Genomic DNA, 40,400 nt, shown 5'->3' on the forward strand with positions numbered 1-40,400 from the left:
AACAATAAAGTCAACTGCACCGGCTTTGATAGCTTCCATTACCATTTCCTGCTGCCCCATAGCACTGCACATCACTACCTTGGCACTTCCATCGAAAGCTCTGATTCCCTTGAGCGCCTCAATTCCGTCTACATCGGGCATTGTGATATCCATTGTTACCAGATCAGGCTTTGTAGTTTGATATTTATCAACAGCTTCCCGCCCATTTTGAGCCTCGTCTGCAACTTCATAACCATTTTTTTCAAGAATATCTTTCAATTTCATGCGCATAAATACAGCATCATCAACAATCAAAACTTTTTTTCCCAATTTCATTATCCCCTCTCAGATTCCTAAAGATTTAACGATCCCGTCAATAACCCCTGTTTCAGGGATTAAAAACAGCGACATCTCAAGCCGTTCTTTGGCGTAGGTAAATTCATTTCTAATGACCATAATCTGCTCATCATACTGATCTAAAGCCATATAAGCACTGCTGATAACTGCTCCAAAATAATCATCTTGAATAACCGGTAAAGTTGACTGCAATTGCACCGCCAGCAGATTACCGATTGCACCCAAGAAAGAATTTGAAATAATATTTGTCAATTCGCTGACTGCTGACGTCTTCAATGCTTCATTATTATGGGGAGAACCCAGCATCAACTCTGCGAGTTTATTAAATGCTCCATCCGGAACAACAAATAAAATCTCACCGCCGTATTTCCCGATGATCCTACTGATAACAGCATGAACTTCAACACTGTCAGCTAAAACTTCTGTGTACAATTCATGATAACTTAAAATTCTGACCTCGGGAACATCCATATTAATTTTTTTTGCAACAAGTTTAGAAATACTTGTAGCCGCATGCCCGCCGCCAATATTAATGACTTCTTTCAGGGCGTCCAACTGCAGTTTCGTATATTTCATTTTTGACTTACCTTTTTCTCCTGACAAATTGCATTGATGTCTAAGATGAGTGCTACAGCACCGTTACCGATAATTGTGGCTCCCTGATATCTTTTAAGACCCTGCAGAACTGAATCAAGTTTTTTGATTACTATTTCTTGCTGTCCGATCAGTTCACTTACCAAAACTGCATGGTAGCTATGATCACTTTTAACAATAATTGCGAACTTCTTCGTGTCTTTCGTATCTGGAATTTGTAAAAGCTGAGCAGTCCTAACAACCGGAATAAGTTCATTTTGGTAACGATATACTTCCTGATCGGATGTTTTTATAAGGTCTTCCTTATCGTTAATCATCACAACCCGCTCAACCACATCAAGCGGTACTGCAAAAATTTCTTCGCCGATTTTTACCATCAAAGCTTGGATAATGGAAAGTGTCAAGGGAAGTTTGATGATGAACTTGGTACCCACATGCAATTTCGTTTTCATCTCAAGTGAACCGCCTAATTCACCGATCTTAGCCATAACGGCATCTAAGCCAACCCCGCGTCCAGAAATATTAGTCACCTTTTTAGCAGTTGAAAAACCCGGATGAAAAATTAAGTGAATCAATTCATCATCAGACATTCTGGTGGTATCAATTCCCTTGCTTTCAGCACTTTCTTTCATTACTTGAGGATCCAGGCCCTTTCCATCATCTTCAAGTGTAATATTGACCCGATTTCCCTCTTGATATGCTGACAGCTTAATAGTTCCCTTACGCGGCTTGCCCATCTTTTCACGGACATCCGGAGCTTCAATTCCATGATCAGAAGAATTACGCAGCAGGTGGATCAATGGTTCGCTCAGTTCAGAAACAACCGTCTTATCAAGTTCAGTTTCCTCACCTTCAATTACAAGTTCCATATCTTTATTCAGATCCCGGGCCAAATCGCGCACCATGCGCGGAAAACGGGTAAATACGACACTGACTTGCTGCATTCGGATCTTCAATACCAGTTCCTGCAATTCGGAAGTCAGCCGTGATACCTGTTCAAGCGAATCTTTAACTTCTACTTCACTGTTGCGCTTGCTTGCGTCGTCAAGCTGATTACGATAAACAACCAGCTCGGAAACAAGGTTCAAGAAACGATCAAGCCGTGATAAATCAACTCTGATTGACTGATTGCGCGTATTTGAATGATGAGGTTTTTCAACAGTTTTTTTATTGTCTTTTTGTGGTTTGCTCTTTGCCTTTTCAGGCTTAGCCGGTTGTGCTTTTTCCGGTTCTTTCTTTGGCAGAGGAGCTGTTTTTGCAGTCTGGTAATGTTTCTTTTCGTCAAATTCTTCAACGGAAAAAGCGGCGATCTCACTGTTGCTGTCGATGTTTTGCTTAACTTCGGCCAAGCTGTCTTTTGTTAGAAAAATCAGCTTGAAATCTGTTTCAAAATCACCATTTTCAAGAAGGTCCACAGTTGGTTCAGTATGGATAACATCTCCTTCTTGTTCCAGCTTCTCCATAATCAAATAGACGCGCGGTCCTTTCAGCAAAGTCTCTTTGTCAAGGCGAACTGCTACACTGTAGGCTTGATAACCCTCAACCCCTGCTTTTTGGATCACATCAAGATCAGCTTCTTCAAGGTGTTCTTGTACACTTGTAAGTGTCTCTTCTTTAACCGTTTTTTGTGTCCCTGTGTTTTTTTCTGTTTTTTTGCCGTTAACACTTTCTTCGACTTTGGCCAGTTCCGAAAGCAACTCAGAAATCTGGTCTTCACTTAATTCTTTTTCATCACGCAGATCCTCAACCAATTGTGATAACTTGTCCAGACACTTAAAAATCAGTGAAATATAATCACTGTTAACTTTTAATTTACCTGATTTAAAGAAGTCAAACATATTCTCCATCTTATGAGTCAGCTTAGTCATGACATCATACCCCATTGTTGCAGCCATTCCTTTTAGAGTATGCGCTGAACGAAATATCTCGTTAACGAGGTCCATGTTGTCAGGTTCGCTTTCCAGCTCCAAGACGTTATCATTCAACTGCTGCAGGTTATCATCGCTTTCTTCAAAGAAAAGGTCACGGTATACACTATTATCATCCATTAATTTCACTCCTTTCATTTTGTTGCTTCTTTTGATAAATAAATGAATCCAGTTTCTTTAATCCCAACTGGGCGGCCGAATTGATTGTTTCTGTTGCTCCGGTAAAAAGAAGGCCGCCAGGAACAAGTGCAGAAGCCAGTTTGCGATAGACCTCATCGCGTGCCTTCGGTTTGAAATAGATAGTAACGTTGCGGCACACAACAACGTGGCAATTTTGTTCATACATATCTTTTAAAAGATCATGCCGTTTAAAAGTTACCCTGCGTTTAAGCTCATTTTTTATTTCAAAAGAAGCGGTATCTGTTTTGTTGAAAAAACGCTGCAAATCAGCTTTAGCAAGGTTGCTTACTTCATATTCGCTGTATCTTCCTGCACGCGCCTTATTTAAAATTGCTTCATCAATGTCTGTAGCAACAATCCGCGCTCCAGGACAGTTTTTTTTAGCAGTAATCATTGCTAACGTGTACGGTTCAGCTCCGGTTGAACAGGCTGCACTCCAAATTTTAGGAAACTCAAAGCGAGAAAAAATTTCCGCATTCATCTTCTGCTCAAATAATTCAAAAATCTCTTTATTACGATAAAAGTTCGTGACGTTGATCGTGAGATGTTCAATAAAAGCTATCCGTGCAATACGATCTTCTTTGAGCAAAGAAGCGTATTGCTCCAATGTTTTCGCACCTGCTCTATTCATAATATTGGTAATTCGGCGCTGCATCTGACGCTCTTTATAGGCATCAAGTTCTATTCCCAGATTTTCTTGTACCCAGTCATTAAAAAAAGCAAAATTTAATCCCATCTATTTCACCCGACAATTCGCCTTAGTCTTCTTCCAATCATTTCCAGAGACAAAACCTCGTCCACAGCATCCTCTTCAATCGCACTGCGCGGCATTCCGAAAACTACGCTCGTCTTTTCATCTTGTGCGATTGTATATCCGCCGCGTTTTTTTACTTCTTTCATCCCTAAAGCTCCATCTTTACCCATTCCCGTCAGAATAACAGCGGTAAGCTGATTGCCATATACTGCCGCTGCGGATCTAAAAAGATAATCAACTGCTGGACGAGTACCATGCAGTTTGGGACGCTGATCAAGTTTAATTTTTCCATTTGAAACCGTCATGTGATAGTTTCCAGGACAAAGGTACACTTTAGGCAGGATTCTTTCTTCATCTGCAGCTTCAACCACATCTGCATTCGTTTCTTGATTCATCCTGGCTGCAAAAGAAGGGGTAAACTCCTTTGGCATATGCTGTACAATAAAAATCGGAAGCTGAATCCTTTCTGGAAGCTGTCCAATCAGCTTAAGCAGCACTCCCGGTCCACCTGTTGAAGCCCCGATCACGACTGCTGAAAACTTATTGTGTGGCTGCGGATCTTCAAGATTATGTAAGTCCTGCTGCAGTGGAAGCTGTTCTTCGTTGCTTTCTTCTGCCGAAACAACAGCTTTGAGTCTTAAGCAAAAATTCTCGGTCCATTTCTTACCAACCTTCATTAAACTAGTCGGCTTCTTGATAAAATCAACTGCTCCCAGAGCTAATGCTTCCATAATTGTCTTTCTATCATCATCACCAGATAACATAATCACAGGTACAGAGGTTTGTTCCTTAAGCTTGATCAGCGCTTCTAATCCATCCATCACCGGCATGCTGACATCTAATAAGATAAGTGAAAACTCTTGCTCAGAAGCTAGGCTGACTGCTTCTTTACCATTTCTGGCAACTGCTGCAAGCCTAAAATCTTTTTGAGCTGCCAGAATATTCGTAATAACTCTGCGCATAAACGCGGAATCATCAGCTACTAGGATGTCCATCATCAAAAACTAGCTCCCTTATATATAAACTATCTTGCAGTTAACTACGCGCACCATTGTTTTAAAGTCATTCAAGTCAGCTATCATTGTCCGCCCACTTTTCCCGCCTACATGCTCCGCAATGAGCGGAATTTTTAATGCGCTCAAAGTCTCTTCCACGGCTCGTACATTACGTTGACCAACATCTCCATTTTCAGAAAGCGTACTGAAGTTGAACATATTTGCACCGCCGGCAATTTTGGCTTTTAAGTTGGCTTCAGGCACACGCCTTCTTAATCCAGCTACCATCTCTGGCAACGCCAGATCGGCAAACTTTGCTGTATTTAGCAGTCCTCTGTCAACAAAAGGCCGGCTATCAGGCAGCATAATGTGACTCAGTCCGCCGATTTTTGCCTGTTCGTCATAGATAAATGTGCCCACACAAGAACCTAGGCCAACTGTTATCAGTCTGGAAGGAGCTTTCGCGAACTTATATTCAGCAATACTGACCTTGATCTCACTTTGATTCTGGTCCATCACTGCCTGTACCCTTTTTATTATCTTTATCTTCGTCTTCTTCGACTGCTTTTTCTTCTTGGGAATTCAATTCAGCAAAAGTATTTTGCAGTATTTCTTCTTGACGATTGTCAAACAGATACTCAAGGTTAATTGCAATCACAACTTGTTTATCGAGCTTTAAAAACTTATCAATATAGCCACGTTTCAAATCAGCCTTTGCAAGTTCTTCTTCATAATCTGTTTCTGTCAAAGATGAGATTCCCGCAATGCTTTCTACAAGCAGACCGAGAGATTGGCCTTTCCAGCTGCAAAGAATGATCTTAGTCTCGCTTCCAGCTTCTGTGGCTAAACCAAAAAGTTTTTCACGTAAGTCAATGATCGGCACTAAATGTTCTTGAAACTCATACGCTCCAAGCACAAATGCAGGCACATCCGGTAAAGTAATAAAGTTTTTTTCCTCAACGACCCTCTTTACAATGCTGACTGGAAGGCTGAACAACTGCTCGTGGCTTTTAAATACTACATACTGTTCCATGACAGACTAATCCTTTCTTTGAGCCTTAAAGTTTAAAACTGTCAACTTGGAATTTCAAAATATTTGTAATACTCTCAATTTCCTTGACATCTTTTTCAAATTCTTTTACTCCCACATAAAATTCCTCTATGTTAGCTGTAACTTCTTGTGTTCCCGCTGAAGTTTCTGAAATGGCTGAGGAGATGTTGTTGACAGATTGGCTGACCATATCTTTTTCTTCCACAACGCCTTGAATATTTTTTTCAACTTCTTGAATGCTGCGAAGAAACTTCTTAACAAAAGCCGAAATATCTTTAGTTGAACCGATTGCCTTTTTGATGTTTTCAGTCTGCTGTTCTCCGTCATCATACGAAGAATTAATGGCCGATACCATGTGCTGGGATTTCTTTTTAATTGCTTCGATAATTTCACGAATGTTTTTAGTAGAATCACCGCTTTGTTCCGCAAGACTACGAACTTCTTCTGCAACAATAGCAAATCCTCTGCCAGCTTCTCCTGCACGCGCTGCTTCAATTGATGCATTTAAAGCTAAAAGGTTGGTCTGTTCCGAAAGATCTGTAATAAGTTCAACAATATTGCCGATACTTTGCACATCCTTGTTCATCTTGTTCATCTCATCTACAAGCTGAGCTTGACTGCCGCGTTCTTTCTCCCAATTTGTCGATACACGGACCATCATCTCGGAATTATTTGAATTAGATGTTTCCGCTTTTGAGACATATCCATTCATTAATTCAATTTCATCGTGAATCTTCTCGATATTATTGGATAATTCTTTCATATCGTCTGAGGTTTGTTCAGCTTCGGCTGCTTGTGAACTTGAAGCCTCCGCAATACTATTCATTGTTGCCCTGACATTTTGAATAGACTCATTTGACTTTACGGAAGTCTGCGCTAAGATTTCGGCCATTTTGCTCATTCGATCGCTTTCGCTTTTTATACCCACGATAACCGCCACAAAGGCATTCACTAACCCCTTGATTCCGTCTTTCAGCTTAAAAATCAACTTTCCATCAGTCTTTTTAGGCGTAAGTTCATCCAATTGCGACATATCACCGGAAACAACTGTTTCTACACTCTTTTGAACCTGTTCAAGTTCTTTTTTAGAAAGAGCCATTCCCTTGATCCCTAACGTTTCACAAGCAGCTGCATGTAATATTAAAATCACCGCTGCAAAGATCAAAAACTTTCCTGATAACCCTTCCTCGCTTGCACCGCTGATAACAACCAGATATGTTACCAGTAAAACCAAAAGTGTGATACATGCAGGCGCGAGAACACGAATCCTCGGTTCCTTGAATACCTTCAAAAACTTTTTTAACATTATCGCTACCCCTTCCGATATAAAAAATCGTTTAATTTTTCAAAGGTTCCATCAACACTGATACTGTTTAATAAAAAAGCTCTTATAAGACTGTAATCAGCTCTTTGATGGTAATCCTACTTCTTTCATATCGGCGATTATGTAAGAATTTTTAAGATGGCAGCTACCAGATATATACATCTTTCGGGTCTGCTATACTTGAAAAACCGCCATTTTCTTCATCTCGTATTAAATATCCGTTTTGCAGCTCCAATACCCGTCTGCGAACTGTGTTGACCATAGTACTATCGTGAGTTGCCATAATAACAGTCGTTTTCGTTCGATTTATTTTAAAGAAAAGTTTCATAATCTCTAAAGCAGACTTGGCATCCAAATTCGCTGTAGGTTCATCTGCCAAGATAATCGGCGGATTATTAATAATCGCTCTGGCAATTGCAACCTTTTTTTGCTGGCCGATTGACAGCTCGTTTAGGTAGCTATCTTTATATTCAGCCATTCCTACTTCTTTCAAAACTGCCTGGACTCTTTTCTCATCTGCAAACGTTCCCGATCCGACAGCCTCTAAACAATATCTGATGTTTTCAAAGACCGAATAGTAAGGAATAAAGAGATCAGTTTGTAAGACAATTCCTAATTGCCGCCGCAGTTTATAAAGAGAACGCGTTTTGATCTTTTCAAGCCGTGTATTCCCCATAATAATGGAGCCTCCAGTCAGCTGTTCTTCACGGCAAAGAAGTTTTAATAACGTCGATTTTCCAGCGCCGCTTGGCCCAACTACATAAATAAATTCGCCCTGTTTCGCATCAAAATTAATTCCTGTCAGCGCCATATTTTTGCTGTTGAATTCTTTACTGACATTTCTGAGGCTGATCATTATTTTTCACGTCCTATTCCGAAAAACGGTTAACGGTTCCCAACATGTCATCTGTTGACTGAAGGACTTTTGCATTCAAAGAGTATGTCCGCTGTGCAACCATCATATCTGTCATCGAGCCAGCCAACTCTACGGTTGAATTCTCTAATGCATATTGATTAATACTTCCTAAGGTTCCGCCGTTCAAATTCGAAATAAGTCCTCCACCGGCTGCAACCTGATACAAAGTATCTCCTACCGGCCGCAGATCTTCCATGTTTTGCGGCTGGTAGAGATTGATCTTACCGACTGTTCTTGCTTCAGCACCCGTTTGAATACTGGTCGTTCCATCAGCTGCAACTTTAACGTCGCCCTTTGGCCATTGCTGCTCGGGTACCGTTTCATTTACTGCTACCCTATAGCCCGCTTCATTAACAAGCTCCCCATCAGCGTTACGATGAAAATCACCCGCGCGCGTGAGGTAAAGCTGGTTATTTTGGTCGTATACTCCAAAAAAACCCTGGCCTGAAATTGCTAAGTCATACGGTGAAGCGGTTTTTTTCAAAGCTCCCTGTGCCGCATTGATAGCCTCCTGATCAGCCTCCAACCCGCGATCCAAACCGATTTGACCTGCTGTTTGACTTATACCGACTTCATTTTGCGTAACCTGATCGTTTAAAAGTTCTCTAAAGCTTGTATCACGTGCTTTATATCCAACAGTATCAACATTCGCAATGTTATTTGAAACACTGTCAAGGCTCTGCTGCATTCCATTCAGCCCCGATTTGCTGATGGATAGGATTCCGTCAATGTTCACTCTGCTCTACCTCCTAAATCTTTCCTAGTTCGTTAACAGCCTTATTGAGGGTTTCATTAGTTGTACTTAAAACTTTTTGATTAGCTTCAAATTCACGGCCCGTTTGAATCAGCGAAACCATTTCATCTGCTGTTGCAACATTCGACTGTTCCAAATACCCATTCAAAAGTCGTGGAACTTCTGTAATAGGAGTTTGTCCCGTTGTATAATATGTATTCCCGACATTTTCAAGCTGCTGCGGGTTGTTAAAGGAAACAACGGCAAAATCCGGATTCTGCCCGGCAGTTACTGGGTTCCCAGCATTGCTCAATACTTGATAGCCTTCTTGTGTCACATACTGGTTCTGTGCATTCAACTTAAAATTGCCATTTCGGGTATAGGCAGCTGTTCCATTCGGCATCTGAACCGTAAAATAACCATTGTTTTCGATTGCAAAGTCAGTTGACCGTCCGGTTTGCTTAAACGCTCCTTTTTCCGTATTTAAAGATGCTCCATCCAGTTGATTGCCGAAAGTAAAATCGCCAATCTCATTGCGCTGATCAACGTTTGGACCTCCTTGATAATTTTGGAAACGAACTGCTTTAAGCGTCGATTGAAAAAGCTTTTTTGCCTGGTAACCGGGCGTATTTACATTTGCAATATTACTGCTGGTATTTTCTTGTCTTTTCAGTAAAACATCAATGTTTTGTCTTAAAGTATCCAATCCGCGTATCATTTCAGTTCCTCCTTGATAAGCACCTTGAGCTTAGAAATCACTTTGCCGTGAATCTGTGAGACCCTAGCAATCGAAATATCCAAAATCTGTGCAATTTCTTTAAGTGTTGCTTCTTCCGTATAATAAAGACTCAAAATCAGCTGTTCTCTTTCAGACAACCTTTTGATGCTTGAAACCAGTGCTTGCCTTTGTTCCCCTCTCAGCAGCTTTTCCTCTCCGCTTTCGGTACTGTTGTCAGGCAGGATATCTGTTAAAACCATCCCGCCATCTTCATGCGAAAAAAGTGTGTCTTCAAGCGAAACGCTTGCCAAAAAATGAATATTTTCATAAATTTCAGACAACTGTTTGACAGTAATTCCCATCTTGGCACACAATTCTTTTTCAGTTGCTTCGTGTTTCAACTGCTGTTCAAGCTCCTGTTTAGCTTTGTAAAATTGATTTATCGCCGTCATCTTATAGCGTGAAATCTTGGCATGTTTTCTGATTTCATCAATAATTGCGCCCTTGATTCGAATGCTTGCATAACTTTCAAAAGGAACCTTCTTTGTAGCATCAAATTTACGCAAAGCGTCAATCAGACCGATTACTCCGATATTATACAAATCACCATATTCATATTCTGTATTTTTAATAGAAATACGGTTTGCAACACGTTCGACGAGCGGCAGGTATTTTAAAACCGAGTCTTCCAGATTCAATTCATACACAAAAAAGCCTCCTTTGCATGCCTTTCTACTTAGGTACACATATTTTAGATATTGATGTTTCCGACTGTTTCGATTGCAAGCTCGTTTGGAATTTCATTTAAGGAAAGCACCGCCAGATTCTGAAAATTAAATGCGATCAGTTTACGAAAAGCAAGCCTGATTTTAGGTGATGTTAAGATAACAAACGAAACATTTTTTACCATCAGTTCCTGTTGAATCTTGCCAACAGCCTCAAGGATCCGATTAACTGAATCAGGTTTAAGTACCGGATACGAGCCGGTTGCCGTCTTTTGGATACTCTGCATAATAAGTTCCTCAACTTGCGGATGCACAGTAACAACATCTAATGAGTGATTTTCATCAGCATATTTAGCAGCAATTGTCCTCCTTAAAGCCTGTCTTACATACTCTGTAAGCTGTTCAGTATCTTTAGTTACAGTCCCATAATCAGCCAATGTTTCCAAAATAGTGGCAAGATCATTGATTGGAATTTTTTCTTCAAGCAGATTTTGCAAAACCTTTTCAACTTCGCCCAAACGCAGAATATCGGGGATCAGCTCATCGATCACTACGTTGCTTTGATCCTTAATGCCTTCCAGCAACTTCTTTACTTCTTGACGGCCAAGAAGTTCAGGAGCATGGCCAAAAATAATTTCTTTTAAGTGAGTAGCAATTACTGTTAGAGGTTCAATAATTGTAAAACCGCGCAAATCGGCTGCTTCTTTATCTTTTTCGTCTATCCACATCGCATCAATATTAAAAGCTGGTTCTTTTGTCGGAATCCCCTTGAAGGGAAATGGTTCGTTATTCGGACTGATAATCATAAACTTATTCGGGTAAATTTCCCCTTTTCCAACTTCGTTTCCCCTGATTTTGATCGAATAGTCATTGGAATCGAGATACAGGTTATCCCTGATCCTGACGGGATGAACTAAAATGCCTAATTCACGGGCAGTCTGCTTACGAATTGCAATTATTCGACTCAGCAGGCTGTTATCTACGGAACTGTCAACAAGCGGAATCAGACCATAGCCAATTTCAATTGCGATCGGTTCAACCTGAAATGAAGAAACCGATTCATCTTCTTCTTGTTCTTTTTTCTTACGCTGCAAAGCAAGGGTTTGTTCTTCCTTTTTTTGTCTGATACTTATTTTCTGCTCATTTTGAGTAACAAATATGCTTGCTCCAAACATCAAAATACCGATAATAAGAAATGGCAGGAAGGGGAAACCGGGAACAATTGATAACACCAAAAGAATTATTCCAACAATTCGAAATAATTGCGGATACCGGACAGCATCTTTTGCGATATCTAGTCCAAAAGAACTATTGTTGTCAGAACGGGTCACAATGATCCCTGAAGCAATAGAAACCAGCAGCGAAGGAATTGCACTTACCAGACCATCACCAATCGAAAGCTTGCCAAACTGCGAGAGCGCATCGGTAATGCTCAGATCACCTTTAGTCGAGAAGATGATAGTTCCGGCAATCAGGTTAACAAGGGTAATAATAATCCCAGCTATGACATCTCCCTTCACAAACTTGCTTGCTCCATCCATTGAACCGTAAAAATCTGCTTCTCTTTGCAAGTCTTTACGCCTTTTGCGCGCTGCTTCTTCTGTAATCAAACCCGAATTAAGATCTGAATCGATTGCCATTTGCTTTCCAGGCATCGCATCCAGTGTAAAACGTGCAGAAACTTCAGAAACCCTTCCGGCACCATTTGTTACAACCACCAACTGAACAATCATAATTATTACAAAGAGGATTATCCCCACAATGTAATTACTGCCTGCTACTACATTAGCGAAAGCAGCAATTACATTTCCACCGCTGCCTTCAGTCAAGATCAGTCTCGTAGAGGCCATATTTAAACCCAGTTTAAACATTGTTGTCAGCAGCAGCAGTGTAGGAAATGTTGTAAACTCTAGCACTGAACGTGTAAACAAGGTAATCAAAAGAATATTAATCGCAACTGTAAGATTAACAACGATCAAAACATCCAACACAGGTGCCGGCAGCGGAACGATTATGAGCCCGATAATACTGACTACTAAAAATGAAACAATCACATCCGCATAATTCAGCTTCCTTTTATTGTTTGTTTTTGAGACTGCTTTGCTCATACCCACAGTTCCTCCTAAAAATTACCCTAGATTTTATTTTTTTCCTTCTCTTCCAACTGATAAACAAGCGCAATGATTTCAGCCACTGATTCGTAAAGCTCCGGCGGCACAAACTCTCCCGGTTCCACCTGTGCATAAATTGCATGCGCTACAGGACGATTCTCAATCATTGGTATGTGTTCCTTACGTGCTTGTGCCTTCATTCTCTGTGCAAGTTCATCTTTGCCCTTTGCTAAAAGAACCGGAATTCCTTCCTTTTTAGGATCGTACTTGATAGCCAGAGCAAAATGAGTTGGGTTTGTTATTAAGACTGTAGCTTCTTTTACTTTGGAAATTGCATTGCGTACCATCGCCTGATAACGGGACTTGCGTTGAGATTTAACTTTAGGATCTCCTTCTTGCTGCTTGAATTCTTCTTTTACTTCTTCTTTTGTCATCCGCAGATTCTTGCGAAAGCTGTAGCGTTGATAGAAATAATCTGTCAAAGCGATCACAAGAAGCAGAATCGCCACTTTAAATGTGAGGTCACGGGCAAAATCAAGTACGAAAAAAAGTACTTTGGGAGCACCGGCTCCACTAAGATTCAATAATATAGGAATGTTGTTCATAAATTCCCGGTAACAAAAATATACGATGACTGCAAATTTAGCTAAAGTCTTCCCCATATTAAAGATAGCCCGTAGACCCAACATCTGCTTCAGTCCATTTACCGGATTTATTTTTTTAAAATCCGGTTTCAGCGGCTTAGTAGAAAATAAAAAACCAGTTTGAAAAAAATTTGCTAAAAAGCTGATTAAAACGCTCAGCAGCATAAACGGTGCTGCTAATAAAAACAACATTAAAACCGCCTGGAGTGCAACTTTCGGTAAATCGCTGTACTGGATATTATATGTTGCCGTTTGTTCAATAAACTGCGTTAAATAAGGCAAAAAATGCTCAATTACAAATTCCCATGAAGGCAGCATTACTAAGGAAAAGACAAACAAAGCTACTGCTGCATTAACTTCTTGACTCTTTGGCACTTCGCCGCGCTTTCGTGCATCACGCAGCCGTTTTTGCGTGGGGCGTTCCGTTTTTCCATTCTTATCAGCCATTTCCGTTCAACTCCATTACCTAGATGCTTTAACAAAATCCAAAACATTCGAAATTCCGCCTGCAATGTTATTTGCCAAAAAATCGAGAAGATTAGGAAGCACCAGCAAAATTAAAAGAACAGCAACTGCAGTTTTGATGGATAAACTCAGCATTAAAACATTAATCTGCGGAATGGAGCGCGAGATCACTCCTAAAACAATATCAATCACTAAAACTGCGATAACTAAAGGAGCAGCAAGGCTAAGAGACATCGCAACTGTTTTTCCAAACAGCTGCACAACGCCCTCAACTGTTGAGCCCTTAAGAACGGCGGTACCAAGAGGTACAATCCGAAAAGATTCCATAATACCCAAAATCAGCTGGTGATGCAGATTGAGCATGAAAAATACAGCCAGCGTCAACCAATAGTACAGTCTTCCAAACTGAGAAGCGGAAACTTCCATCGTAGTATCGTATGCTTGTGCCATCGAGAATCCAACCTGAAAGTCAATCATTGCACCCGCCATCATGACACCATTAAAAACAAGCTGGCTAAGATAACCCATTGCCAAACCGAATAAAATTTCTTTAAGAGCTACAATTCCAAAGAGAAGCAAAGAACTAATCTCTTTGAACCCGCTGACTGCAGGATATGCAGCAATTACAAGGCTTCCTCCAACCACTATCTTTGCGAGATTAGGAAAACCGCGTTGAGAAAAAACAGGGCTGATGGCCATAAAAGAAGCAATCCGGCATAAAAGAAGGGCCCCTAATTCTACTGCAACCATCTTTTACACCTCACAGCTTTGCTATCATTCTAAAAATTGATTTTGTGAACTCCAAGAGAATAGTCAGCATAAAATTACCAGCTAATACCATCGTCGCGAAGATCGCGATCAGTTTAGGCACAAAGCTCAAGGTCTGTTCCTGAATCTGAGTAGTGGCCTGAAAAACACTGATTATCAGCCCAACAATCATTGCCATTCCGACAGCCGGCCCAGCAATCAATATAATACGAATGAAAGCATCGCGGATTACCTGTAATACAACTTCAACTGACATGTCCTTCCCAACTTTCTAATAAAAACTTTTGATCAAAGACTCAACCAATAGGTACCAACCGTCTACCATTACAAAAAGCAAAATCTTAAACGGCAGCGAGATCATAACAGGAGAAAGCATCACCATCCCCATTGACATCAAGATGCTTGAAACTACCATATCAATAATCAAAAATGGAATGAATAGTAGAAATCCGATACTGAATGCTGTTCTTAACTCGCTGATAATAAAAGCAGGAGTAATAACTGTCAGTGGAATGGTTTTATACGTCTTGTAATTATGCTTATCTTTAGCAACATCTAAAAACAGCTGAATGTCTTTTTTTCTAGTCTGCTTATACATAAACTGCTTAAGCCGATTTTCTGAACGCGTAAAAACCTGCTGTTGTGTGATTTCTTGCCTGTTATATGGCTTGATTGCATCTTGGTAAATATCCGAATAAACTGGCCTCATTGTAAAGAAGGTTAAGAAAAGGGCAAGCCCAAGCAGTACTTGATTGGGCGGGTTCTGTTGCGTCCCCAAAGCACTCCTAGCAAAGGAAAGAACCATAATAATTCTGGTAAACGAAGTAGTCATCACTAATAAAATAGGTGCTACAGACAAAACAGTCAGTAATAAAAAGGTATTAACAGTGCTGTCCGATCCAGAACCATTGCTTAAAAGATTATTAACTGTCGATGTAATATCATTAGTAGTTACTGCTAACGTGATGCTTGGAAAAAAGAACATTTTCCAAAAAACGAAATTGATTCCAGCAACTACGAGTACACTTTTTTTCTTTCTGCTCATTTCTGCTTCCTGTCCCCCTGCAATCTGGCAAGTGTTTCTTTTAATATCACCGAGAAATCACTTCTCTTTGCGGTTGGCTTTTCAAGCGAGTCCAAAAAGACAGCAGCCTCTTCTTCAGATAATTCTTTGATAATCTGATTTTGCTGTTCCGAAAAGCTCATTACATAATATTTATTGATAATCTGCACAATTCCAAGAGAAGAGGTTTTACTGACTGCAATTTTTTGCAGAATCCGAAAAGAAGCATTACGCTGATTAGAATACCGGTTAAGAACTTTAAGCGAGATGTTAATTAAATAAATGATGACGATCAGAAAGATGATCGTTTTAAAAACTGAAAAATAAATATTCATTTTCTGATCCTCTTTGTTTATTGAATGACAAGGTCCGTAATAAATACCTGCTGAACAATTTTTTCACCATAAGCACGATTAATCGCATCTTTTAAATCGTTTTTTAGTTTAGGAATACTATCTGCCGCGCCTAAAATATCACTTGCTTTTTTTTGGTGAACAACATTGATTACACTATCACGTACAAGTGCAATATTTTTAGTAAGCTTGCTGCTGTCATCCTCATTTGCAACAAGCACCGAAAGCGACAGCTGCACATACTGCTGTTCATTTGCATTATCCGGCGAAAGGTTTATTAAAAACTTCTTAACCGCAACAATTTTTTGCTTTTTAGAAATTGTAACAGAATGCTTTGCTGCCGCCTCTGAAGTCGGAGAATTAAAAAGCTTTGCTGCAACATAAGCCCCCCCAATACTTCCTCCGACTACAAAAATTAAGATAACCGGAATCAGTACCAGCCAATTAATACCCTTTTTATTTGACTCTTCTTTTGCCATATTACCCAGCTCTACCCCCTTTTTTCCTGCTCACTGGTCAGCCCCAAAATATCCTGATAGGTTTTTTTGCGATATTCAATAATCAGCTCAACAATTGATGCCGCAGAGTTTTCAACGACTAAAGTTCTCCCGTTTGTAAGTGTAATAATAGTATCTGGAGTTTCTTCAATACGGTAAATCAAATCCGGATTTAAATAAAAGGTTCTCTTGTCCATTGAAAGTAATTTGATCATAGCCATTTTCACCCCTTAACAAAATACTGGTTTACAGTAGACATATCTTATTTTATGAACGCTTCAGGTTAACTAGTTCTTGGAGCATTTCATCTGATGTCGTAATCGTACGGGCATTTGCTTGATATGCTCTGTTAGCGATGATCATTTCCGTAAATTCATTTGAAAGATCAACATTTGACATTTCAAGTTCCCCGGCCTGCAAAGTACCTGTTCCAGCTTCTCCAGGATTTGAAATAATGGCTGCACCTGAATTACCAGACACTTCGTAATTATTACCACCAACTTTTTGCAAACCTTCTGGATTATTGAAAGTAGCTAATGAAAGCTGCCCCATCACAAAATTTTGACTGCCGTACTTAGCTGTTACAAGACCATTTTGATCAACCGACATTGAATCATACTGCAGTGTATTTCCGCCAACCGTAATCTGACTAGGAATATTAATCTTTTGTAAACTTCCCTGTGCTGAGAGAACTGAATTTGTATCCAAGCCATCTGTATATTCTGTTGGTGTGTTTGCTGCTCTGCCCATTACCGGCATTCCGGCACTATTAGTCAGCGCCCCGGTACTGTCACGCAGAAATGCACCATCACGCGTATAATAGTCGCCGCCATTATTGTTTTGTACAACAAAATAGCCGCCGCCATTAATGTAAAAGTCAAGTGCTCGTCCAGTTGATTGGGGAGCTCCTGCTGTTGTAATAGTATCAACAGAGCCGGTCTGGACCCCCAGACCAATTTGCTTAGCATTGACACCGCCGCTGCCATTACCAGGTGCAGAAGCCGTACTGGTTGTTTGGCTAATCAGATCTTCAAAAACGACTCTGCCAGATTTGAAACCCATTGTGTTAACATTGGCAATGTTATTAGAAACAACATCCATTTTGGTTTGGAGATTTTTCATTCCGCTGACTCCTGAGTAAAGTGATCTTAACATTGTTACTCCTCCTTATATATGCAGCTCCTTCATTCGTTCCGAAACTGCTTGGCTTCCATAAAGGTCCAGCCATTATTTAATAAATTTAGTACTGTCAATATTAGTAATTGTACTGATTTCTCCCATATTCATTGCCGTAATAATTGTACGGTTATGTACATTGGCAATCAGCCCCATATCTTTGTACAACAGCAAGGACTCTCGGCTTCCCTTTTGCTTAAGTTCTGTTATCGCTTTTGAAATCTGCGCAAAATCTCCGGCCTGCAAGTTCAAGTGTCTGTCATCCAATCTTTTTTGAGCGTGATTTGAAAGCTTGATGTTATTTTTCTTAGCCGTAAGAGTCTTTGAAAAAAGCTGCTGTTTTGAACTATCAGTTTCAACTTTTTTAGGCACCGATGCCATATGAGAATCAGCTGAAGCAATCTGTGTTATCATTGTCCAACTTCCGATAAAGCGCTCATCTTATACTCATTTCCATTAACCACCAGCGTTGCAAAACCGTTAGCAAATCTTACTTTGTCGACTTTTCCAGCTACAGACTGGCCATTATCATTCAGTGTGACCTGTTTCCCTAAAAGAGAGTAAGCTTGCTGTTGCTGCATTGCCATTACCGAAGTTGTCAGTTCTTTGCCCATATTATTAAGCTGATCAAGTGTAGTAAACTGTGCTAATTGAGAAACATAGTCAGTGCTGCTCCCGCTTCCGGACGAACTGCTGTCCATTGACGGATTTTGCATCGAAGCTGCCATAATCTTTAAAAAGTCATCCATTGAAACTGACGAAGAGTTTTTTTCCGTAGTATCATACATATTCGAAGTTGCAATTCCTGGAAATGCATCTGAAATTCCGTAATCCATCTGGTTCCTCCTTAATTAAGCTAAGATACTAATAATATTTTTGTGATATTCTTGATCGTCTTGCTGTTTTACTTCTTCAACGCTTTCTTTAGAGGAACCATAACGAATCGCATGCTGTTGCGCAAAATTTCTACGCTGATTATGCTCAAACGTGCCCTGCTCCATCGAAGAAGATTGAAAAGAAAGTGCCTCGCTAGGTGCAGCAGGTGTTTCTACTTTATTGACAGTTCCCAAATCCTGATCATTAAGAATCTTTTCGAAACGTGGCGTCAGTCCTTCCAGCATTTGTTTTGCATGGGCTGTTTCAACTTTGAACTGCAATTGTACCTGCTGCTCTGAAACTTTAAACATGACCTTGACTTTGCCCAGATTTTCAGGCTGCAGCTGCAAGACAACCTGTCTGCTGTCGTTTGAAGATGAAACTGTTTTGAAATTTGCTGTAAGAACTGAAGCTGCTTTAACAAAAGCATTCTTTCTTTCAATCGGACCAGCTGATTCCATTTGTTTTTCAGTTACCAGCTGCAGCTTCCCGCTTGGAATTTCATGAATCTCAGGCACAATAGCAACATTGCCGGAATTGTCTGCTCCCTGCTCACCAGCAGCGTCGATCATAGTGGTTGAAACAGCAGCTTTGGTCTCAGATAGCAGGCTCTTTTTCTGTGCCTTCGGTAAAGCCAATTTTGAAACTTGAATCCCATCTTTTACGGTTTCAAGTTGGTCGTCAGCTACCTTGGGGTCATCTTTTCTAACGCTGAATGCCACTGTTTTTGCTGCTTCCTGTGTCGCTTTCACACTTTCTTTTATAGGCTTTAAAACAGCTGTTTCTGTTTTCAAAGGAACTGTCTTTTTATTTTCCTTAAGAGCAGTTTCAGTTTTTACATCTTTAACATCCGCTTGTTTTCCTTGTTGAACTCCAACAACAATTTTGGACCCTTTTATATTTTTTTGTTCTGTTGCTATTTTTTGAAAAATTTCGGGTGATCCGATAGCTCGCAACCCTTTTGTGTGCTCTTCTTCATCCTTTTGTTTGGAAGCAGCAATACCCGTAGTTTTCTTTGTTGAGTCTATACTTTTATCTTCTTGAACCTTTTGCTTGTCTTGAGATTCAACAGCCGGCCATTGAATTAAGACAGCTTCTGCAGGGAAAAACTCGGGTGTTGGATTTTTCTTCTTTTTACTGTCAACCTTTATTTTCAAAACAGCCGCTTCTGTCTTCTTTTTATCCTTGACTGCTGAGCTTTTGGGAGTGTCTTGAGCGGCATCATCTGTCCCAGTATCTTGAGACGTTGAATCTGCAGGATCTTCGGAAATTACAGCTTCTTTTTTCGTATTTTTTAAAGAATCTCCCTTTTGCTTCAATGAATGTGCGAATTGTGCTTTGTTTTCCTTATGGTTCATGCTGTTTAAATTACTTTTTGTTTTCACAAAACTTGAAATGCCAGCTTCTTTAATCCTTTCCATACGTTTTCACCTCCTTTCAAATAATCTTTTTTCGATTTGCCATCTCATCTAATTGAATCTGTTCCTGCCTTTTGACCAGCTGCAAATATTCTTCTTCTTGCTTTTCTTCAAGCTTTTCTAGCACTTTTCTTTCACGCTGTGCTTTGACTAATTCATTCATTTTAACTTCGCTTTTTGTTTTAAGTTCCAACTCAGCATTTTTAAGCAATGTAACTCTTTGATCCAGCCCCAGCAGGTATCTTCTTTGTATCTGCATTCTTCCAATTGTCTGTTCAGTAACATTCATCAAGCTGCCCTTTTCCTTCAGCAATTTCCGAATATCGCTTTCTTTTCCTTGAACTTCAGAGCGTAAAAGAAGGTATTGCTGCCTAATTTTCTGTTCGTTTTGTTTACGATATTCCAGAATGCTTTCTAACGAAAACTTGAAATTTTTCATCTTTCATCCCCTTCTTCTTGGTCAATTTCTTTGAATATTTACCGCTTCATTTTCACTAAAAAGGCTGTGCAATTTTTCTTGGGTCTGTTTTAAGTCCGAATATTCAGCAACTTGCTGCTGTAAAAAGCTAGCAATTGGATGGTGCAAAGAAACGGCGTAGTCAATAAGTGCGTTCGACCCGGCTTTATATGCTCCAATATCGATCAGATCTTTTGCATCGTTATACACCGACATATTTTGCCGCAATTCACTCGCATCATGTGCCTGCTGTTCGCTAACCAATGATTTCATCAATCGGCTCAGGCTGTCTTTGATGGAAATGGCAGGATAGTGATCTTGACCTGCTATTTTACGTGAAAGGACTATGTGACCGTCAAGAATCCCTCTTACTGCATCCGCAATCGGTTCATTCATATCATCGCCTTCAACCAGCACCGTATAGAAGGCAGTAATCGAGCCTTTATCAGACATCCCGCTGCGTTCCAGTAATTTAGGCAATGCGGCAAACACCGAAGGAGTATAACCCTTTGTAGTCGGCGGTTCTCCGGTTGAAAGCCCGATTTCTCTTTGAGCCATCGCAAAGCGCGTTACCGAATCCATCATCAGAACTACTTTTTTACCTTGATCGCGGTAATACTCTGCAATCGCGGTGGCAACATGTGCGCCTTTGAGTCTTACCAGAGGAGGCATATCAGAGGTTGCACAAACGACAACTGATTTTTTATAGCCCTCTTCTCCCAAGTCTTTTTCAATAAATTCACGAACTTCACGTCCACGCTCGCCAATCAGCCCAATCACAATTACATCTGCTTCACAGTACTTGGCAATCATTCCCAGCAGCGTACTTTTCCCAACTCCGCTGCCCGCAAAAACACCAATACGCTGTCCTTCCCCGACTGTTAGCAGCCCATCAATCGCCCGGACCCCCGTGCTCATAATGCGGTTGATTTTTTTACGTTGAAAAGGGTCAGGAGAATCCTGCATGACAGGATAATCGCTTAATTTCTCGCTTTCCAGCTGTCCATCAAGCGGACGCCCCAGTCCATCGAGTGTGTGCCCTAAAAGGCTATCTCCGACTTTAACTGTCAAGGAACGACCGGTTGCCTTGACAAGAGAACCCGGTCCAATGCCTTCCATTTCATCAAGAGGCATTAATAAGACAGTTCTTTTTATGAATCCGACGACTTCAGCTAAGGCAATCCTTGCATCTCGCTTTATTTGGACCTCGCAGATTTCACCCATGAACACATCTAGGCCTTCAACTTGAATAGTTAAACCGACAATTTGGCTAACTTTACCGTAAGAAGTAAAAAAATCATGTTTCTTAGCTTTATCAAGACATTGCTCTAACGGAACTGTAAATTTCATAGGCACTCCTTTTTAAACTGCAATAAAAATTTATGCAGCTCTTCTTGCAATGCCAGTGTCTCGAATGATTCATTTGACTCTACCGTCACTTCATAAGGTGATAGCCGTTGATCATCCAGTATCAGGTACCTCAAATTCAAAGTTTCTTTTTTCTTTTTTTCCATCCGAGCTGTAAGTACTTCATGATACTTTTCATGTGCTCGAATTGTAATTACCTGATCAGGTTTCTCTAGTTTGAATAGAATCGGCTCAAGCAGGGAAAGAAGCTCTGCAGGTTTGTCATCTATTTTATGTTGTAAAATAACTTCAGCCATTTCAATCGCAAATGAAACAACCTCGTTTTGTTTTTCGTTCACATATCGCTTAACTTCTGCACCAGCATTTTCAAAGTTCTGTTTAGCTTGCTGTTCAATCACAGCTGCCAGTTGCTCACCTTTTTCTTTACCGTCCTGGTAGCCTTGATCATAGCCTTCCTTCAAACCGGCCTGCCGCGCCGCCTCTTTGATCTTTGTACCCTCATTTTGAGCATCAGCAATGATTTTTTGCTTAAGTGTTTCAAAACTTTTTTTATGTACTTTATATGCTTGTCCATCAATTTCCGGCTCATCGACTGAAAGAAGCGAACTATGCGGTAAACTAACTGACTTAGTAACAATCGCCTTTGGTTTTTTAGCAGAAGTAATCGTTGTTTGTTTTACAAGATTGTTATTGGATAACTTCATCTTGGTCGCCTCTTTCAATGTAGATCTCGCCGCTTTCATCAAGCTTTCTGATTACACCAACGATGCGTTGCTGTGCCTCTTCAACTGCAGATAAGCGTGTTGGTCCCATAAACTCGAGCTGTTCTTTGAGGTTGTCGACTGCACGTGCAGACAGATTTTCAAAAATAAAGTCTTTGATTGCATCTGTTGTCCCTTTAAGTGCCAGAACAAGGTCATCATTTTGAACATCACGTAAAACTTTTTGAACATCCAGTTTTTCAAGAGTCGTGATGTCTTCGAATGTAAAGAGCCCAGCCTTGACTTCATTTGATAGCTCAGGCTGCCTTTTTTCAAGATCCGATAAAATATTCTTTTCAGTACTGCGGCTTGCAGAATTTAAGATTTTAACCAGAGAATGTACCCCACCGATACTTTCAGATTTATCATCCACAAAGTTAGAGAATTTGTTCTCGATAACTTTTTCAATTTTTTCGATTACTAAAGGAGATACGCTTGTAATTGTTCCTATCCTTTCAGCAACGTCAACTTGAAAGTCATTTGGAAATTGCGACAAGATATCTGCTGCTTTTTCCGGCTGGATATAACACATAATCATCGCAACTGTTTGCGGATGTTCATCCACAAGAACATTTGCCAACTGCAATGTATCTGCTTTACGTGCAATTTGAAAAGGGCGTTCACGAAACTGAATCTGATTGAGCAGATCAATAATTTCCTTTGCCTTTTGCGGACCCAGAGCCTGACGCAGCAGATCCCTTGCATAATCGATACCGCCATCCAGAACATACTGTCTGGCTTTAGCTGTGTTAACAAATTCTTCCAGCACGTTATCTCTTTGTTCAGGGTTTACAAAATCAGTATTAGCAATTTCGTAACTAACCTTTTGAATAAAGTTATCGGGAAGCAGTTTCATGATTTTTGAAGAAGTTTCTGCTCCCAGCGATATTAATAGCACTGCTGCCTTTTTAGCTCCGTCAAGTGAATCCATTTGCTTTCCTCCCTCACTACTTTTCTTTCATCCACGTCTTCAGCAAATCAGCAACCATTTCAGGATGTTCTTTGGCAAAGTCTTTCGCCTTTTCACTTGCTTCATCCTTTTTCTTAGGTGCCCCATTCCCCTTTGACTCGGATTTTTTAGGCTCTGTCCTTGCAGCTGCTGCTTCTTGATCTTCATTTGCTTGTTGTACCGGTCTTGGTGTTAAAGGTTGTTGAGTCTTTTTTGGTCTTGGTACAGTACTTTGTGTAACGTCCATCTCGTAATCCTCATCTTCATCTCGACGACGCAGTTTCAAAATAGTAAAGACGATTACACTGATGAGGGCAATTGCCCCGACTGCGGAAACTACATATAGCCAAAGATTGCTTTTCTTTTCTTTTTTCTTCGTTGTCGAACTTTTGCTGGTAGGGTTTTTAGCAAAGTCTATCCCTTGAATGGTCAAGCTGTCTCCTCTGCCTTGATCAAACCCTATGGCCGTCTGTACAAGATTGCGGATCTGATCTTGATTGTCTTGCGATAGGTCTCCATTAATAAGTACCGAACTGGTCATCCTTTTAATCGAGCCTGGTGCACTGATTATTTTGGTAGTTTCAGTATCAAGTTCATTGTTGACCGTTCGGCTTGTGGAACCGGTGTTTGTGCTGCTGCTTGCTGCTGTAGTATTCGAAGCGTTGTTATCTGTTTCTCCTGTTTGAGTTCCTTCATTACCGGTCGTTTGCTCATTTTCACTTCGGATTTTCGGGTTATTATAAGTTGTCATCTTGCGTTCAATTGAATCAAAATTAAGATCAAGATTAATTGAGACCTGAATTTTACTAGAACCATAAATCGGCTGTAATAATTTTTTCACCTTATCAGTCAGCATCTTTTCGTATGCTTTTTGGATTCCCATATACTTAGTACTGTTCCCATCCACTTGGCTATCTTCATTTCCTGAACCCGAAAGAACATTGCCTTGGCTGTCAACAACCTTTACATCCTGTTGACTGAGATTTTCGACTGAACCGGCTGCCAAAGCTGTAATGCCTTGAACAGCCTGTGTAGAAATTCCCGTTCCTTTTAGCGTTAAAACAATTGAGGCCTTTGCTTTTTTACTGCTGTCGCTGTCATCGAATACGCTTTGTTTGGGCATAACCAGCATGACTTTTGCTTTTTGCACCTCATTGAGTGATTCGATAGCCCGTTCCAGTTCTCCCGTTACCGCACGCTGGTACATCACTTTTCGATCCTCATCCGTGGTCATCACGCTTGTATTATCGAACAGTTCAAAACCTGTAGAACTGCTTGGTAATTTATTGTCTACAGCCATGTCGATTCTGGTCTGATCCACTTTATCTTTTGCGACCATCACTGTTTTGCCGTTATCAGTCAGCTTATAGGGAACTTTTTCGTTTTCAAGTTCTTGTGTGACACTGCCTGCATCAGCATCGCTAAGGTCCGTGAATAAAACACCGTATTGGACTCTGGTATTCATGTAAATTACGATTCCTATGACCGCTATCAAACTAATAAAAGCCAGCAGCCACGAAATTCTGCTGAGCCTGCTTTGTGCTTGCCACCTGTCCTTGATGCTTGCTAAATTATCCTTCATTTTTTCTAACACTTACATATTTCCCCCAACCAAGCGCTCATCTAAAACTGCATATTTTTAACATCGTTATAAGCATCAAGACACTTATTACGAACTTGCACTGCAGTTTGCAAAGAAAGCTGTGCCTCAGTCATTTTAACCATAACGTCGCCTAAATTGTTTTCCTTGCCGTTAACCATATCCTCAGTGCTTTGATTCATTACATTGATGTTTTGATTCAATCCTGAAATTGCATCATTTACATAAGAGCTGAAAGATTTTTGGGAGCTGCTCGTTGTATCTTGCAAACCTGTTGCTTTTTGAAGTGCACTTTGATAATTATTTATTCCGGAAATATCAGTTAATCCGTCCATAACGCCGTCTCCTATCAGTTTTTAGAAATTTCTAAAGCATTTTTCAAAATCGTTTTATTCATTTCTGCAGCAGAGGAATTTGCCTCATAAGTCCGCATCGCTTGAATCATATCAACCATTTCATCTGCCATATTAACGTTTGAGGTCCTTACATATCCATTCTGATCAGCGTCAGGATTGGTAGGATCATAACTGGTTTTTTCGGTATTATCTGTTTGAATTCCGGTCACTTTTACACCATAACTTGTTTGCCCGCCCAGACTTAATTTTCCTGAACCAGCCTGCGTGTTCTTCAAACTTTCGCTAAACTGAACCGTTTTACGCTTGTACGGTCCTCCTTCTGGTGTTCTTGTAGTATTAACATTCGCGATATTTGTTGAAATAGTGTCCAATTTCAGCCTCTCTAAAGCCAAACCGCTCGCGTTAATCTCAAGTCCATTAAAAATTCCCATCCTGCCACCTTACCCTTCTAGTGCTCAAGTACATAATTCAGCATCTGATACCGACCATTCAGCTGTGAAACAAGCGCGTTATAGTAAAGCCCGTTCGTTGACTGGTTAACCATCTCTACATCAAGATCCACATTATTTCCATTCTGCTTTACGGCTGTCGTATCATTCGTTACTACTGCCGAACCGGCAGCAGCCGTATTCATATGCGTTTTATGAGTTGTAGTCATTCCCAATGCTGTATTCAGCTGATCAGAAAACGCAATTCTTTTAGCCTTATAGTTAGCAGTATTAACATTCGCAATATTGCTTGAAATAAGTTCTGAACGTTGTGCAGAAACATCTAAAGCTTGTTTTAGCATGTTATAAGTTTCCATAGAGCATCTCCTAAACATAAAAAAATAAATATATATAATACGGGTATTTAATTTTTTGTAAAGAACTTAAGCTTATTTAAATATATCCTGATATACGGATTATACTTGAAATAAATTTCATTTTCAACGCTATAAGTGCTATTATGGCGGGAGTTATGAAAAAATACATAAATTTTACATTCCATAATTAAGGAGCTATTATTTCCAGAAAAACATCATCTGGTTTATTATATTAGTTATTTCAAAATAAAAAATGATTTTTATACTAATACTAGTATAAATGTTTTATTATATTACTCATAAAAACTATTTATCATATTCAATATTCAGTTAAACTTTTATTTCATCCTCTTTTGTCGACAAAAATGTTTTTGGGAGTTTGCTATCCTTACTTAATTAACCCAGAATAATTACCGATATAAAAATTAGCAGCCTTTAAGGAGCTGCCTAATCCTTAGGAGGAATAAAAATGGATCTTATCTTATTTTTAGGTATTTTGCTGGGAATCATTTCCATCACTGTCGGAATGGTTCTTAAGGGTGCTAGTATAGCTGTCTTAGTCAATCCCGAAGCAATGCTTGTTATTTTTGTAGGAATTATCGCGGCTGTGATTAATAGTTATCCGGTAAAAGAGCTGAAACGAATTCCCAAAATTTTACGGGTCTTGATCAAAAATGAAAGTTATGACTACGAAGAAGCCATCAAAAAAATTGTTGAAATGTCTAATATTGCCAGACGAGATGGTCTATTAGCACTTGAAAATCACGTACATGACCTAGACAATCCTTTTTTGCGTGAAGGCCTAGAAATGGTTATCGACGGAATTGATGCTGAACAGATCCGTGAAATCATGGAAAATGAAATCGATAGTCTTGAACAGCGCCATCGTAACGGAGCAGGAATTTTTAAAACAGCAGGAACTACATCCCCTACATTAGGTGTATTAGGCGCAGTGATCGGTCTGATAGGTGCTTTAGGCAACTTAAATAACATTACAGCCCTTGGAAAATCAATTTCTTCCGCATTTGTAGCTACTTTGTTTGGAATTTTCTTTGGTTATGTACTGTTGATCCCTTTCAGCTCCCGTTTACTTTCAAAATCTGAACAAGAAGTTCAGCTGTTTACTTTGATATTAGAGGGAGTACTTGCAATCCAAGCCGGCAATCCTTCCAATACAATTGAAAAAAAACTGTACAGTCTCATTGACCAAAAACCAGGTGATAAAGAAGATAACCAAGAGGAGGATTAATATGCGCAAAAGAAAACGAACCGAAGACCACACAGATGAAGGCTGGCTGCTTCCTTATTCCGATATGCTGACCTTACTGCTTGCACTCTTCATCGTTTTATTTGCTATGACCAAGGTCGATGGAAAAAAATTTCAAGAATTCAAATCCGAATTTGGTACTATTTTATCCACCCATTCAACCGGAGACGGCAAGGCAATCCTTTCAACACAGCAAGAACAAAGTTCCAATAAGAGTGCAGTTATTAAGCCTAAAGCTTTATCGGCTGCACAGCAAAGTGAAAAAGAAGAACAAACACAGCAAAAAATTGAAAATACTCATCTGCAGCAAATCAAATCCCAGCTGCAGGATAATCTAAAAGCAGCCGGGCTGACTAGCAATGTTAAGGTTGCTTTGCAAGGCGATGGTCTTCACATCACCATGGACAGCAGTATACTATTCGACTCAGGGAGCGCCGAACTGGACAATGATATAAAAAATAATCTCAATTCCCTATCGAATCCATTGCGGATGGTTAGCGGAAATCCTATTATTATTACTGGTTATACAGATAATGTACCTATACGAAAAAGTGCTGTTTATAAATCAAATTGGGAGCTCAGCTCTGCACGCGCAATTTCTGTTATGAATTATTTCGTTGCCAATAACGTCTTCAATCAGCAAGATGTCTCAATACAAGCATTTGCTGAAAACCACCCTAAAGAATCTAATGCAACTGCTGCAGGACGTGCAAAAAACCGTCGTGTTGAAATTTTAATTCAGCGTATTTATAGTACAAAACAAAATTAATTTTTTAAAAGATTCCCACAGTTTAATGGTCAAGTTGCTTTTCATTCGGTGGCAATAAATGACCCTCTTTTTTTTTTACAAAAAATTAAAGCTCCAAAAACCTTTTCAGAATTATTTTCATTCTCTTTCCCTCTCCTTTGTATCATAATCATTCAAGTAAACATCAACCTGCCAAAATTACTTCCATGATTTTTAAAATTTTTTAGTTTTTCATCCCTATCATAGTCAGGAAACAATTTAATTTTTCCTCAGCAACTATTCAATCAATGAAAAACTGGTTGCTGCTTTTGAGCATTATTAACCATTCAAGACCAAGAAGATGTTAGCAGAAACTTATACCTTCTTGCCTCATTAAAAATGCATACTATTCAGACCATTTAACTGGCTGTTGTTTTCTTTTCAGCTCTAACTGCTCACTTTAAAGCCTTCATACTTATTTATTGAGTATTAGCTGCAAACCGCTCATAGTCTAGGCTTAACTATGGATAATTCTTGGTTAAGCGGAAAGAACTGTTATTGAAAGACGTTAATTCGCTCACTACAAAATAAAGCTGGGGTTGGATCAAATGTTATATTTCGACCCAACTCCAGCTTTATTTTTATTAACTTTTAAACTGCTTAGTTATTTTTTTCAACCGTAAAGTTATTAGTATGCTGTTTCAAATTATTTGCAGCATTTCTTAAATCAGCAATATTATTGGTGAATTCATCCATAGTTGCAAGAACTTCTTCTGAATTTGCCGAAACTTCTTCTGTACCAGCAGCATTTTCTTCTGTCGAAGCCGAAACATTTTCTAAGTTTGCCAAAATGCTTGCTTGGATCGTTTCAACCTTCTTGCTTGCCTTTTCAACTTGATGAATGTCTTGAATCAGCTGTGTATTTTTTTCAAAAACCTGCTGCGAAGAAACACCGACTCTTTGTAACAATTTTGATTGTTCCTTTCCACCAGCAACCGAATCATCAGTTTGTTGAACCATCTGTGTTGATTCGTTTGTAATTTCCTTAATAAGTTTTTCAATTTCTTTAGTGGAGGTTTTTGTCTGTTCAGAAAGTTTCCTGATTTCAGTTGCAACAACCGCAAATCCTTTACCTGCTTCTCCAGCGCTGGCAGCTTCTATCGATGCATTCAGTGCTAACAGGTTGGTCTTATGTGAGATTCCATTGATTACGCTTAAGATCTTATAGATTCCTTGAACATTTTCATTGAGAGCACCCATTCCCTTATTCAGTTCCCCCATTTTAGCAAGCTCATTATCCCAGTTTGAGCGAACTTGTCCAGCAATATCAATGTTTTCTTGATTAAGTTCAGTTGCCTCCTTAGAACGACTCGTCATTTCCGCAGCATTCGTACTAAGCCGATTAATTATCTTCAGCAGATCCTGCAGCTGGTCAACACTTTTTTCAGTCTCTTGTGCTTGCGAGCCAGTAACTTCTGCAATACCAGTAATCGTCTGTGCGACTTCTTCTGTTGCCTTGTTGGTTTGTTTTCCCAGTTCCAGCAAAGAATCTGATTTATCGGCAACTGTATATGATTCCTGCTTAACCTTTCCGATTAATTCACTAATAGAAGCAATCATTCTGTTATACTGTGCCACAATCTGATTGATCTCGTTTCCTTTCATATCAGGAGTAAGCATTTTGACAGCAATATTTTTTATATCAAACTTTTTGCTGCTCTTTGGAACCTTAATAGTAGTCAATTGTCCTTCACTTGAAAGCTTGAAAGAGTGATTCAGATGATTCATCAGAATGCGGATCAGTTTTGCAATCAGGACAATTAAAAGTGCTCCCAGTAAGAGCGTGATCAGTACTACTAGAATGGTTGTTTTCAGAAGTGAATCTAATTCCTCTTTTAAATCATTCTTTTTAACACTTGAAAAAGCCCAGGCTGTGCTGCCATTGTTTACCTTATTATAATAAATTTTGTCAACACCGTTGCTTCCATCCAAAGCAACAGTACCGGAAATACTCTTTGCATTTTTAATTTTTTTGAAAAGTTTTGTTTTTACAATGTCCTGCCCGACTTCAAGTCCATTTGTATTAGAAACACCATTTGTTGCAATTATGTTTCCAGAACTCGAAACTAGCGATGCACTTCCCGTGCGCCCAACTTTAAGTGCCATTGCAGTATTTTGGATGTCAGTGTAAGAGATATCAATGCATAAAACACCAGATTGACCTCGATTATTATGTACAGACACTGCTGCTGTTGTGACGTATTCACCGCTTGTCACATCCTTATAAGGTTGTGTCCAATAAATTGTGCCGCTACCGGCAACTGCTCCTTTGTACCAATCACGCGTACGAGGGTCAAAACCATTCGGTAATTTTTGAAACGTAACTATTTTACCTTTTGAAGTTGCAAAAGCTATTTGCTTGATATTTGAATTCCCCTGTTTGGCGGCCTCCAGTGTATTCCTGATGCTTTTTTCCTTAAAAGAGTTTTCAAATACTGGTAGTCCAGCCAAATCTTTTAGCTGTTTTTCTGCCGCTGAATAGACACTTTGTTTAGAAGCCAGCAAAACATTAACCGCACTTTGTTTATTAATATCATTGCGTAATATTAATAACCTTTTAGTGTTGATATAGGAACTTGAAACAATTATCAAAATAGGAACTACAATAACTATTACTAAGGTAATCGCCACCATATTAACAATACTTCTTTTGCTTTTCATAAAAATCCTCCCCAAACTGCTGCCGTAATAAAAAATGAGTAAAGACAACGCCTGATAAACTCATTTATTCAATTACATAACCCTTTAAATCGGCGGATTTAGGAATAATTTAAGTTCTATGCTTAAATAAAGCTGCCCTTAGCTTATAAAACAATCAAATTCAAATTATGGTTAAAGTATATAAAAAACCTGAAAAAGCAATTATATCTTGATTGCTAGTTTTCAGGCTCTTTTTAAATTCAAAATGTATTTTAAAGTTCTTTTATTGCATCCTCCAAAGGAGTTAATTCACGACCTAAGACTTCTGAAAGATCGCTGGAATCTTCTTCCAGCTGACCATTTCTGATTAAAGTTTGAATCATAATAATCGCAGGTGCAGCCGCTCCTAAACCTTCTTCTTCGAGTGCTTTAAGATATTCTTGATCCGAGAGTTCCTCAATTTTAAAGTTCTTTGTGCTAGTTGCTTTAAGTTTCCTTGCCAAATCCTCAAATGAAAGCGAAGGGCCTGCAAACTCATAAACTTTTTGAGGCTTGGAGCTTATTAGGACCTTAACGGCTCCTTCTGCATATTCGCGTTCAAGAGCCCAGCCAACTTTCCCTCTGACCGCAGAAAAACGGAAAGTTTTACCTGCAAGCGCTCCTTTGATCAAACCGGCTTGATTTTCCAAATACCAGTTATTACGCAAAAATACATAATTAAGACCGGCTTTTTTCAGGTATTCTTCTGTAATTTTGTGATCTGCAGACAATGGGTTATCAGCAGTTTCAGCATGCGGAAAGCTTGTGTAAGCTACAAGATCTATGTGTGCTTTTTCTGCTGCTTTCACAACGTTCAAATGCTGATCAGCCCGCGGATATTCTTTATTTGGAATTGAAGAAATAAATAATAGCCGGTTAATTCCTGTAAATGCCTCGAAAAGGCTCCTAGGATCAGTGTAGTCTGCTTTTCGTACTTCAATTCCTGCAGGCAGTACTCTTTTTGCTTTTTCCAAATTACGGGCAAATGCAACGATCTTATCTTTTCCTACCGATTTAATCAAAAGTTCAATTGCTTTACGCCCAAACTTCCCTGTAGAAGCTGTCACTCCATATTTCATATTCTAAGAACTCCTTTCATCCAATTAATGTTACAAAAAAAGTAACACCAAAAATTGCAGAAACCAATTATTTTTTTCTGCCAAGAACGCTTCATTTTTAAAGCTGCTGTATTATGAAAACAAAATAAAAAAATTAAGAAGCAGTCTCTTGCATTGTTTCTTCATTATAAAAACTGAGGGCCAACATCATTAACCCATAAATCAGCAGCGGAATCCATACGTAATTAAGATTAATAATATGCAGCGTCTGTGCATTCTGCACCCCGTTTGGAACATAGCCCGACAGGTGGAATAATCCACCAGTAATAAGCCCGCCAATTCCTAAACCAAGGTTAACTCCAAAATCGTCTGTAGCAGCCAAAAGTCCTTCAGCCTGGATCCCCAAAGACATGCCGTAACGAATGGTATCGGCAATCATAATCGAAACAAGTCCTACGATAATTCCATGACCGAGTGAATTAATCAAGATCCCTGCCAGTAAAAGCCATAATGCATCACTATAGACTCCAAAAGCGATGATCACTTGACCTCCAAAAGCAATCAGCATGCCCGTAAACATCGTTTGTTTTTTCTTTAGTGTATTTGTTAAATACATAATTAAAAGGACACCAATCAGGGAAGAAAACATAAACCCATTCGCCAATGGTACTAAGTCTTTAGCGTGTAACGTGTATTTAAAATAATAAATCATCGTTTGGTTCTTAACAGCTGTTACCAGCCAGAACAAAAAAATGACAATTGAGATAGTAATCCATGGACGATTTTTTCTTAGCATTTGTAAAACCTTACGCAACGGTTGGTGCGAAATTTCTTTGCGGGTAAACCTTTCCCTAATATGAAAGAAGGTATTTAAAATGAGCACAAGCGAAATTATCCCAAATAAAACAATAGTCAGCAAAAAACCTTGGCGCCTATCCCCCTGTCCAAAAAAAGCAACCAATGGAAGAGTAAAAACACCAACAATAATTTGAACAGAACTGCCGCAGAATTGACGGATAACTCCCAAAAGTGTCAATTCCCGTTCGTTTTGCGTCATTGTGGGCAATACCGATGTAATCGGCGAATTAACTGCCGTATAGAAAAATCCGAGTCCCAAGTACGTAAAGTAAGCCCAGACCAGTTTCCCTTGAGCCGAAAAATCAGGGGTTACAAACGTTAAAATTGCAAAAGCCACGTACGGCAATGCATACCAAAGAAAAAAAGGTCTGCTTTTGCCAAACCGAGAGTGTGTATGATCAATCATAAAGCCTATTAAAATACTCTCAAGGACATCAGCAACCCGGGCAACCACGAACAAAATTGCAACATTTCCGGCACTCAAACCATAAACATCTGTGTAAAAATAAAGAAGGTACGTCGTCATTACCTGAAAAATCAAATTATCAGCGGCATCACTCATTCCGTAACTAATCCGTTCCGGCCATTTTGTTTGCCATTTTTTTTCTTTCACTGCAGCACCCCCCTGTATCTAGTTAATTTTTTTATCTTCTTCAGCCCTTAACTCCTCAATTACTACGTGGTTAACCCACATCCAGGCCATGTGCCCTAAAGCCTCAGAAACATGTTCTTCAAGCGGCTGATCCTTTGCTGCTGGTACAGTTTTCATCTTAGGCATTAACATCAGATGAGTAGCAGCCCAAACACTTGTGCCAAAGACCGTACCATGACCGGCTTTAATAACTGGTAAATAGTGTCCTGCAACACTGTAGAACATTCCAAAAGTAGCTGAAAAGCCAAAATGAATAATAAAACTGGCCCATGGCATCTGATGCCCTGAATAGGTATATGTCGAATGTGTTATTTTACGAGGAATACCCAATTGCTGCATAAACTTTTGAGGAGGATTGGTGGCTTCTCTTTCTGGAGTACGCGGCGGCAACAGCGTTTCCCAGCCAAGCTTGACAAATCCAGATACAATTCCGGCCACACTGCCGATTACAAGTGCATCTTTTACATTAAAATTATCTTTTTTCATTTTCCTTTCTCCCTTCAAAATACCTCAATCAGTTTATTCTAATTAGCAAAAATTTACCAGCAAACGAACCTTTGCCAAAGCTTTAATTCTCATCCATAATCCGCTGAACTCTTTTTTGAAGTTCAGGAACAACAAGCTGTTCAAACCATGAATTGCGTTTCAGCCAGATCCCGTTTAATGCAGATGGATGAACTATTGGAAAATACTTAGGCAAGTATGCTTCATAAGCATGAACTACTTCGGTCAAACGGACGGAGCCTTTCAGCCCCAGATATTTTCGCTGTGCATAATTTCCTACAAGAATTGTCAACTTAATATTCGGCATTTCTTTTAACAGCTGCGGATGCCATTTAGCAGCAAACTCAGAACGCGGAGGAAGATCTCCGTGTTTACCCTTCCCAGGATAATAAAAATCCATCGGTAAAACTGCAATTTTGCCCGATTCATAAAACTGTCTATCAGTGACATCCAGCCATTTACGTAATCTGATGCCGCTTTGATCATTCCAAACCTTCTTTGTATTCTGTGCTTTCTTGCCTGGCGCTTGGCCCACTATCAAGATTTTAGCTGCCGGATTTGCATAATAAAGCGGATCAATTCCCTCTTTAGTATAACTGCTGTTTTGCGGATCATTTTTGATACTATCAAAAAGCCGTTTCAATTTTTCTTCCAAACAAAACGCCTCCTGTAAAGATAAATACTCCTCCTATTAGCAGACTTAACATTCTAAAATGGTCTTTATCAAAAATTAAAACATGCAACTTTTATTTTTTTAGAACTTTTTGATACTTTCTACTATAAGTTCCACAAAAGATGTACGATCAACTTTGGTCAAAACACTCGTATTTTGCGGTTTATGCAATAAATCCCAGCGGTCTACCACTGTTTGACCGCGAGTTAATTCCCCACGGGTTTCTACATCAACGTGCCATCGCTGTTCTTCAAAGTACTCTGGATGCAACAGCCATGCAATTGTACACGGATCATGGAGCGGAATACCTTTAAAACCCCATTTTTCTTGTTCATAAAAAGTCCCGTAAAAGTCAAGCTGTCCTGCTACACTGCGAGCTACAGCGTTATCGATTTTTCTGATTCTATCAATCTCTGCAGGATAAATTTGTGCCTGATATGTAACGTCCAATCCAGCCATAACTAGGGGAATACCGGCATTAAAAACAATTTTTGCAGCTTCTGGATCTACCGCAATATTGAATTCTGAAACAGGGGTAAAATTGCCATAATTCATTCCACCGCCCATGCACACAATCTGCTTAATCTTTGTTTTCAATTGCGGATAAATTTGTAGAAAAAGTGCAATGTTAGTCATTGGTCCAGTAACAACTAGCGTAACCGGTTTCTTTTCCCTTTTCAGTACCTCAGCAATCAGCTGTACTGCAGGCATCTTTTGCGGAGCAAACCCTGGATCCGGTAAAATTGCACCATCCAAGCCTGTTTTCCCGTGAACATCATCAGCAATTATTAATTCTTGCAACAGCGGTTTTTGGTTTCCTGAGGCAACCGGAACATCGCTTCTATTTAATAGTGTGAGAACACGCATAGCATTATTCAAAGTCTTATCAGGGGTTTGATTGCCTGCCGAAGTAGTAACAGCCAGCAATTTCAGTTCAGAAGCTGCAGCAGCCATTATCAAAGCAATCGCGTCATCTTGCCCCGGATCGCAATCCATTATAATCTTTTCCAACAAAAATCCCTCCTTAAGAATGTTCTGTGAGTTATAGTTTAACATATAAATACAGATAAAAACCGGTCCCCGAATCAGTCATTTTCTAGACTAATTTATAGAAGACCGGATACAAAACAGCTATTTTTTTCATCATATTTATTTTTAACCTTTATTTTGTGATTCAATCACTTTAATTAATGGGTTCGTTTATCCTAGATGTTTATACTGACCCTTTTTTTATTTCCTACAATCACCGGCAGCCAGCGTGCCACAACCATCTCTGGTGCAAAATGTTTTACCCGTTCAAGCGACCTTGCTGAGTAGTACCGTCGTAAAAAGCGGCTTCTTGTTAATTTGTCCAAAACACGTACAAAATCAGCAACATCTTGGGGCTTTGTCATAATTCCATAACGATTTTCATGTAAGAACTCTGCTGCTCCGGTATTTGCCATTGCAATTATCGGCAAACCAAAGCCCATCGCTTCTCCCATTACCAGGGGCATTCCTTCCCAGCGTGAGGTTGAAACAAAGATCGAGGCACTTTCATAGTGGCTTTGCAAAGCTTCATCCTTAAGCGCACCACGATAAATTATCTTATCCTCTACTCCATATTTACTGATTAAAGACCTGAAGCGTGCCATATCTTCAGCAGCCCCGCTGCCGGCAATTGCGATCTTCCAGTCTTCCTTCAGTGAACGTGCAGCTTCAAGTAGCAGATCAACTCCCTTGTGCTGAATTGCTATCCGTCCAGTAAAGGCTATTATATGACTATTTAAATCTGCCCTTTTTTCCGGCAACAATGTTAACGGATTATATATTTTTACCGTGTGTTTGTTGAATTGCCTGTACTTCTCATGATCAAACTCTGTCAGAACAACCACTGTATCTGCGGCTTCAAGCCCCTTTTCAAATTCTGTGAGCATTGCCGAATAGTATTTCGTTGTATAGATATCATAATTATTATGCATCCATGCAATCACATTTACATTAGGAGCTTTCTCCTTAATAAAAGGAGCAAAACTTGTCAAAAGCCCTGCCGGTAAAATTACACAATCATAATCATTTTCAATAATATACGCACAAAGATCGCTAATCTGATCAGCATAATGTTCATAGGGGTCATTGCCGAAGTAGTTCAAAACCTCACTTGAAATCGGTCTCTTAGCAACTATTAATGGTGCTTCTAAAGTATAGTAAGGTTTCGTTTCACCAAGTGAATAGTACACAACGTCCATCTGCTTGCGTTTGTTTAATTCATTTCCCAAAACAGTGGCAGCACGTTTGACGCCATCCATCACTACATTTTCTAAAGTTATCAAAACTTTCATAAGCTTCGCTGGTTTCCATTTGAAAAGCAGCTGCCCCCTTTCTTTTTTGACACTTCACATCCTTCTAGGAAACTATAAAAATTTAGAATAAGCATAAAAAGCTTACCTATCTGCTTCCTTGAACAAAATTGTAGCATAGAAAATAAAATTCCAGAAGCAAAATGCATTGTAATTCATAATTAGAAACAAATTAGATCAATATTAATCCATACTATTACTGCTGCAATAGGAAATCATGGCTAACAACTTTCTTTATTTCACAAAAAAAGGGTAAACATTCTATGGATGTGAATATATATGCATTATTTTGCTGCTGAATCCCAAAGTTATTTCTGCTATACTTTTTAAGAATAAGTTTTCGTAATAATAAGGGAGTGTACTTGTGAAAAGAGATAATCAGTTATTCGCCGTACATAATTTTGCAAAGAGACAACTTGGCTCTGATCGTTCAGGACATGGATTCGATCATATAGAACGTGTCGTTAATATGGCTAAAAAAATATTAACAAAAGAAAATGCAGATCCGCTCATTACTCTAAGTGCAGCTTATTTACATGATGTTTCTGATGAAAAACTGTTTGACGACCCCGAAGAGCAGGGACAATTGATTCTTCGTCTTCTGACGGAACATGCATTTTCTCCGGCTCAGATCGAAGAGATTACTGCCATCATTAAAAATCTGTCTTTCAGTAAAACACTGAATAATAAAACGCAGAGGCTGTCGCTTGCAGGACAAATCGTACAAGACGCTGATAGGCTTGATGCTATTGGAGCCATTGGAATCACACGCGCAATTTATTATGGAGGAAAACACGCAGAAACCATCTACGATCCAAACATTGCCCCTAGAGAAAAGATGACAAAAGAAGAATACCGCAACTTAGATAATGAAACAATCATTAATCATTTTTATGAAAAACTGCTTAAACTCAAAGATATGATGAATACAAAAACAGCAAAAAAGATTGCTGCTGGCCGTCAGAAAATAATGCTGGATTACCTTAACCAGTTCAAGGCTGAATGGTCCGCAGAAAAATAGGAAAAGCAGTAAAGCGTAATTAAACTTCGTAAGTTACCGATAATAACGCAGTTCTTTTTTATCAAAAATAGTAATAATTACGCTTTAATGCCAAAAATCGACTTGACAGTGACCGTTAATTTAGCTAACATTCCAAATTGTAATCATTACTACTTTTGATAAAAATGGAGGAGTCTATGAAAAAGGCCAGTTATTTTTTAGCAATACTTATTTTAAGCTTATTTCTAACAAGCTGCAGCAATAGTTCTAAAAACACCTCTCAAAAGGACAGCATCAAAGTTGTGACAACAACTGATTTTTATGGTGAAGTTGCGCGAGCAGTTTTGGGCAGCCATGGCCAAGTGACCTCAATCATAAACAACCCGAATATTGATCCGCATGACTATGAACCAACTACAAAAACAGCTAAAGAAGTTTCTAAGGCTGATCTACTTATCTATAATGGTATTGGATATGACAGCTGGGCTAAAAAACTTGGCGGTTCAAAAAAGATTGCTGTCGGTGAAGATATTATGAAGAAAAAAGATGGAGATAATGAACATCTTTGGTATAACAGCAAAACAATCCCCAAGATGGCTGATTACTTAGCAACTTACTATGGTAAGCTCGATCCCGCACATAAGCAGTCCTACCGTAAAAATGCCCGAAAATATATCGCCAGCCTTGACGGACTTACAAAGTTAACAGCCCAAATCAAACAAAATAGCGGCAATAAACCCGTAGACGTGAGTGAACCTGTTTTTGACTATGCTCTAGCAGATATGGGTTATCGTGTTAACAATAACCACTTTGCGGATTCAGTTGAAAAGGGAACTGATCCTTCACCCAGTGATATTCGAAAAATGCAGACTGACATTACACAGCATAAAATTGCTTTTTTTGTCAGGAACACACAGGCTGAGGACAAAGTAGTAACCAACCTCGTTGCCCTGTGTAAAAAAAATAATGTTCCTGTAGTTAACATTACCGAAACATTGCCTGCACATAAAAATTATTTTAACTGGATGAAATCACAATACCAGCAAGTCTTAAACATACAAAAAAGGTGAGCGTTGATACTAATGAAAACAATACTCGAAGTAAAAAATCTCAACCTGCGTGTTCCTGAAAAACAATTATTTACAAACCTCAGTTTCAGTATCCCTGCTAACCGGTTAACATGTATGACAGGTGAAAATGGAGTTGGTAAAACTACACTGGCAAAGCATCTATTAAAATCTGCTGGAAAAGATAATGCTCATGTTGAGTTTGCCGTTAAAAGAACACAGATCCAGTATGTGCCGCAGCTGCGTAATATTGATGATGACTTTCCTTTGAGTGTTCATGATTTTGTTGCACTGGGACTGAAAAGATCACGCTTCTTGTGGTACAGCAAGGCTGAACGTCAACTCTTAAAAAGGGTATTAGCAGATACCCACTTGAATAAGATTCAAAAAGAAGCCCTTGGTGCGGCTTCTGGTGGAGAAAAGCAGCGTGCTTTTTTGGCACAGGCTCTTTGTGCTGAACCCCGGCTGTTGATTCTTGACGAGGCCACAGCTAGTTTAGATAAAGATGCAAAGCATAAGTTGCTGAAACTGATTAGCAATTTAATCGCGGAAAAAAAGATTACCGTCCTTTTTATCACGCACGATGCTGAATTGGTAGAAAAGTATGCCGACTATGAATTACTGCTGTCAGCTCAACAAGGAAAATTAATTAACCGGAGGCGAGATACCCATGCTGCAGTTTGATTTTATGCGTTATGCTTTTTTAGCTGGAATTTTTATTTCTATAATTTGCGGTTTAATGGGAACTTTTGTGGTCGCACGGCAAACATCCTTTTTCACACATACCCTTTCTGAAATTGGTTTTTCAGGAGCTGCATTTGGTATTTTTATCGGTATAAGTCCTCTTTTAGGAATGATTATCTTTACAATGGCCAGCGGACTTTTTATTGGAATCTCCGGCGATCGCCTCAGCCGGCGTGAAGCATCTATCAGCCTTTTTTCAGGAATTTTTATTGGGCTCGGAATTCTCTTCCTTTCGCTTTCAAACAAACAGTCTAATTATGCTACAAACATTCTTTTCGGCAGCATCGTCGGGATCAATATTGATAATCTTTATTCACTGATTTTCCTCAGCATTTTAATAATTATTGTAGTAGCCCTTTTATTTCGACAGCTTGCCTATAACTCTTTTGATGTTATCGGCTCAGAGTTTAACCAACGTCATAATCTGTTGATCTCAATCGCCTTTTTGTGCCTTTTAGCACTAACAATCAGTATTACCGCGCAAATTATCGGTTCGCTGTTGATCTTTGTGCTTTTAACGATCCCAGCTTCAGCAGCAAAGTATCTCTCTACGTCCTTATGGAAAATGATTATACTGACTACGGGATTTTGCCTTTTAGGAATTTGGCTGGGGCTTTATCTCGCCTATGTCACTGATTGGCCTGTCAGTTTCTTCATTACTATAATTGAGGCCCTCATTTATGGAGCAGCTCTGTCTTACCATTATCTCAAAGGCAAGAGTGGCGCCCGCACAGCTGGCAGCAAAGTTTAGTAAAGATTATCGAAGAACAGCTGAACGAATTTTAATTTCTTTTTATCATAACCACCCGTCTAACGGGTGGTTTGCTCCAGGGCTATAAGCCCTATGTATC

45 protein-coding genes (1 of these 45 running past the window's edge) are annotated in these 40,400 nt (G+C 39.4%); 6 read left to right on the plus strand and 39 right to left on the minus strand.

What is annotated here, in order from left to right:
* The 32 genes from FD46_RS03640 to flgB all read right to left on the minus strand — a co-directional run.
* A protein-coding gene (locus tag FD46_RS03640) for a response regulator (protein WP_057895879.1) crosses the window boundary here: on the minus strand, positions 1 to 309 show its 5' portion. Its footprint begins 54 nt before the window's first position; 309 of the gene's 363 nt are visible here — the first part of the coding sequence; it begins with the start codon at positions 307 to 309; the stop codon falls past the left edge of the window.
* A gap of 15 nt (positions 310 to 324) precedes the next feature.
* Positions 325 to 912 carry a chemotaxis protein CheC gene (locus FD46_RS03645; RefSeq protein ID WP_057895828.1) on the minus strand — a complete coding sequence of 196 codons (588 nt, stop codon included), beginning with the start codon at positions 910 to 912 and terminating at the stop codon, positions 325 to 327.
* Positions 909 to 2,978, minus strand: coding sequence for a chemotaxis protein CheA (locus FD46_RS03650; RefSeq protein ID WP_057895829.1), 2,070 nt, complete (start codon positions 2,976 to 2,978; stop codon positions 909 to 911). The genes FD46_RS03645 and FD46_RS03650 overlap by 4 nt, the downstream gene beginning before the upstream one ends.
* Positions 2,971 to 3,774 (minus strand): CheR family methyltransferase, encoded by an 804-nt coding sequence (locus FD46_RS03655; RefSeq protein ID WP_057895830.1) that lies wholly within the window; start codon positions 3,772 to 3,774, stop codon positions 2,971 to 2,973. The genes FD46_RS03650 and FD46_RS03655 overlap by 8 nt, the downstream gene beginning before the upstream one ends.
* 5 nt (positions 3,775 to 3,779) lie before the next feature.
* Positions 3,780 to 4,790 carry a chemotaxis-specific protein-glutamate methyltransferase CheB gene (gene cheB / locus FD46_RS03660; RefSeq protein WP_187329016.1) on the minus strand — a complete coding sequence of 337 codons (1,011 nt, stop codon included), beginning with the start codon at positions 4,788 to 4,790 and terminating at the stop codon, positions 3,780 to 3,782.
* Between the two features lie 15 nt (positions 4,791 to 4,805).
* The gene (locus FD46_RS03665; RefSeq protein ID WP_057895831.1) at positions 4,806 to 5,303 is read right to left on the minus strand and encodes a chemotaxis protein CheD; all 498 of its coding nucleotides are present in this window, start codon (positions 5,301 to 5,303) and stop codon (positions 4,806 to 4,808) included.
* Positions 5,284 to 5,820 (minus strand): chemotaxis protein CheW, encoded by a 537-nt coding sequence (locus FD46_RS03670; protein WP_057895832.1) that lies wholly within the window; start codon positions 5,818 to 5,820, stop codon positions 5,284 to 5,286. The genes FD46_RS03665 and FD46_RS03670 overlap by 20 nt, the downstream gene beginning before the upstream one ends.
* 25 nt (positions 5,821 to 5,845) lie before the next feature.
* Entirely contained in the window at positions 5,846 to 7,144 is a 1,299-nt protein-coding gene (locus FD46_RS03675; RefSeq protein WP_057895833.1) for a methyl-accepting chemotaxis protein, read from the minus strand.
* Positions 7,145 to 7,307: 163 nt separating this feature from the next.
* Positions 7,308 to 8,018: a cell division ATP-binding protein FtsE gene (locus FD46_RS03680; protein ID WP_057895834.1), complete on the minus strand. Its 711-nt coding sequence runs from the start codon at positions 8,016 to 8,018 to the stop codon at positions 7,308 to 7,310.
* Positions 8,019 to 8,031: 13 nt separating this feature from the next.
* On the minus strand, positions 8,032 to 8,814 hold the full coding sequence (locus tag FD46_RS03685; RefSeq protein WP_057895835.1) for a flagellar hook-basal body protein: 783 nt from the start codon (positions 8,812 to 8,814) through the stop codon (positions 8,032 to 8,034).
* Positions 8,815 to 8,827: 13 nt separating this feature from the next.
* Positions 8,828 to 9,529, minus strand: a complete 702-nt coding sequence (locus FD46_RS03690) for a flagellar hook-basal body protein (protein ID WP_057895836.1) — start codon at positions 9,527 to 9,529, stop codon at positions 8,828 to 8,830.
* Positions 9,526 to 10,236 (minus strand): sigma-70 family RNA polymerase sigma factor, encoded by a 711-nt coding sequence (locus FD46_RS03695; RefSeq protein WP_057895837.1) that lies wholly within the window; start codon positions 10,234 to 10,236, stop codon positions 9,526 to 9,528. Before FD46_RS03695 ends, FD46_RS03690 begins: the two co-directional genes overlap by 4 nt.
* A 44-nt stretch (positions 10,237 to 10,280) precedes the next feature.
* Positions 10,281 to 12,362, minus strand: a complete 2,082-nt coding sequence (gene flhA / locus FD46_RS03700; protein WP_057895838.1) for a flagellar biosynthesis protein FlhA — start codon at positions 12,360 to 12,362, stop codon at positions 10,281 to 10,283.
* Positions 12,363 to 12,388: 26 nt separating this feature from the next.
* Positions 12,389 to 13,456: a flagellar biosynthesis protein FlhB gene (gene flhB, locus FD46_RS03705; protein ID WP_057895839.1), complete on the minus strand. Its 1,068-nt coding sequence runs from the start codon at positions 13,454 to 13,456 to the stop codon at positions 12,389 to 12,391.
* Between the two features lie 15 nt (positions 13,457 to 13,471).
* On the minus strand, positions 13,472 to 14,224 hold the full coding sequence (locus FD46_RS03710) for a flagellar biosynthetic protein FliR (RefSeq protein ID WP_057895840.1): 753 nt from the start codon (positions 14,222 to 14,224) through the stop codon (positions 13,472 to 13,474).
* Between the two features lie 10 nt (positions 14,225 to 14,234).
* Complete coding sequence (gene fliQ, locus FD46_RS03715; RefSeq protein ID WP_057895841.1) at positions 14,235 to 14,498, minus strand: flagellar biosynthesis protein FliQ; 264 nt, start codon at positions 14,496 to 14,498, stop codon at positions 14,235 to 14,237.
* 15 nt (positions 14,499 to 14,513) lie between these two features.
* On the minus strand, positions 14,514 to 15,227 hold the full coding sequence (gene fliP / locus FD46_RS03720; protein ID WP_235805552.1) for a flagellar type III secretion system pore protein FliP: 714 nt from the start codon (positions 15,225 to 15,227) through the stop codon (positions 14,514 to 14,516).
* Between the two features lie 56 nt (positions 15,228 to 15,283).
* Positions 15,284 to 15,640 carry a flagellar biosynthetic protein FliO gene (locus tag FD46_RS03725; protein WP_057895843.1) on the minus strand — a complete coding sequence of 119 codons (357 nt, stop codon included), beginning with the start codon at positions 15,638 to 15,640 and terminating at the stop codon, positions 15,284 to 15,286.
* A gap of 17 nt (positions 15,641 to 15,657) precedes the next feature.
* Positions 15,658 to 16,137 (minus strand): flagellar basal body-associated FliL family protein, encoded by a 480-nt coding sequence (locus FD46_RS03730; protein WP_057895844.1) that lies wholly within the window; start codon positions 16,135 to 16,137, stop codon positions 15,658 to 15,660.
* 11 nt (positions 16,138 to 16,148) lie between these two features.
* Positions 16,149 to 16,376 carry a flagellar FlbD family protein gene (locus FD46_RS03735; protein WP_420805339.1) on the minus strand — a complete coding sequence of 76 codons (228 nt, stop codon included), beginning with the start codon at positions 16,374 to 16,376 and terminating at the stop codon, positions 16,149 to 16,151.
* A gap of 46 nt (positions 16,377 to 16,422) precedes the next feature.
* Complete coding sequence (locus tag FD46_RS03740; RefSeq protein ID WP_057895845.1) at positions 16,423 to 17,310, minus strand: flagellar hook-basal body complex protein; 888 nt, start codon at positions 17,308 to 17,310, stop codon at positions 16,423 to 16,425.
* Between the two features lie 72 nt (positions 17,311 to 17,382).
* Entirely contained in the window at positions 17,383 to 17,712 is a 330-nt protein-coding gene (locus tag FD46_RS03745) for a flagellar protein (protein ID WP_338040980.1), read from the minus strand.
* A gap of 29 nt (positions 17,713 to 17,741) precedes the next feature.
* Positions 17,742 to 18,167 carry a flagellar hook capping FlgD N-terminal domain-containing protein gene (locus FD46_RS03750; RefSeq protein WP_157047085.1) on the minus strand — a complete coding sequence of 142 codons (426 nt, stop codon included), beginning with the start codon at positions 18,165 to 18,167 and terminating at the stop codon, positions 17,742 to 17,744.
* A gap of 15 nt (positions 18,168 to 18,182) precedes the next feature.
* The gene (locus tag FD46_RS03755; RefSeq protein ID WP_057895847.1) at positions 18,183 to 19,628 is read right to left on the minus strand and encodes a flagellar hook-length control protein FliK; all 1,446 of its coding nucleotides are present in this window, start codon (positions 19,626 to 19,628) and stop codon (positions 18,183 to 18,185) included.
* 16 nt (positions 19,629 to 19,644) lie between these two features.
* A complete protein-coding gene (locus FD46_RS03760; RefSeq protein WP_057895848.1) occupies positions 19,645 to 20,064 on the minus strand; it encodes a flagellar FliJ family protein in 420 nt (139 codons plus the stop codon).
* A gap of 21 nt (positions 20,065 to 20,085) precedes the next feature.
* Positions 20,086 to 21,432 (minus strand): flagellar protein export ATPase FliI, encoded by a 1,347-nt coding sequence (gene fliI / locus FD46_RS03765; protein WP_057895849.1) that lies wholly within the window; start codon positions 21,430 to 21,432, stop codon positions 20,086 to 20,088.
* On the minus strand, positions 21,429 to 22,154 hold the full coding sequence (locus tag FD46_RS03770; RefSeq protein WP_057895850.1) for a FliH/SctL family protein: 726 nt from the start codon (positions 22,152 to 22,154) through the stop codon (positions 21,429 to 21,431). The genes fliI and FD46_RS03770 overlap by 4 nt, the downstream gene beginning before the upstream one ends.
* Complete coding sequence (gene fliG, locus FD46_RS03775) at positions 22,138 to 23,142, minus strand: flagellar motor switch protein FliG (RefSeq protein ID WP_057895851.1); 1,005 nt, start codon at positions 23,140 to 23,142, stop codon at positions 22,138 to 22,140. Before fliG ends, FD46_RS03770 begins: the two co-directional genes overlap by 17 nt.
* A 16-nt stretch (positions 23,143 to 23,158) precedes the next feature.
* Positions 23,159 to 24,754, minus strand: a complete 1,596-nt coding sequence (gene fliF, locus FD46_RS03780) for a flagellar basal-body MS-ring/collar protein FliF (RefSeq protein ID WP_235805549.1) — start codon at positions 24,752 to 24,754, stop codon at positions 23,159 to 23,161.
* Positions 24,755 to 24,783: 29 nt separating this feature from the next.
* Positions 24,784 to 25,095: a flagellar hook-basal body complex protein FliE gene (fliE, locus tag FD46_RS03785; RefSeq protein WP_057895852.1), complete on the minus strand. Its 312-nt coding sequence runs from the start codon at positions 25,093 to 25,095 to the stop codon at positions 24,784 to 24,786.
* A gap of 14 nt (positions 25,096 to 25,109) precedes the next feature.
* On the minus strand, positions 25,110 to 25,547 hold the full coding sequence (gene flgC / locus FD46_RS03790) for a flagellar basal body rod protein FlgC (RefSeq protein ID WP_057895853.1): 438 nt from the start codon (positions 25,545 to 25,547) through the stop codon (positions 25,110 to 25,112).
* Positions 25,548 to 25,564: 17 nt separating this feature from the next.
* On the minus strand, positions 25,565 to 25,921 hold the full coding sequence (gene flgB, locus FD46_RS03795; protein WP_057895854.1) for a flagellar basal body rod protein FlgB: 357 nt from the start codon (positions 25,919 to 25,921) through the stop codon (positions 25,565 to 25,567).
* 469 nt (positions 25,922 to 26,390) lie between these two features.
* On the opposite strand from flgB, the gene motA reads away from it, so the two are divergent.
* Positions 26,391 to 27,170: a flagellar motor stator protein MotA gene (gene motA / locus FD46_RS03800; protein WP_057895855.1), complete on the plus strand. Its 780-nt coding sequence runs from the start codon at positions 26,391 to 26,393 to the stop codon at positions 27,168 to 27,170.
* Between the two features lies 1 nt (position 27,171).
* Entirely contained in the window at positions 27,172 to 27,957 is a 786-nt protein-coding gene (locus tag FD46_RS03805) for an OmpA family protein (RefSeq protein WP_057895856.1), read from the plus strand.
* Positions 27,958 to 28,575: 618 nt separating this feature from the next.
* Here the strand turns inward: FD46_RS03805 and FD46_RS03810 are convergent.
* The 7 genes from FD46_RS03810 to FD46_RS03840 form a co-directional block, all read right to left on the minus strand.
* Positions 28,576 to 30,636: a methyl-accepting chemotaxis protein gene (locus tag FD46_RS03810; RefSeq protein ID WP_057895857.1), complete on the minus strand. Its 2,061-nt coding sequence runs from the start codon at positions 30,634 to 30,636 to the stop codon at positions 28,576 to 28,578.
* A gap of 251 nt (positions 30,637 to 30,887) precedes the next feature.
* Entirely contained in the window at positions 30,888 to 31,733 is an 846-nt protein-coding gene (locus tag FD46_RS03815; RefSeq protein WP_057895858.1) for an NAD(P)H-binding protein, read from the minus strand.
* 133 nt (positions 31,734 to 31,866) lie between these two features.
* The gene (locus FD46_RS03820) at positions 31,867 to 33,183 is read right to left on the minus strand and encodes an MFS transporter (RefSeq protein WP_057895859.1); all 1,317 of its coding nucleotides are present in this window, start codon (positions 33,181 to 33,183) and stop codon (positions 31,867 to 31,869) included.
* An 18-nt stretch (positions 33,184 to 33,201) separates the two neighbouring features.
* The gene (locus FD46_RS03825) at positions 33,202 to 33,708 is read right to left on the minus strand and encodes a DUF1440 domain-containing protein (RefSeq protein ID WP_057895860.1); all 507 of its coding nucleotides are present in this window, start codon (positions 33,706 to 33,708) and stop codon (positions 33,202 to 33,204) included.
* A gap of 82 nt (positions 33,709 to 33,790) precedes the next feature.
* Positions 33,791 to 34,381 (minus strand): uracil-DNA glycosylase family protein, encoded by a 591-nt coding sequence (locus FD46_RS03830; RefSeq protein ID WP_057895861.1) that lies wholly within the window; start codon positions 34,379 to 34,381, stop codon positions 33,791 to 33,793.
* A gap of 99 nt (positions 34,382 to 34,480) precedes the next feature.
* Entirely contained in the window at positions 34,481 to 35,413 is a 933-nt protein-coding gene (gene rihA, locus FD46_RS03835; RefSeq protein ID WP_187329017.1) for a pyrimidine-specific ribonucleoside hydrolase RihA, read from the minus strand.
* A 191-nt stretch (positions 35,414 to 35,604) separates the two neighbouring features.
* Positions 35,605 to 36,720, minus strand: a complete 1,116-nt coding sequence (locus FD46_RS03840) for a glycosyltransferase (RefSeq protein ID WP_057895863.1) — start codon at positions 36,718 to 36,720, stop codon at positions 35,605 to 35,607.
* A gap of 382 nt (positions 36,721 to 37,102) precedes the next feature.
* Between FD46_RS03840 and FD46_RS03845 the strand changes: the two genes are divergently transcribed.
* The 4 genes from FD46_RS03845 (at position 37,103) to FD46_RS03860 (ending at position 40,300) form a co-directional block, all read left to right on the plus strand.
* The gene (locus FD46_RS03845) at positions 37,103 to 37,759 is read left to right on the plus strand and encodes an HD domain-containing protein (RefSeq protein WP_057895864.1); all 657 of its coding nucleotides are present in this window, start codon (positions 37,103 to 37,105) and stop codon (positions 37,757 to 37,759) included.
* Between the two features lie 176 nt (positions 37,760 to 37,935).
* A complete protein-coding gene (locus tag FD46_RS03850) occupies positions 37,936 to 38,808 on the plus strand; it encodes a metal ABC transporter solute-binding protein (RefSeq protein ID WP_057895865.1) in 873 nt (290 codons plus the stop codon).
* 12 nt (positions 38,809 to 38,820) lie between these two features.
* Positions 38,821 to 39,489 carry a metal ABC transporter ATP-binding protein gene (locus FD46_RS03855; protein WP_057895866.1) on the plus strand — a complete coding sequence of 223 codons (669 nt, stop codon included), beginning with the start codon at positions 38,821 to 38,823 and terminating at the stop codon, positions 39,487 to 39,489.
* Positions 39,476 to 40,300, plus strand: a complete 825-nt coding sequence (locus tag FD46_RS03860) for a metal ABC transporter permease (protein ID WP_057895867.1) — start codon at positions 39,476 to 39,478, stop codon at positions 40,298 to 40,300. Before FD46_RS03855 ends, FD46_RS03860 begins: the two co-directional genes overlap by 14 nt.
* The last annotated feature ends 100 nt before the right edge of the window (positions 40,301 to 40,400 follow it).

The sequence above is a fragment of the Liquorilactobacillus oeni DSM 19972 genome (assembly GCF_001436275.1).
Taxonomy (GTDB): Bacteria; Bacillota; Bacilli; order Lactobacillales; family Lactobacillaceae; genus Liquorilactobacillus; species Liquorilactobacillus oeni.

Coding starts and splice junctions, on each gene's coding strand:
- FD46_RS03645 (WP_057895828.1), bottom strand. CDS start 912: ATGAAATATACGAAACTGCAGTTGGACGCCCTGAAAGAAGTCATTAAT.
- FD46_RS03650 (WP_057895829.1), bottom strand. CDS start 2,978: ATGGATGATAATAGTGTATACCGTGACCTTTTCTTTGAAGAAAGCGAT.
- FD46_RS03655 (WP_057895830.1), bottom strand. CDS start 3,774: ATGGGATTAAATTTTGCTTTTTTTAATGACTGGGTACAAGAAAATCTG.
- cheB (WP_187329016.1), bottom strand. CDS start 4,790: ATGATGGACATCCTAGTAGCTGATGATTCCGCGTTTATGCGCAGAGTT.
- FD46_RS03665 (WP_057895831.1), bottom strand. CDS start 5,303: ATGGACCAGAATCAAAGTGAGATCAAGGTCAGTATTGCTGAATATAAG.
- FD46_RS03670 (WP_057895832.1), bottom strand. CDS start 5,820: ATGGAACAGTATGTAGTATTTAAAAGCCACGAGCAGTTGTTCAGCCTT.
- FD46_RS03675 (WP_057895833.1), bottom strand. CDS start 7,144: ATGTTAAAAAAGTTTTTGAAGGTATTCAAGGAACCGAGGATTCGTGTT.
- FD46_RS03680 (WP_057895834.1), bottom strand. CDS start 8,018: ATGATCAGCCTCAGAAATGTCAGTAAAGAATTCAACAGCAAAAATATG.
- FD46_RS03690 (WP_057895836.1), bottom strand. CDS start 9,529: ATGATACGCGGATTGGATACTTTAAGACAAAACATTGATGTTTTACTG.
- flhA (WP_057895838.1), bottom strand. CDS start 12,362: ATGAGCAAAGCAGTCTCAAAAACAAACAATAAAAGGAAGCTGAATTAT.
- flhB (WP_057895839.1), bottom strand. CDS start 13,456: ATGGCTGATAAGAATGGAAAAACGGAACGCCCCACGCAAAAACGGCTG.
- FD46_RS03710 (WP_057895840.1), bottom strand. CDS start 14,224: ATGGTTGCAGTAGAATTAGGGGCCCTTCTTTTATGCCGGATTGCTTCT.
- fliQ (WP_057895841.1), bottom strand. CDS start 14,498: ATGTCAGTTGAAGTTGTATTACAGGTAATCCGCGATGCTTTCATTCGT.
- fliP (WP_235805552.1), bottom strand. CDS start 15,227: ATGTTCTTTTTTCCAAGCATCACGTTAGCAGTAACTACTAATGATATT.
- FD46_RS03725 (WP_057895843.1), bottom strand. CDS start 15,640: ATGAATATTTATTTTTCAGTTTTTAAAACGATCATCTTTCTGATCGTC.
- FD46_RS03730 (WP_057895844.1), bottom strand. CDS start 16,137: ATGGCAAAAGAAGAGTCAAATAAAAAGGGTATTAATTGGCTGGTACTG.
- FD46_RS03735 (WP_420805339.1), bottom strand. CDS start 16,376: ATGGCTATGATCAAATTACTTTCAATGGACAAGAGAACCTTTTATTTA.
- FD46_RS03740 (WP_057895845.1), bottom strand. CDS start 17,310: ATGTTAAGATCACTTTACTCAGGAGTCAGCGGAATGAAAAATCTCCAA.
- FD46_RS03745 (WP_338040980.1), bottom strand. CDS start 17,712: ATGGCATCGGTGCCTAAAAAAGTTGAAACTGATAGTTCAAAACAGCAG.
- FD46_RS03750 (WP_157047085.1), bottom strand. CDS start 18,167: ATGGATTACGGAATTTCAGATGCATTTCCAGGAATTGCAACTTCGAAT.
- FD46_RS03755 (WP_057895847.1), bottom strand. CDS start 19,628: ATGGAAAGGATTAAAGAAGCTGGCATTTCAAGTTTTGTGAAAACAAAA.
- FD46_RS03760 (WP_057895848.1), bottom strand. CDS start 20,064: ATGAAAAATTTCAAGTTTTCGTTAGAAAGCATTCTGGAATATCGTAAA.
- fliI (WP_057895849.1), bottom strand. CDS start 21,432: ATGAAATTTACAGTTCCGTTAGAGCAATGTCTTGATAAAGCTAAGAAA.
- FD46_RS03770 (WP_057895850.1), bottom strand. CDS start 22,154: ATGAAGTTATCCAATAACAATCTTGTAAAACAAACAACGATTACTTCT.
- fliG (WP_057895851.1), bottom strand. CDS start 23,142: ATGGATTCACTTGACGGAGCTAAAAAGGCAGCAGTGCTATTAATATCG.
- fliE (WP_057895852.1), bottom strand. CDS start 25,095: ATGGACGGATTAACTGATATTTCCGGAATAAATAATTATCAAAGTGCA.
- flgC (WP_057895853.1), bottom strand. CDS start 25,547: ATGGGAATTTTTAATGGACTTGAGATTAACGCGAGCGGTTTGGCTTTA.
- flgB (WP_057895854.1), bottom strand. CDS start 25,921: ATGGAAACTTATAACATGCTAAAACAAGCTTTAGATGTTTCTGCACAA.
- motA (WP_057895855.1), top strand. CDS start 26,391: ATGGATCTTATCTTATTTTTAGGTATTTTGCTGGGAATCATTTCCATC.
- FD46_RS03805 (WP_057895856.1), top strand. CDS start 27,172: ATGCGCAAAAGAAAACGAACCGAAGACCACACAGATGAAGGCTGGCTG.
- FD46_RS03810 (WP_057895857.1), bottom strand. CDS start 30,636: ATGAAAAGCAAAAGAAGTATTGTTAATATGGTGGCGATTACCTTAGTA.
- FD46_RS03815 (WP_057895858.1), bottom strand. CDS start 31,733: ATGAAATATGGAGTGACAGCTTCTACAGGGAAGTTTGGGCGTAAAGCA.
- FD46_RS03825 (WP_057895860.1), bottom strand. CDS start 33,708: ATGAAAAAAGATAATTTTAATGTAAAAGATGCACTTGTAATCGGCAGT.
- FD46_RS03840 (WP_057895863.1), bottom strand. CDS start 36,720: ATGAAAGTTTTGATAACTTTAGAAAATGTAGTGATGGATGGCGTCAAA.
- FD46_RS03850 (WP_057895865.1), top strand. CDS start 37,936: ATGAAAAAGGCCAGTTATTTTTTAGCAATACTTATTTTAAGCTTATTT.
- FD46_RS03855 (WP_057895866.1), top strand. CDS start 38,821: ATGAAAACAATACTCGAAGTAAAAAATCTCAACCTGCGTGTTCCTGAA.
- FD46_RS03860 (WP_057895867.1), top strand. CDS start 39,476: ATGCTGCAGTTTGATTTTATGCGTTATGCTTTTTTAGCTGGAATTTTT.